General features: G+C 61.3%; 44 protein-coding genes, 1 tRNA gene and 2 pseudogenes (2 of these 47 cut by a window edge). 32 read left to right on the top strand and 15 right to left on the bottom strand.

The features are described 5' to 3' along the window. The 3 genes and pseudogenes from H3H37_RS20830 to H3H37_RS20820 all read left to right on the top strand — a co-directional run. On the top strand, positions 1–2,027 hold the 3' portion of the coding sequence (locus tag H3H37_RS20830; protein WP_182166092.1) for a hypothetical protein. It extends 295 nt beyond the left edge of the window; 2,027 of the gene's 2,322 nt are visible here — the last part of the coding sequence; its start codon lies off the left edge, out of view; the stop codon is at positions 2,025–2,027. Between the two features lie 88 nt (positions 2,028–2,115). Next, positions 2,116–2,689 (top strand): annotated as a pseudogene (locus H3H37_RS20825) (dihydrofolate reductase family protein). 138 nt (positions 2,690–2,827) lie between these two features. Continuing rightward, a complete protein-coding gene (locus H3H37_RS20820) occupies positions 2,828–3,940 on the top strand; it encodes a serine hydrolase domain-containing protein (RefSeq protein ID WP_182166090.1) in 1,113 nt (370 codons plus the stop codon). A 67-nt stretch (positions 3,941–4,007) separates the two neighbouring features. On the opposite strand, the gene H3H37_RS20815 is transcribed toward H3H37_RS20820, so the two are convergent. The 3 genes from H3H37_RS20815 to H3H37_RS20805 all read right to left on the bottom strand — a co-directional run bounded on the left by H3H37_RS20815 (position 4,008) and on the right by H3H37_RS20805 (position 7,103). Next, positions 4,008–4,868, bottom strand: coding sequence for a substrate-binding periplasmic protein (locus H3H37_RS20815; RefSeq protein WP_182166088.1), 861 nt, complete (start codon positions 4,866–4,868; stop codon positions 4,008–4,010). Between the two features lie 99 nt (positions 4,869–4,967). After that, positions 4,968–5,846 (bottom strand): transporter substrate-binding domain-containing protein, encoded by an 879-nt coding sequence (locus H3H37_RS20810; protein ID WP_182166086.1) that lies wholly within the window; start codon positions 5,844–5,846, stop codon positions 4,968–4,970. A 9-nt stretch (positions 5,847–5,855) separates the two neighbouring features. Continuing rightward, positions 5,856–7,103 carry an ABC transporter substrate-binding protein gene (locus H3H37_RS20805; protein ID WP_182166084.1) on the bottom strand — a complete coding sequence of 416 codons (1,248 nt, stop codon included), beginning with the start codon at positions 7,101–7,103 and terminating at the stop codon, positions 5,856–5,858. A 294-nt stretch (positions 7,104–7,397) separates the two neighbouring features. On the opposite strand from H3H37_RS20805, the gene H3H37_RS20800 reads away from it, so the two are divergent. The 4 genes from H3H37_RS20800 (at position 7,398) to H3H37_RS20785 (ending at position 13,112) form a co-directional block, all read left to right on the top strand. Then, complete coding sequence (locus H3H37_RS20800; protein ID WP_182166082.1) at positions 7,398–9,377, top strand: DUF6351 family protein; 1,980 nt, start codon at positions 7,398–7,400, stop codon at positions 9,375–9,377. A 222-nt stretch (positions 9,378–9,599) separates the two neighbouring features. Next, a complete protein-coding gene (locus tag H3H37_RS20795; RefSeq protein WP_182166080.1) occupies positions 9,600–10,367 on the top strand; it encodes a substrate-binding periplasmic protein in 768 nt (255 codons plus the stop codon). Between the two features lie 392 nt (positions 10,368–10,759). Continuing rightward, a complete protein-coding gene (locus H3H37_RS20790) occupies positions 10,760–12,946 on the top strand; it encodes a TonB-dependent receptor (protein WP_182166078.1) in 2,187 nt (728 codons plus the stop codon). 90 nt (positions 12,947–13,036) lie between these two features. Next, positions 13,037–13,112, top strand: a tRNA-Asn gene (locus tag H3H37_RS20785). A gap of 54 nt (positions 13,113–13,166) precedes the next feature. Here H3H37_RS20785 and H3H37_RS20780 read toward each other — a convergent pair. After that, the gene (locus tag H3H37_RS20780) at positions 13,167–13,742 is read right to left on the bottom strand and encodes a phage integrase N-terminal SAM-like domain-containing protein (RefSeq protein WP_182166076.1); all 576 of its coding nucleotides are present in this window, start codon (positions 13,740–13,742) and stop codon (positions 13,167–13,169) included. 173 nt (positions 13,743–13,915) lie between these two features. On the opposite strand from H3H37_RS20780, the gene H3H37_RS20775 reads away from it, so the two are divergent. The 3 genes from H3H37_RS20775 to H3H37_RS26255 all read left to right on the top strand — a co-directional run bounded on the left by H3H37_RS20775 (position 13,916) and on the right by H3H37_RS26255 (position 15,975). Next, a complete protein-coding gene (locus H3H37_RS20775) occupies positions 13,916–14,200 on the top strand; it encodes a hypothetical protein (RefSeq protein ID WP_182166074.1) in 285 nt (94 codons plus the stop codon). A gap of 111 nt (positions 14,201–14,311) precedes the next feature. After that, a complete protein-coding gene (locus H3H37_RS20770; RefSeq protein ID WP_182166072.1) occupies positions 14,312–15,616 on the top strand; it encodes a DUF8371 domain-containing protein in 1,305 nt (434 codons plus the stop codon). Positions 15,617–15,699: 83 nt separating this feature from the next. Then, the gene (locus H3H37_RS26255) at positions 15,700–15,975 is read left to right on the top strand and encodes a barstar family protein (RefSeq protein WP_182166070.1); all 276 of its coding nucleotides are present in this window, start codon (positions 15,700–15,702) and stop codon (positions 15,973–15,975) included. An 86-nt stretch (positions 15,976–16,061) separates the two neighbouring features. On the opposite strand, the gene H3H37_RS20760 is transcribed toward H3H37_RS26255, so the two are convergent. Next, positions 16,062–16,391: a DUF2322 family protein gene (locus tag H3H37_RS20760; protein ID WP_182166068.1), complete on the bottom strand. Its 330-nt coding sequence runs from the start codon at positions 16,389–16,391 to the stop codon at positions 16,062–16,064. Positions 16,392–16,605: 214 nt separating this feature from the next. On the opposite strand from H3H37_RS20760, the gene H3H37_RS20755 reads away from it, so the two are divergent. Next, the gene (locus H3H37_RS20755) at positions 16,606–17,295 is read left to right on the top strand and encodes a DUF3334 family protein (protein WP_182166066.1); all 690 of its coding nucleotides are present in this window, start codon (positions 16,606–16,608) and stop codon (positions 17,293–17,295) included. A 76-nt stretch (positions 17,296–17,371) separates the two neighbouring features. Here the strand turns inward: H3H37_RS20755 and H3H37_RS20750 are convergent, their stop codons facing one another. Then, the gene (locus H3H37_RS20750; protein WP_182166064.1) at positions 17,372–18,151 is read right to left on the bottom strand and encodes a hypothetical protein; all 780 of its coding nucleotides are present in this window, start codon (positions 18,149–18,151) and stop codon (positions 17,372–17,374) included. A 131-nt stretch (positions 18,152–18,282) separates the two neighbouring features. Between H3H37_RS20750 and H3H37_RS20745 the strand changes: the two genes are divergently transcribed. The 4 genes from H3H37_RS20745 to H3H37_RS20730 all read left to right on the top strand — a co-directional run bounded on the left by H3H37_RS20745 (position 18,283) and on the right by H3H37_RS20730 (position 24,889). Continuing rightward, the gene (locus H3H37_RS20745) at positions 18,283–19,122 is read left to right on the top strand and encodes a M15 family metallopeptidase (RefSeq protein WP_182166062.1); all 840 of its coding nucleotides are present in this window, start codon (positions 18,283–18,285) and stop codon (positions 19,120–19,122) included. A gap of 111 nt (positions 19,123–19,233) precedes the next feature. Beyond that, positions 19,234–23,097 (top strand): type VI secretion system membrane subunit TssM, encoded by a 3,864-nt coding sequence (gene tssM / locus H3H37_RS20740; RefSeq protein WP_182166142.1) that lies wholly within the window; start codon positions 19,234–19,236, stop codon positions 23,095–23,097. A gap of 28 nt (positions 23,098–23,125) precedes the next feature. Further along, complete coding sequence (tagF, locus tag H3H37_RS20735; protein ID WP_182166060.1) at positions 23,126–24,094, top strand: type VI secretion system-associated protein TagF; 969 nt, start codon at positions 23,126–23,128, stop codon at positions 24,092–24,094. A gap of 21 nt (positions 24,095–24,115) precedes the next feature. Further along, positions 24,116–24,889 carry an OmpA family protein gene (locus tag H3H37_RS20730; protein WP_182166058.1) on the top strand — a complete coding sequence of 258 codons (774 nt, stop codon included), beginning with the start codon at positions 24,116–24,118 and terminating at the stop codon, positions 24,887–24,889. A gap of 12 nt (positions 24,890–24,901) precedes the next feature. Here H3H37_RS20730 and H3H37_RS20725 read toward each other — a convergent pair whose 3' ends face one another. Both H3H37_RS20725 and tssJ read right to left on the bottom strand, forming a co-directional pair. Beyond that, positions 24,902–25,807, bottom strand: coding sequence for a DotU family type IV/VI secretion system protein (locus tag H3H37_RS20725; RefSeq protein ID WP_229218940.1), 906 nt, complete (start codon positions 25,805–25,807; stop codon positions 24,902–24,904). A 93-nt stretch (positions 25,808–25,900) separates the two neighbouring features. Further along, complete coding sequence (tssJ, locus tag H3H37_RS20720) at positions 25,901–26,491, bottom strand: type VI secretion system lipoprotein TssJ (RefSeq protein ID WP_182166056.1); 591 nt, start codon at positions 26,489–26,491, stop codon at positions 25,901–25,903. A 272-nt stretch (positions 26,492–26,763) separates the two neighbouring features. Here tssJ and H3H37_RS20715 point away from each other — a divergent pair, with 272 nt between their 5' ends. The 6 genes from H3H37_RS20715 (at position 26,764) to tssA (ending at position 33,728) form a co-directional block, all read left to right on the top strand. Next, positions 26,764–27,366 carry a tetratricopeptide repeat protein gene (locus H3H37_RS20715; RefSeq protein WP_229218939.1) on the top strand — a complete coding sequence of 201 codons (603 nt, stop codon included), beginning with the start codon at positions 26,764–26,766 and terminating at the stop codon, positions 27,364–27,366. Positions 27,367–27,380: 14 nt separating this feature from the next. Next, entirely contained in the window at positions 27,381–27,887 is a 507-nt protein-coding gene (tssB, locus tag H3H37_RS20710; protein ID WP_182166054.1) for a type VI secretion system contractile sheath small subunit, read from the top strand. Positions 27,888–27,891: 4 nt separating this feature from the next. After that, positions 27,892–29,385 (top strand): type VI secretion system contractile sheath large subunit, encoded by a 1,494-nt coding sequence (tssC, locus tag H3H37_RS20705; protein ID WP_182166052.1) that lies wholly within the window; start codon positions 27,892–27,894, stop codon positions 29,383–29,385. A gap of 32 nt (positions 29,386–29,417) precedes the next feature. Continuing rightward, positions 29,418–29,909, top strand: a complete 492-nt coding sequence (locus H3H37_RS20700; RefSeq protein WP_182166050.1) for an Hcp family type VI secretion system effector — start codon at positions 29,418–29,420, stop codon at positions 29,907–29,909. A 94-nt stretch (positions 29,910–30,003) separates the two neighbouring features. Then, the gene (gene tssH / locus H3H37_RS20695) at positions 30,004–32,646 is read left to right on the top strand and encodes a type VI secretion system ATPase TssH (protein ID WP_182166048.1); all 2,643 of its coding nucleotides are present in this window, start codon (positions 30,004–30,006) and stop codon (positions 32,644–32,646) included. Positions 32,647–32,660: 14 nt separating this feature from the next. Then, positions 32,661–33,728 (top strand): type VI secretion system protein TssA, encoded by a 1,068-nt coding sequence (gene tssA, locus H3H37_RS20690; protein WP_182166046.1) that lies wholly within the window; start codon positions 32,661–32,663, stop codon positions 33,726–33,728. Positions 33,729–33,768: 40 nt separating this feature from the next. On the opposite strand, the gene H3H37_RS25935 is transcribed toward tssA, so the two are convergent. Next, positions 33,769–34,437 (bottom strand): PEP-CTERM sorting domain-containing protein, encoded by a 669-nt coding sequence (locus tag H3H37_RS25935; protein WP_229218938.1) that lies wholly within the window; start codon positions 34,435–34,437, stop codon positions 33,769–33,771. 238 nt (positions 34,438–34,675) lie between these two features. On the opposite strand from H3H37_RS25935, the gene H3H37_RS20680 reads away from it, so the two are divergent. Continuing rightward, positions 34,676–35,332: a tRNA-uridine aminocarboxypropyltransferase gene (locus H3H37_RS20680; RefSeq protein ID WP_182166044.1), complete on the top strand. Its 657-nt coding sequence runs from the start codon at positions 34,676–34,678 to the stop codon at positions 35,330–35,332. A gap of 61 nt (positions 35,333–35,393) precedes the next feature. On the opposite strand, the gene H3H37_RS20675 is transcribed toward H3H37_RS20680, so the two are convergent. The 4 genes from H3H37_RS20675 to H3H37_RS20660 all read right to left on the bottom strand — a co-directional run bounded on the left by H3H37_RS20675 (position 35,394) and on the right by H3H37_RS20660 (position 42,121). Next, positions 35,394–38,360, bottom strand: a complete 2,967-nt coding sequence (locus H3H37_RS20675) for an Hsp70 family protein (protein WP_182166042.1) — start codon at positions 38,358–38,360, stop codon at positions 35,394–35,396. Between the two features lie 2 nt (positions 38,361–38,362). Beyond that, on the bottom strand, positions 38,363–40,216 hold the full coding sequence (locus H3H37_RS20670) for an Hsp70 family protein (protein ID WP_182166040.1): 1,854 nt from the start codon (positions 40,214–40,216) through the stop codon (positions 38,363–38,365). After that, complete coding sequence (locus tag H3H37_RS20665; protein WP_182166038.1) at positions 40,213–40,785, bottom strand: DUF2760 domain-containing protein; 573 nt, start codon at positions 40,783–40,785, stop codon at positions 40,213–40,215. The genes H3H37_RS20670 and H3H37_RS20665 overlap by 4 nt, the downstream gene beginning before the upstream one ends. 286 nt (positions 40,786–41,071) lie before the next feature. Continuing rightward, complete coding sequence (locus H3H37_RS20660; protein ID WP_182166036.1) at positions 41,072–42,121, bottom strand: NAD(P)-dependent alcohol dehydrogenase; 1,050 nt, start codon at positions 42,119–42,121, stop codon at positions 41,072–41,074. A 265-nt stretch (positions 42,122–42,386) separates the two neighbouring features. Between H3H37_RS20660 and H3H37_RS20655 the strand changes: the two are divergent. The 6 genes and pseudogenes from H3H37_RS20655 to H3H37_RS20630 form a co-directional block, all read left to right on the top strand. After that, positions 42,387–42,653 (top strand): annotated as a pseudogene (locus tag H3H37_RS20655) (PA0069 family radical SAM protein); the annotation flags it as partial. A gap of 244 nt (positions 42,654–42,897) precedes the next feature. Then, positions 42,898–44,322, top strand: a complete 1,425-nt coding sequence (gene gmtY, locus H3H37_RS20650; protein ID WP_311197566.1) for a gamma-mobile-trio recombinase GmtY — start codon at positions 42,898–42,900, stop codon at positions 44,320–44,322. Next, positions 44,322–47,468 carry a gamma-mobile-trio integrase GmtZ gene (gene gmtZ, locus H3H37_RS20645; protein ID WP_182166032.1) on the top strand — a complete coding sequence of 1,049 codons (3,147 nt, stop codon included), beginning with the start codon at positions 44,322–44,324 and terminating at the stop codon, positions 47,466–47,468. The genes gmtY and gmtZ overlap by 1 nt, the downstream gene beginning before the upstream one ends. Then, positions 47,455–48,138, top strand: coding sequence for a gamma-mobile-trio protein GmtX (gmtX, locus tag H3H37_RS20640; protein ID WP_182166030.1), 684 nt, complete (start codon positions 47,455–47,457; stop codon positions 48,136–48,138). The genes gmtZ and gmtX overlap by 14 nt, the downstream gene beginning before the upstream one ends. A gap of 39 nt (positions 48,139–48,177) precedes the next feature. Further along, positions 48,178–48,921 carry a hypothetical protein gene (locus tag H3H37_RS20635; protein ID WP_220456515.1) on the top strand — a complete coding sequence of 248 codons (744 nt, stop codon included), beginning with the start codon at positions 48,178–48,180 and terminating at the stop codon, positions 48,919–48,921. Positions 48,922–49,093: 172 nt separating this feature from the next. Further along, positions 49,094–53,008 (top strand): PIN domain-containing protein, encoded by a 3,915-nt coding sequence (locus tag H3H37_RS20630; RefSeq protein WP_182166026.1) that lies wholly within the window; start codon positions 49,094–49,096, stop codon positions 53,006–53,008. Between the two features lie 144 nt (positions 53,009–53,152). On the opposite strand, the gene H3H37_RS20625 is transcribed toward H3H37_RS20630, so the two are convergent. Further along, the gene (locus H3H37_RS20625; RefSeq protein WP_182166025.1) at positions 53,153–53,392 is read right to left on the bottom strand and encodes a helix-turn-helix domain-containing protein; all 240 of its coding nucleotides are present in this window, start codon (positions 53,390–53,392) and stop codon (positions 53,153–53,155) included. Between the two features lie 237 nt (positions 53,393–53,629). On the opposite strand from H3H37_RS20625, the gene H3H37_RS20620 reads away from it, so the two are divergent. From H3H37_RS20620 to H3H37_RS20605, 4 genes are all read left to right on the top strand, one after another. Continuing rightward, entirely contained in the window at positions 53,630–54,082 is a 453-nt protein-coding gene (locus tag H3H37_RS20620) for a hypothetical protein (protein ID WP_182166023.1), read from the top strand. Then, on the top strand, positions 54,079–54,288 hold the full coding sequence (locus tag H3H37_RS20615) for a DUF1190 domain-containing protein (protein ID WP_182166021.1): 210 nt from the start codon (positions 54,079–54,081) through the stop codon (positions 54,286–54,288). The genes H3H37_RS20620 and H3H37_RS20615 overlap by 4 nt, the downstream gene beginning before the upstream one ends. A gap of 914 nt (positions 54,289–55,202) precedes the next feature. Continuing rightward, positions 55,203–55,679, top strand: coding sequence for a hypothetical protein (locus H3H37_RS20610; protein ID WP_182166019.1), 477 nt, complete (start codon positions 55,203–55,205; stop codon positions 55,677–55,679). Between the two features lie 25 nt (positions 55,680–55,704). Beyond that, positions 55,705–56,910: a hypothetical protein gene (locus H3H37_RS20605; protein WP_182166017.1), complete on the top strand. Its 1,206-nt coding sequence runs from the start codon at positions 55,705–55,707 to the stop codon at positions 56,908–56,910. Positions 56,911–57,528: 618 nt separating this feature from the next. On the opposite strand, the gene H3H37_RS20600 is transcribed toward H3H37_RS20605, so the two are convergent. Then, a protein-coding gene (locus H3H37_RS20600) for a penicillin-insensitive murein endopeptidase (RefSeq protein ID WP_182166015.1) crosses the window boundary here: on the bottom strand, positions 57,529–57,671 show its 3' portion. 385 nt of this gene lie beyond the right edge of the window; 143 of the gene's 528 nt are visible here — the last part of the coding sequence; the start codon falls outside the window, past its right edge; the stop codon is at positions 57,529–57,531.

Below are 57,671 nucleotides of genomic sequence, written 5' to 3'. Positions count from 1 at the left end.
AATTATCCCAGGCTTACGCAAGTAATCCCACGGTGCGTAACCTGGTGGAAAATTCTTTTAATACGCTTGAATCGAACCAGTTCTATTACACTGGATCGAATGCGGGCCTGGGTTTCGTGTCCGTCGTCTATGACACCTTGTTTTCACATTTGCCCAATGCGGCGGATGCCAAGTACTGGGACTCGCTGCTACAGGATGGCCATACTGCGCGATCGGCCATCATGCTGTCGATCCTCGCAGGCGCTCAGGGCAGCAACGCCGATATCCTTGCGCGCAAGGTGCGAGCGGGCACGCTGCTTACGCACAGTCTGGACGTGACCGGGCAAAGCGCCAGTTACGCAGGCCCGATTGCCCGGATGATCGTCGGCGCCATGATTCACAATACCGCATCGATGCAGGATGATAGTGCGCTCCAGTCCAGCATTGATGCGACCCTGCGCCGATTATCCCTGCTTGTCACGGGGACTGTGGTCGAGGCGCCGGCAGGTGCGCGGAATGTCCTCCTGCTGACTGCGGCCGATCAGATGGCTGGCAACGGCGCGCGGGTGAGGGCGCTTGCCAGCGCGCTAAGCGCCGACCTGAACGGATTGCGTCCCGGCGGTCCGACGTGGACGGTGACGGTGAAAGTGGCGGCCGATACGGTCGCGGCCATTCGTAGCCAATTGCGTTCCTATCACAGCGCCATTCTGATTGGTCGCGTCCCGGTGCCCACCAAGCAGGAGATTCCGGAACTGGACTATTACCGCCTTCCTGACTGTCCTTTGATCCAGGTGAACGATGCAGGCGAAGTCAGCACGTCTGGCGATGTTGCCGCCGATCCCCGTTGCAACAATGGGCTGCTCATTTCTGTCCTGCGCGGACGATCGGCGGCGTCCGATATGAGCGATGTGGGACGTAAGCTGGACCAGATGATCGCCTATCACAAGAGCAGCAGCGCGACGAATATGTCGTGGGGGCGGCGTCTTTTCTATGTCCAGGCCGGTTGGTTTGGTGGCCCCAGCGTGCATATGGTCGACCAGATGAATGCCTGGGCTGGGTCTACCATGTTCCCGCAGGATGCCATCAGCTATCCGGACGCCGGTTCGTCGGTGCAGCGCCGTGACGCCTTTGTCGATTGCATTATCCACGGGAATGAAATCTGCGGCGCCAATCTGCACGGGGCGCCGCTTGAGCTTCAGTTCGAAGGCCCAGGCACGCCCGACGTCTTTTATTCCAGTGATATGGTCTCCTGGCATCCCGCAGACCTGGTCGCCGGGGCGGTGCAGGCCAAATACATCACGCTGGACTCTTGCGGCACGCAGAACTTCCTCGTCGATCAGTCGGTCGGGACGACACTGCTTATGAATGGCAACGCGTTGCTCACGCGCGGCTTCGTGGAACCCACGTGGATATCCAACACCGCGGAGGCAGATGTGATCAGGAACGAATACGGGCTGTTGCAGAACGGCGCTACTTTCGCCGAAGCCTTGTCGGGGCGCCTGGATAACTCGTCGGGCAGCATTCAGGGCGACCCGTATATCACCATGCGGCCGGCGCCGGGAGGCCCACAGCCGAAATTGGTTATCGATGGCACGCACGTTAACAGCGGCGTCAGCGCTTATTCAATCAACTTGCCCGATTCCGTCAATGGTTCGAGATTGGCCCACATTATCACCTACTCCAATCGCGGAAACGCAGACCTGCACCTGCGCATCGGGGTGGCCCCGACACGCATCAGTGTCGATATGGGCGATTCCCGCGGTTATCAACGAATAGGTAGCGACGGTTCGGTGTTTTATACAGACTTCGTTCAGACTTTTTCCGATGGGAGCGTGCTGGCATACCCATCAATTGAGACCGAAACCTATGGTGGTGCGATGCACGCAACGATTAAACCCGGTCAAAGTATGGCTGTAACCTACCGCATGAAGGTCGACGGGGGAAGTGCGCCGGTGAAGGCGGGTCAATACGTCTGGGATATGGTGAATACATCCGACGATCCGGCCAGCGGACGCGTCACCATTTCGTTGATGGCGCGCGTGCGCTGACGCATTTTTCGGAGCGCGTCAAACCCTGTTGCGTCGCGGAATTTAGCACGTTAGGCTACTGGAGTCAGACTTTGGAACTGTATCAGCAATGAAAACTCAGTACTTCACCGCAACCAGTCTCGATGGCTACATCGCCACAGAGGATGACTCCCTGGATTGGCTCTTTCCGCTTGGCGACTTAAATGATTCCGGCTATCCAGAGTTCATCGCCGAGGTGGGCGCACTAGCCATGGGCTCGGCAACCTACGAGTGGATGCTGCGCAACGCAAACACTGTTGCCGCCGAGACCGGCTCTCCGTGGCCCTACACGCAGCCAGCCTGGATTTTCTCCAGTCGCGTGCTTCCAAGCATCGACGGGGCGAACATCCGCTTCGTCCAAGGGGGACGTGCGCCAAGCGCATGTCGAGATGCGCGTTGCCGCCGGTGCCAAGAACATCTGGATCGTCGGCGGCGGAGACCTGGCGGGGCAGTTCTACGATGCAGGCCTTCTGGACGAGCTGATCGTACAAGTTGGATCGGCCACGTTGGGCCAAGGTAAAGCGCTCTTCCCCCGCAGAGTGCTAAGTCCAGTTTTGCGCCTGATGTCTGTTCGTCAGATGGGTGCTGGCATGGCTGAACTGCGCTATGAAGTGCACAAATACGATCAAAGTGACATCGTATGAGTTCAGCATTGGCAGAGTCTCCAGAAATTAACGGCTCAGGCAACTGATATTGCAGTTCATCGCACGATACGGGGGGGCGTGATCGGATCGCCGGTAGACTCCATTCCGTTGGCAAAAGCCTAATATCTTGGAGAGAACATGCGCATTCGTTTATTTGCCGCCGCTGCGGCGCTGATCCTGACCACCGCTATCTCCGCTAGTGCCGCGGAAAAGCTCGATGCCGTCCTGGCCACGGCCATGGCCGGCTCCAAGGTTCCCGCCGCCGGCGTGCTGGTGATGCGGAACGGGCAAGTCGAAGACCAGGCTGTCGCCGGCGTGCGCCGCAATGATGGCAAGGATGCCGTCACACCGGATGATGTGTGGGTGATCGGTTCAACGGGCAAGGTGATGACGGTGGCCATGGTGGCGCGTCTGGTCGAACGGGGCACCCTGTCTTGGGATACGTCACTGGAACAAATGCTGCCCGATCTGGCCAAGGCCATGCGTCCCGAATATCGCCAGGTCACCTTGATCGATCTGTTGTCGCACCGGGCCGGTCTGCCGCGTGATCTGCGCAATACCAAGGCGCTCAACTCCTACTTTGGAGACACCCGCGCGCTGCCCCAGCAGCGGCTGGCCTACATCACTGCTGCACTCAAGGAGAAACCAGCCCTTAAACCGCGTTCGGCCTTTAGTTACAGCAACACTGGATTCCTGGTCGCGGCAGCCATAGCCGAACGCGCCACCGGAAAAACTTACGACGAGCTGATGCAGGCTGAAGTCTTCGGGCCACTGGGCATGGCCACAGCAGGCAGTGGTGCGACCCATGACGGCCAGATCCGCGGCCACAGCAATGGCAAGCCGAAACTGGAGGTCAAACGGGAGGCCGATGGCGTGCCGGCCATGTATGCGCCGGCCGGATTCTTGCACATGAGCCTGGCTGATTGGGCGCGCTTCAATCTCGACCAATTGGCTGGTGCCAAAGGAAAGGGTAAGCTGCTGTCGCCTGCCAGCTATCAGCTGATGCAAACGGCTCAGCCGGGCAGTGGTGCCGGCCTCGACTGGGGAGTGCAAGCGTCGATCGCCGGGCGCAAGGGGCCCGCATTGGTGCATCAGGGTTCGGATGGCAACTGGCTTGCGGTGGTCGTCCTCTTCCCCGACCAGGACAGCGGCGTGCTCGCCGTGGCCAATGCATTCGAAGACATGGGCGCCGACGTGGTCATCAATGGCATGCTGGGCACCTTGTTCCCTACGCTGGCCCCGGCCAAGTAGGGCATTGCGTCCGCTTGCAAGACCATTTTCTTGATGGACAAGGGCAGGCGGATATTGCCGCTGGCCCTCAGTCGTGCGTCTCGCTCCACCACTCGCTGAGTTTCTTGCATTGCTGAGGCGCCAGCGCTGGCCGGAACTGGCAATCGAGCGTGATGAAGAACTCGCGCGTGACGCCATAGTCGCGCTGGTAGCGCTCCAGGATGCGGTCGATTTCTCCGCTGGCGTATAGCTGCGCGATACCGCGCTCGAACGCGGTGCGCTGCGCCTCCGTGCGGAAACGCAGCCAGTAGAAGCGACCGTGCCCCAGTACATCGTGGAACGCCAGTTCCGCCTCGGTGTTGTGCTTCTGCGGTAATTGCTGCTTGAGGTAATACCGGAACACGTCGGGCTGCGAAATGATGATGTCGGTGCGGTCGAGGAAGAGGGCGCCGGACGGCATGGTTACCGCTTCCCGGTAATGCGGGTGGTTGGTCGTGGCCGCCACATAGGCCGGCCCCAGCACTTCGCGCGCGTTGCGGAACGCGGTGACCCGGTATTTCTTCAACTCGCCGACGCTGGACAGCACCGGGATCTTGCCGCGCAAGGTGATCGCCATATTGTGGAAATAGGAAACCGGCCAGCGGCTCAGGTAGCCGTCCTGCGCCTGCCGCGCGGTGGTGGACGTGTTGACGTCGAATACTCCCTGGCGAAATTGCTCGTCGAGGCCTGCGTTTGGCAAATAGATGAATTCGACGGCGATCTGCTGCGAGGCGAACGTGGCGCGCAGCACGTCCACAAACAGGCCGCTCGCATGGTCCGGCAGCACGAACGGCGCGATCGCACTTTGCAGCCCGACCTTGATGGAGGCGAGGCTGGGATCAGCCGGCGCCGGTTCGGCGGCGGCACTGCTGGCGGCGGCAGCCGCAAACACAACGGCGGTAAACCACATTGGCGTTCCCCCAGCCCGGATTGGTTTCATCATTATAGTCCCGCTGTTGTGGCGCCCCGTTTGTGGCATGGCTGCTTGCTTATGCTTTCCTGTCAGGACCTAGGGGAGATAAAAATACTCCTTCGGAATCTGGCGGAACGCCGGCGTCAGGTAAGGGTTGTCGAGCCCGATGATGGTGCGCTGTTTCAAGCCGGCCCGCTGCAGGCTGGTGTGGGAACGTTCGTCCTGCTCGAAGAAGCGCAGCAGGCTGCCGTCGGCGAACGATTTTTGCAGGCCGTTGAGGATGGCGTCGCGCAGTTCCGTGTCGCCCTTCCGGACGAAGAATTGCCGGCTGAACGGATATTGCAGCACCAGGTGCGGTTCCACCACCACGTCCGGCGCCAGCGCACGGTAACGTTCGAGCAGCGTGAACGCTTCGTCCGCGCCCAGCGGGTAGAAGTCGATGCGCTTGGCGTTGACCATGCGGAACAGCGATTCGAATTCGGCCGTGCGCACGTGGATGCCGGACGCCGCCAACACCTTGCTGTCGGCCCAGCCCGGACCCTGGCCGGCCACCACGCGGCGCAGCTCGCCCAGGTTCTGGATGGCGGCGAAGTCCTGCTGCGCGTCCTTGTGGATCAGCAGCAGGCGGAAGCCGCTCAAGCCGCGGTCGATGGGGAAGTAGACGGCGTCGAAACGGGTTTCGAACTCCGCGCTGGTGCCCGCATCGAACACGGAGATCTCGCCATGTTCCAGCAGCGAGCGGGCGCGCTCCTGGTTCATCTTGGGTACCGACATCGACAGCACGAACGGTACGCCCGACTTCTTCAGCGCCAGTTCCAACAGCTTGTAGCCGTAGTCGTCGGGCGGGCGTTCCTCGATGCGCGGGTAGACCACGTGCAGCGTGGCCCACGCCGGCGCGCCGCACGCGCTGGCCAGCAGCACGCAGGCGGCGGCCAGCCAGCGGCGCAGGCGGCGCGGACGGTGCAGGCTCGGCACGCGGCGGCCTTATTTGGCGCCGGCCACGGCCGCCGCCAATTGCCTGGCCGCCTCGGCCGGCGAGGTGCCGGAATCGAAGAACTTGGCCACCACCTCGGTGGCGGCGGCCTTGGCCTTGTCGTGCATGGCATGGCCGTGCGCGAAGCTGCCAACCATGGTGTTGGCCTTGAGCGCGGCCTTCATGTCGCTCATCGACTTCTTGCCGCATTCATCGAAGCCATCCATGGCCACGTCGGTGCGGGCCGGGATCGAGCCTTTGACCTGGTTGAATTTTTCCTGGAAGTGCTTGTCCATCACGGCGCTTGCCAGCGCTGCCTGGCCGGCCATCTGCTTGTCGCTGACCTTGAGGAAACCGAACTGGTCGGCGTTGAAGATGAAGCTGCCCTCGGTGCCCGGATACTGGAAGCAGAGGAAGTCCTGGTTGGGCTTCATCTTGCCTTTCTCGAATTCGCCCTTGGCCCAGTCGCCCATGATCTGCATGGCCGCCTTCTTGTGGTAGATCATCGAGGTGGCGATGTTCCAGTCGCGGCCAGCGTAGGCCGGGTCGACCATGGTGCGCAGCTTTTGCATCTGCTCGAAAGCTTTCTCCATGGTCTTGCCGGACAGGGCCTTCGGATCGAGGTCGATCAGCGCTTCCTTGTAGAACTTGGGGCCGCCGGCCGACATGACGGCGCTGTCGAACAGGGTCGCGTCCTGCCAGGGCTGGCCGCCGTGCGCCAGCGGGATGTAGCCGGCTTTGCGGATCTTGTCGGCCACGGCCACCAGCTCGTCGAAGGTCTTGGGTGGCGTGAGTTTGAGCTCGTCAAAGATGGCCTTGTTGGCCCAGATCCAGTTGGTGCGATGGATGTTGACGGGCGCGGCGACCCAGTGTCCCTTGAATTTAGCGAACTTTTGCAGGGGGAGCGGCACGACCTTGTCCCAGCCTTCGGACGCGGCGACGGCGTCCACGTTGCCGAGCAAGCCTTCCTCGGCGTACTCGGTGATGGAGTAACCCAGCATCTGCATCGCGTCGGGCGGGCTGCCGCTGGCCACGCGCGCCTTCAGGGCCGAGCGCGCGTTGTCGCCGCCACCGCCGGCCACGGCGCTGTCCTTCCAGTTGAAGCCGCGCTTGACGACATCATCCTTGAGCACCTTGAGGGCGGCGCCCTCGCTGCCGGAAGTCCACCAGTGGACCACTTCGACGGACTTGTCCTGGGCCGTTGCGGCGCTGCCGGCCAGCAGTAGTGTCATGAGGGTGATGGCATGAGGATGCTTCATGGATGTTCTCCCGCGTCTCGTTATAGGAATAATGCGAAGGCGATCGACGCCAGGGGCCTGGCGACACTCAAACATACGCCTATCCCGTGCCGCGCTCAACGCGCAGCCGGACATCGGCCTATGCATGTTGCTGCCCCGCTACGTGCGGCATGGCGCAACGGAGGTAGCGTCCGGGCGGCGGTCACTTGCCGGTCAGGCAACATATCGCGCTATACTGGTGACAAGTCCTGCGCCCGCTGTGCCGGCGACGAGGGCTAGTCCATGATCGCTGTGCCAGCCGCCACGGAGTGTGCCATGCAACATTGGAATTGGTGGATCGCGTCCTTGTTCCTGGCCAGCGCGTGCCAGGCGGCGCCGGCCGATGCGCCGGCCCTGCAATTACCTTTCATCTGCCGGGCCCAGGAAGCGGGGCTGGGCCAGCCCATCGTCGACAGTTTCGATGCCACGGCCCATCCGGTGATGGACAGTGCCAGCCATCAGCCGTTCGGTTACAGCCGGCAGTGCGCCATCACGCCGCGCACCGTCTACTTCTACTACAACGGCAGCGAATTCAAGCCGTTCGCGCCCGCCACCGATTATGCGCACCCGCCGGCCGATATGCGCCGCGCCCGTTATGGCGACGCCAGTGTGCCGTTCGTGGTGCAGGTGGAGGTGGGCACCATCAACCGCTTCTTCTACACCATCGCCATGCTGGCGCCGGCGCCCGAGCCGGCCCAACCGGCCTGGAACCATAAGCTGTTCTACTGGCTGCGGGGTGGGGTGGGCATAGGCCACCAGCAGGGCTTGCCCATGTGGATCAACGGCGCGCTCAGCCGCTCGGAGCGGCAGTTGCTGCCGGCGGTACTGGAGCAGGGCTACGCCGTGCTCAGCTCGTCCGGCAACGAGACTGGCGTCCATTACAACATGCGGCTGGCCGGTGACACGGCACGCAAGGTCAAGCAGCACTTCATCGCCAGCCACGGCCAGCCGCTGTACACGATTGCCATGGGCGGTTCGGGCGGCGCCGTGCAGCAATACCTGTTCGCGCAAAACCTGCCGGGGCTGTTTGATGCGGGCGTGCCCATCCAGTCGTTTCCGGACATGATCACCCAGACCATTCCGATCTCCGACTGCCCCTTGCTGGGCCAGTATTTCAAGGACGCCGTGGCGGGTGACGCGGCCTCGCCATGGGCGCAATGGAGCAGCCAGACGCTGGTGGAAGGCATGAGCGCCAGCGACACGGTGCGCAACGCCCAATCCGGCCAGCCGGGCACGACCGAATGCATCAATGGCTGGCGCATGGCCATGCCCACGGTGCTCAACCCGCTGTACCGTGACTACCGGTTCGACCTCGGTGCGCACGCGTATGGTTATCGCGACGGCGCGCTCGACAAGGTGAAGTGGACCCATTGGAACGACCTGGCCGACATCTACGGCGAGGACGCGCGCGGCTACGCGCCCATCCCCATCGACAACGTGGGCGTGCAGTACGGCCTGGCCGCGCTGGCGGCGGGCAAGCTCGACGTGGACGAATTCCTGCGCCTCAATGCCTGCGTCGGCGGGTGGAAGGAACAGCCTGATTTCGTGGCATGGAAAGGCGCTGCCGATCCCTTCGATGGCGCCAACATGCTGCGCGGCGACCATTGCCGCTCCCCCGATGGCACGCCTGCCCCGCGCCGCGCGGGCGACGTGGGCGCCATGCGCCGCGCCTATACCTCGGGCCAGGTATTCACCGGGCAACGGCTGGGCATCCCCGTGATCGACTTGCGCCCGTACCTGGAAGCCACACTGGACATGCACAACGCCCGCCAGTCGTTCTCCGCGCGGGCGCGTCTGCGTGCCCACGATCCGGCCGAGGCCGCCCGCCAGGTGATCTGGTTCGTGCGGCCGGAGGCGGACCTGGTGCCGGTGGCGCTGGAGGCCATGGGCGTGCTCGACCGCTATCTGGCGCAGCATCAGCCGCCGCCCTTGTTCACCGACCGCTGCATGGACGAGCAGGGCGCCACCATCGCCGCCGGCCCCGATGTCTGGGACGGCATGCTGGACCAGCGCCCGCCCGGCGCCTGCACGCGCGCGTTTCCCCTTTTCTCCAGTCCCCGCATGGTGGCCGGCGACTCGATCCGGGGCGACACCTTCAAGTGCGCGCTCAAGCCCGTGGCCACCGCCCTGGCCGATGGCAGCTATCCGCCCGGCGTGCATTTCTCGCCCAGCCAGCAAGCCTGGCTGGCCCGCATCTTCCCGCAAGGCGTGTGCGACTACAGGCAGGGCGACGTGGGCCGCCCACCATCCTGGTAGGGCAAGTCAACCCCGCGCCGGCTGATGTTGCATTGACGCTATATCCATGACTTGCAAGATAGTTCTTGCTGTATATTTGCAAAGCGGCCTGCGCCTGCACCCCGCGCGGCGGCTCTGCGTTGCGGCCATGCCCATGCCGATGTGTACCGTCGCCCACCCGCCGCGTGCATGACGCGGGGCCGGTGGCGGCCGGGATAAGCGATGAGCGAGGAGAAGCAGGGAATGCTGAAGCGGTTGTGGAACACGGCCTGGCGCCGGACGCTGGGTGTCTTTTTGCTGAGCTTGCCGTTGGCGGCCGGCGCCGCCAGTCAGGCGCCGGTGCGGCTGGTGGTGGGCGAATTGCCGCCGTTCGCGATGGAAGGCGGCGAGCGCGGCCCCGGCTCGCTGGTGGAAATCACCCAGGAGCTGGCGCAGCGCCTGGGCTTGTCAACCCCGGTCGAATTTTATCCCTGGCAGCGCGCGTTGAAGATGACCGAAGGCATGTCGCGCGTCGTCGTGCTGCCGCTCACCCGCACGCCCGAGCGCGAGCCCCGCTACACGTGGCTGGCCCGGCTGTACCGACAGGATTTCGTGTTCGTGTCGCGCCATGGCACGCTCGACTTGCGCAATATCGACGCGTTGAAGGGACGCCGTATCGTCGTCCTGCGCGGCTCGCCGCATAAAGAGGTCCTGGCGGCCGAACATTTCGCGGCCGTGTTCGAATGCGCCACCGTGCGCGAGTGCATGCGCATGGTGCAGACCGGCCTGGCCGACGCCACCTATGGCGGCGAAGTGATCCACCGCAGCGCGGCCAACCTGGCCGGCGCCGCCGTGTCCGATTTTGACTACAGTGCGCCTTACCGGTGGGGCGAAATCTGGCTGGCAGGCTCGCTCGATTTTTCCGCCGCAGACATCGCCCAATGGCAGGCGGCCATGAACGCCATGCGCCATGACGGCAGCTGCGCGCGCATCCTGCGCAAGTACGGTCTGCCGCTCGATACTTGCAAATAACTCCATATTAATCAATTGCTTAACTTGCAGTGCTGGCCGCACCGATCGGGTCCGGCCGATTGCCGTTTGGCCCGGCGATTGTTTTGTCCAAGCCAGCCCGGACAGCAATTTCTACCAATTGAAGGACTACTCGGTATATTGCGCTTGCAATACCCGGTATCAATGCCAGAAAATACTGCCTTTTTGCAAGTCGGTGCATTCTAGACATCATTGAGATGCGGATCAGACCTGCCACCGCTCACGAGGCGACGTGGCGGGCTGCTCCAGGCTCACCGAAAGCGGCACAGCCCGCTTGCGCCGTTCCGGCCCGCCGGGGAACGGTGTCGACAGAAGAGAGAACAGGAGACAACTGTAGTCCCTCTTTGCCAAAACCACTTAAATCGGGAAATTGAATGATCAAATTGTCCAAGATGCACAAGCGCCTGCTGGCGCTGAGCGCCGTCATGCCTATGGGCGCCGCCGTGGCGCAAACCGCCCCCGCCGCCGATACGCCCCAGCTGGAAACGATTACCGTGACGGCCCAGCGCCGCACCGAGAACATCAAGGATGTGCCGGTGTCCGTGTCGACCCTGAAGGATGAAAAGCTGGACGTGCTGGTCTCCGGCGGCCAGGATATCCGCCTGCTGGCCGGCAAGGTGCCTAGCCTGAACGTGGAGTCGTCGAATGGCCGTACCTTCCCGCGCTTCTACATCCGCGGCTACGGCAACACCGACTTCAGCACCTTCGCCTCGCAACCGGTGTCGCTCGTGTATGACGACGTGGTGCAGGAAAACGGCATCCTGAAAGGTTTCCCGATTTTCGACGTGGCCAACGTGGAAGTGCTGCGCGGCCCGCAAGGCACGCTGTTTGGCCGCAACACGCCAGCCGGTGTGGTCAAGTTCGAATCCGAAAAGCCCAACACCAAGGGCATCGAAGGCTATTACAACCTGTCGCTGGCCACCCACAACACGGCCAACGTCGAGGCAGCCGCCAACATTCCGCTGTCGAAGGAATGGGCGATGCGCGTATCGACCCTGCGCCAGCACCGCGACAATTTCGTCGACAACACCTTCACGCACCAGAACGACGTGCTGGAAGGCTACAACGAGCATGCCGAGCGCGTGCAGTTCCTGTATCAGCCTGACACCACCTTCAACGCCCTGTTCAACGTGCACTCGCGCACCACCGACGGCAGCGCGCGCCTGTTCCGCGCCAACCTGATCAAGAAGGGCACCAACGACTTTACCGACGGTTACGACTTCACCAAGATCAACACCAACGGCCAGAACACGCAGAGCCTGAGCACCAACGGCGCCAACGCCCGCCTGACGTGGGACCTGGGCGCGGTCAAGCTGTTCTCGATCACCGGCTACGAAGGCGTGGACAATTACTTCAGCCGCGGCGACATCGACGGCGGCGCGCCCGGCCAAGTGCCGTTCCAGGTTGAAACCGGCGGCGGCCTGACCGACCTCAAGCAGTACAGCCAGGAATTCCGCGTCGAATCGAAGAACGCCGGCCCGCTGAACTGGCAGAGCGGCGTGTACTACTTCTCGGAAGACGCCAACGGCTACAGCAACAACTTCAACAGCACCACCGGCGCCCAGACCTCGCACCTGGCCAGCCATCAGAAGAACACGGCATGGGCGGCCTTCGGCTCGGTCAACTACGCCGTCAGCGACGACTTCATGCTGCGTGGCGGCCTGCGCTACACGAACGACAAGAAAGACTTCAACACGGTCGAAGCGGTCAACGTGGTGCAGATCGGCCCGAGCGGTGTGAGCGAGAGCAAGAGCAAGGTCAACTGGGATGTCAGCGGCACCTACAAGATCAACAAGGACGTGAACGCCTACGCGCGCGTGGCCACCGGCTTCCGCGCGCCCAGCATCGCCGCCGCCAACAGCTCCGTGCCCATCACCGTGGCCGATGCGGAAACCATCGTCTCGTACGAGGCTGGCATCAAGGCCGACCTGTTCAACCGCCGCGCCCGCGCCAGCGTCAGCGTGTACGACTACGACGTGAAGAACCAGCAGCTGACCGTGGTGGGTGGCAATTCCAACGTCACCAAGCTGATCAACGCGGCCAAGACCAAGGGCCGTGGCGTGGAAGCGGAGTTCGAAGCCTTCGTCACCAGCGACTTCAAGGTCACGGCCGGCGGCAGCTACAACTTCACGGAGATCCGCGACCCTAGCCTGTCGGTGATCAAGAACCCATGGAGCACGGTGCTGAACCCGATCAACGCCGCAGGCCGCGTCGTCATCGACGGCAACCCGCTGCCGCAGGCGCCGAAATGGACCTTCAACGCCACCGCCAAGTACAACTGGGCGCTGGAAAACGGCAACCTGTTCGTGCTGACGGACTGGTCGTATCGCAGCAAGATCAACTTCTTCCTGTACGAAGCGACCGAATTCACGGGCAAGGCCATGCTGGAAGGCGGCCTGCGCGTCGGTTACAACTGGGACGGCGGCAAGTATGAAGTGGCAGCGTTTGGCCGCAACATCACCAACACCCAGCGCATCATCGGTGCGATCGACTTCAACAACCTGACCGGCATGGTCAACGAGCCACGCCAGTTCGGCGTGCAGTTCAAGGGCAATTTCTAAGCCCTGGATGATGGGCTGAAGGAGGGCGGTGAAAAATTTTCGCCGCTTTCTGGACAGTCCGGAAATGGCCGTATATAATGCGGCCTCTTTTCCCTGATAGCTCAGTCGGTAGAGCGACGGACTGTTAATCCGCAGGTCCCTGGTTCGAGTCCAGGTCGGGGAGCCAGAATTTGAGAAGCCCAGCCCTTACCGGCTGGGCTTTTGTCATTTCAGCATCGTGCTAGTGATCCAGCGGGCTGATCACCCCGCGTCCGCCACAGTTGAGCACATGGGTGTAGATCATCGTGATCCGATCCTTCGCGCCCTTGCCGTTGCGGGTGGTTAGCAGATGCATCTTGAAATTCAGGTCCAGCACGCGCAGCCTGCACGCTTCCAGTATCCGCAGGCCGCTGCCATAGAGCAGGGAGGCGATCAGCCAATGCAGGCCTTGAAGGCGGGCCAGGAGGGTGCGGACTTCGTCCACTGTCAAGTCGGTCGGCAGGCGTTGCGGCTGCTTGGCGGCGACCACATCTTTAAGCCAGTCCACTTCCTGTTTGAGGACTTTTTGATACAGGAACAGCAGCGCCGCTTTAGCCTGGGATTGCGTGGAGGCCGCCACTCCCCTCTTCACCGCGAGATGCGTGAGGAATGCTTCGATTTCCACTTTACCCATTTCGGCGGGGGGGCGCTTTTGGTGAAAGAGGATATAGCGGCGAATCCAGTCGACGTAGGCTTCTTCGGTACGGATGCTGTAATGCATGGTGCGGATGCGTTCACGCACTTGATCGAGCAATTTGGGTTGGGCGGGGGGGGGCATGACGGCTTTCTCCAGACAATGGGAAGTTTTATGCTCGCCGGGCGATGATTTTCACTCTTGGAGATTGCGCAACTTGCGGTTAGGTGGCGTGGTAGAATTTGTAAAAACGTCAATTTGACGTCCACTTTACGTTGGGCGTTCCTGGCCTTTGTCCTGTTATAGGATCACGAACTATGAGCACCAAAACTGTGTGTGGCGTACAGCTAGTTGACGAAGCTTATGCACTTCTCGGCGATGCAATTGCTCCGTATGTACAGACGGGCCGAATCGGAAAGTTCATCTACTGTGAGTCCGCTGTACAAAATGGGAATTTCCTCGATATGAGGTTCCGCCCAGAACAATGCGACGGGACGGTTCAATGTCCAATGCAAGTTTCCGTGCCCGTGAATTTCGTAAAATTCATGGCCGCAGGCATCAACGAAAAGCAGCTGGGTTTCCTCTCTGGGCAACAAGAATGATGGATTTTGCCCAACCATATATTCCAGCCGACGCCTACGGCGCGGCTGAATCGGCACGTTGGACGACAGAACAGACTGACTTTCGAAATATCTTGGCCTAAGGAATAGCGAGTGCGTTCATCCTTCCAATTACCGATCGACATACAGTCGATGCATCTTACTCAGGGATCCCGTGAAGATCTTGCGGCCATGCCTCCTGAGCAAGTCAACACTTATGTGTGGTTTGTAGCTCCAATTCCCGTAGCTGGATTTGACCCGCTCACCTGCCAAGTAGAAACAACTCTGGGATCCACCACGGTGAAATTCTTCAGGGTTGAAAGCGAACAAGATGACGTAATTTTCCAAAGCTCGAAGAACTTCGTGGTGGTGGCTGACGAAAAAGGAAAGCCTTTTGTTCCTACTCGAAATCTGACGGACAACCGGGGCCAGTATCCCTGTGTGGCGGTAGAAGTACGCTTCCCCAAAAGACTAGACGGTGATACCAGCCGTTTGCCGGGCCAGCCCTTTACCGAACAAGAGCGCGAGCGCTTGGATCTGTTGGGGCCTGATCCCATGCCGGAAAAACTTGCTGCACTTATGGCAACCAACCGGGCAATTAGAGAGCACCGAGTAAATGGCGCGAAGACAATTTCCGCTTCAGAGGTTACTGCGCTTATAACTGCACATCGGATCAACGACAGCCGGAGGGTTCTTGCTCAGACCGTTAGCCTGGTCACGACCCCAGATGCCTTTAAAAATGCCGCGGAAGACTACTTCTTGGGGGCGGCCAAGGAGAGCGTTTCCTTAGCACTAGCGTCTCTCAAGCGAGCACACCCCGCGCCTCCTACTACCGAAGACGAACTCCAAAGTCTTGTGCTGTCAACGGTGGACGCGGTACTGGTCCACCATGTTGAGACGCGGCGCTTGATTGAACCATTCTGGGACGGTTCTAGAAGAATCAATGTTGATGGCAAAGAAATTGAGGTGCCACGGTCACCCAAGGGTGAAACCGAAATTCAACCCACGCTGCATGTGTTTTTTCAAATGGCACTTGAACCTTTCGGGGTACATGTAATTCGTGAAAGCGACGAAGGTTCCGGGTCATTGGATTTTCGATTCTCTACTACCAATTCCAGATCGGAGCTTATTTCCGTCGCCGCCGAGTTCAAACTTGCGCATCACAAAGAAGTCAAGGCCGGCATTAAGCGGCAGCTTCCGCGTTACATGGACTCAATTCCATGCACACATGGTGTGTTCGTACTCATGTGGTTCAAAGATGAGAAAGGGAAATACTTCTCAGAACCAAAATCACAGAGCCTTCAGGAAACACGTTCATTTGTAGGCAGTCTCGCTGCTAATCCGGAAAACGCAAACCACAAGATAGCCAGCAGGGTCATAGATTGCTCCATTAGGCCATCTGCCTCCAATCTGAGATGACATGTAGTGCACCTGTCGCCCAACAATGCGCGCCAGGGGACGTGCCGCAAGCGGCCCGCCCCTGAGCTAGCACGTTAGAAATTATGCGAGCTGTAACGATTGACTGCGATGGCGTCAGTTCCGAGGCAGACTTCTGGGAGCGTTACGTTGTAGTGGCTGAACCTGAAGGCGCAGGATACTTTGGCCAAAACCTAGACGCGTTCTGGGACGGGCTGAATGGCGGCCCCGGTTGGCCTGGCGAATGCGAACTGCACTTCGTTAACACGCACACTCTATCCACGTTCCGCGGAGGACGCTTCCTGGCTGCGCTAAAAGAAATCGCGCGCGATTCGCAATTTGTGCGGGTACTGATTGACTAAATTTTCTAACTTTCAGCTCCAGCGGACGCGCTACGGCGGGCGTTGCCCACCTGCGCGCGCCGCTGAGCAATCACGTTCGGCGGAACTTACAGGCCTTTCACCTGCAGGGTTTGATCCGGGGTTTTGATGCTGAACAGACGGTCAATGTTGGGATGTTTCCCCGGGTTGGCGCGGGCATCCTGCGTGTGTTCGGCATAAATCTTCAGGCCCAGTTCCGCTGCTTCGGGGGTAATGGCGCTGAACTTTTCGGCCAGCCAGCCATAAACCCGGAGCGAGCCCGCCTGGCCAGGTTTATTTTCGATCGTTGCTATTGGCGAGCCAGACTGGTCGACCAGTTCGATCGCCGCCACCGTATCCATGACGGGCAGTTGGGCCAGGTTGTCTGAAAATTTATCGCTGAAGTTAGGTAGTTGCATAGGTACTCTTGCAAGTTTTTATGAGGTTAAAACGGTATTTTGTCATAGCTGGCGTTTTAGCGGCGATGGCAGGCTGCTGACAGCCGCGTAAACCACGCATTTGCTGACAATTCCCTCCAAAGTGCCAAATACGGTGGACGAAGAAGTTGCACTTCAGTATTCTCTTGGTAGGGCATAATGCTCGAATAACAAAGGAAGGGAAGGGGCTTAGGCCATGGAAGAAACAAAAATCGTTTACGGTACGGAAGACTTGCTGACCAGTCTGTGCAACTCGGTCACACGCGTGCTGGGCATCGCCACGCAAACCAAGGTGCATTATTCAGCCATGGTGCAACGGATCACCAAAGTGGGCCTGAAACCGGACATCGGCTGCTTCGTGCTGTTCGACGGCGGTTTCACGGGCCTGGTGGTGCTGAACTTCGCGGCCGAGACGGCGATGGAGATCTATTCGCGCTACATGCTGCACATGGGTATGCCCAAATCGGAACTGGCCAGCTCGCACACGTCGGACGAAGTGGCCAATATCCTGGGCGAACTGATGAACCAGATCGTGGGCGACTTCACCGGCAAAGTGCGGCGTGAGCTGCAGACCAATATCACCCAGAACCAACCCAAGATGCTGGTGCTGAACAAGCAGGTCATGCTGAGCGTCGATACGCCGCTGGACCGGCCGGAAATGCGCCGCGTGTCGTTCTACACGGAAAAGAGCAATGTGTTCTACCTGGAACTGGCCATCGACCGCACCGAATTCGTCCGCCTGTATGAATTCGACGCGAACGAAACGCCCGACCCGGATGCACTGCTGGCCTTCGAGCAGGAGAATCAGGCTCAGGCTGCCGAAGCGGTTCCGGTGCAGACCGAGGCCGAGGATAACGACGAGTTGCTGAAGTCGCTGGGCATGTAAGCCGGCGCTACAGGAGCACCGACGAGGCCCGCGAGCGATCGCGGGCCTCTTTCATTTGGGCGAACGGATGAGCGCGTCAGGGCGGGGGCAGGCGGCACACGGGCTCGTTTTCCCAACGGCCCGAGCAGATGCGTGAATGGCACAGCATGCCTTCGATCAGGCCCAGTTGTTTGCAGCGGCGCAGCAGTTCGGCGGTGCTGTCCTGCTCGCCGCGTTCCACCACGTCCCGGCTGCGCTGAGGAATGACGGAGGCTGGCTGGGCTGCATGGGCCACCAGCGCTGTCAGCAAGGTCACGTCCGTGTCCGCCAACGGTGCGGCAGGGACCGCGGCGGTCGCTTTCGCGACGTGCGGACTGGGTGCGTGGGCGGTCGCCACAACTTCGCGCGTCGCCTTGGGCGCCGCCTTGCGCGCAACGGCACCGGCTGCGACGGTGGCTTCCGGTGTGGCGGGCACCCATGCAATGGCCCCGCGTTGTGGATCGGCTCGCCGCACGATTTCCACCTGGACCGGCGCGGACGTGTCGTTGATGATGGCCGCAGCCTGGCTGGACGCGGCCATCGTGAGCGGCGCCGGCACCACGTGGGCCAGCAGCGGCCCGGTCGTCGCCGGCGCAGCCACGTGCGGCGGACTGTCCTGCGGAGCGGTGAGTGCGGACTGGTGGATGCTCCACGCCAGCACCGTCATCGTCAGCAACAGCAGGCACAAGCCCGTGGTCCAGCTATTGAGTTTCCAGCGCGGCACGCGTTCCTGCTCCAGCGTGAGGGCGCCATGTTCCAGACTGGCCAGGATGCGCCGCGTACCTTCGCGCGCCGGACGGCGGGCCGTCAACAGCGTCGGTTTGTTCTGCCTCTCCAAAATACCACCCCCGAATTTGATCTAGCGTTCGATGAAGTTTTCTGGGCGGCCTACGATGGGGCGATCCCGGCGTAGATGGCCGCAAACTAGTGTCCGATCTGCGCCAGCCGCCTGTATTGATGGAGCGCACGATGTTACTTATTTCCATGCTGATCTTTTTCCTGACGGTTTGTGGCGCGGCCTGGCTGTCGCTGTTCCCGTCCGGCCGCGACCTGGTGCGGCAATCGCTGGCCTACCTGGGCCAGTGGACGGGCCACCGCGTACGTCAGGCAGGCCGGCGCGGCACGCATGGCGCGGGCGCGCTGGCGGACGGCGCCGGTGTGGCGCTGCGGTCGGGCGGGCGGATGCTGCGCCGTCACTATTTGACGGCGCTGGCCGCGTCCGTCTTGCTGACGGTGCCACCCTTGCTGGCCTGGCTCGTCAGTGGACGCGGCATGTTGGGCGGCTTCGATGGCGACGCTGGCGAAGTCGATCCGCAAGTGGCGGCGCTATTGCAGGGTGAGCAGTTGGCGGCGCCGGCGCCGCTGCCGCCCGTCACGTTCACGACGGCGGAGGTGACGCAGGTACGTCCCATGCTCGATAGCGCCAACCGCAACTGGCGCTTGCTCGACGCCGAGTTCGCCCAACGCTTGCTGATGGTCTTCAAGATCATGCATGAGCGCTACGGCTACGACATGGCCATCCTCGAAGGCTACCGCAGCCCGGAGCGCCAGAATCAACTGGCCGCCTCCGGTCCCGCCGTCACCAACGCAAAGGCGTTCCAGAGTTACCACCAGTTCGGACTGGCCGCCGATTGCGCCTTCCTGCGCGATGGCAAATTGCGCATTTCCGAGCAAGACCCGTGGGCCATGCGCGGCTATCGCTTGTATGGTGAAGTGGCCGAATCGGTGGGGCTGCACTGGGGCGGGCGGTGGACCATGATGGACCTGGGTCATACGGAATTGCGGGTGCCTGGCACGGTGCGCAAATAAGTGGACGTGCAGGAATCGTTGTTCCCGCTCAAACAATCGCGACAGTGGCGGTGGCACCATGGATCGGTCTGCCTATACCTTCCTCCATCCCAACCTGGCGGCCCGCTCATGATGCGTAATATCTGGTACTTTCTGCTCGATAGCCGCAAGCTTGCCTTGGTCGGTTTTATCGGCCTGCTCGCTTTTCTTTACCTGGGGTCGGCGGCGCTGGAACTGACCTTGCTCTGGACGGCGGCGGCGCTGGCCACCGCCCTGGTCGTGTGGGCCATCTGGTATGGCTGGCGCTGGCACCGTGCCCGGCGCGCGTCGAGCGCCATGGCGCAGGTGATCACCGGCGATAGCGAGGCCGGCAAGGCCGCTGTGCCCGCCACCACGGAGGGCGCCGATGCGGCGGCGACGCGCGCCGAAGTCAGCGCCATCCGCGACAGCATGCTCAAGGCCATCGCCACCATCAAAGGTTCCAAGATGGGCATGGTGTCGGGCGCGCGGGCCTTGTACGAATTGCCGTGGTATATGATCATCGGCAATCCGGCCGCCGGCAAGAGCAGCGCCATCGCCCATTCCGGCCTGCAGTTTCCTTTCGCGGACAGCAAGATCGTGCAGGGCGTGGCCGGCACCCGCAATTGCGACTGGTTCTTCACCACCGATGGCATCCTGCTCGATACGGCCGGGCGCTACGCGGTGGTGGACGAGCACCGGGCCGAATGGTTCGGCTTTCTCGACCTGCTGAAAAAATACCGCAAGCGTGCGCCCATCAACGGCATCATTATCGCCGTCAGCATCGCCGAGTTGCGCGGCGACGATCCCGAGGCCGGCATCAAGCTGGCGCGCAGCCTGCGCCAGCGGGTGCAGGATTTGATCGAACGGCTGGAAGTGTTCGCGCCCGTGTACGTGGTGTTCACCAAGGCCGACCTGATCGCGGGCTTTGGTGAATTCTTTGCGCAGACCGAGCGCAGCGAGCGCGAGCGCGTGTGGGGCGCCACTATGCCCTACAAGCGCAAGACCACCAGCCAGCAGCTGCTGGCCTTCTTCGACCAGGGCTTCAGCGAATTGTGCGATGGCGTCAAGGAGATGAGCCTGGCCAACATGGCCATGCAGCGGCGCGAGCGCATGCCGTCTGGCGTGTTCACGTTTCCGCTGGAGTTCGCCACCATCCGCGCCTCGCTGCGGGCCTTCCTGGCCACGCTGTTCGAGGAAAACCCGTTCCAGTTCAAGCCGGTGTTCCGGGGCTTCTACTTCACCAGCGCTTTGCAAGAGGGGCAACCGGTCAGCGCCCAGTGGGGGCGCACGGCCGAGCGTTTCGGCTTGCAACTGCCCGAACTTCCGATGTCCAATCACAGCGGCCAGACCGGCTACTTCCTGCTCAACCTGTTTCGCAAGGTGATCTTCGCGGACAAGGACCTGGTGGCGCAGTACGCCAGCAAGAGCAAGGTGCAGCTCAAGTATGCGGTGTTCTTCACGTCCGTCATTGTGCTGGGGGCGTCGCTGGGCGGGTGGAGCTGGTCTTATCTGGGCAACCGGCAACTGGTCAGCAACGTGCAGGCGGATCTGGACAAGGTGGTCAAGCTGCAGGACCAGCGGCTGGACCTGCAATCGCGGCTGGAAGCGCTTGATATCCTGCAGGACCGCATTGAACAGCTGGACAGCTATCGCCGGCGCCGGCCGTGGTCTTTGCGCATGGGCTTGTATCAAGGCGAGCTGCTGGAGCGCAAGCTGCGCGAGGAATACTTCTCCGGTGTGAAGGAAGTGATGCTCAAGCCCGTGGCCGCCAATCTTGAGGCGTTACTCGCGGAAATGAATGCCCATGCCGACCAGTTGCAGCCGGTCGCCCGGGTGGCGCCGGAGGATCATGACGGCACAAGCGGAGTGCCAGCCGTGGGCGCTGCTTCCGCTTTGGCCGCCTCGACCGCCGGTCAGGTCGCCGCCACGGCCGTCAGTTCCGCTACCACCCCGGCAACCGCGCCGACTACCGCGCCGGTCCCGCGCGCGACAGCCGCGCAACCGTATCTGGATGCCTCGCCCACCAACGTTGAGGACGCCTACAACGCTCTGAAGACTTACTTGATGTTGGTCGACAAAACCCATGCCGAGCCCAGCCACCTGAACGACCAGCTCACGCGCTACTGGCGCGGCTGGCTGGAAAGCAATCGGGGCGCCATGCCGCGCGAGCAGATGATACGCAGCGCCGAACGCCTGATGACGTTCTACTTGGCGCAGATCGCTGATCCCTCCTGGCCGCGTGTAGAGGAAAAGCTGGCACTGGTCGACCAGGCCCGTGAGAACCTGCGCCACGTGGTGCATGGCATGCCAGCGCGCGAGCGCGTGTACGCCGACATCCGCGCGCGCGCCGCCACCCGTTTCCCCGCGACGACGGTGGCCCGCATCGTCGGTGAGCAGGACCAGGCGTTGGTGGCGGGCAGCCATGCCGTGTCCGGCGCCTTCACCCGCGAGGCATGGGAAAAATACGTCGATGGCGCGTTCAAGGAAGCGGCCACGCACGAGCTGCAAAGCGCCGACTGGGTGCTGCAAACGGCGGCCAAGGACGACCTGACGCTGGAAGGTAGCCCCGAGCAAATACAGAAAGGCCTGGTGGACCTGTACAAGGCCGACTATGCACGCGAGTGGAAGAAGTTCGTGCAGGGTGTGACCATCTCCGACCTGCGCGGCTTCGACGCGGCCGTGGTCGCCATGAACCGGCTGGGCGATCCGCAATCGTCGCCGCTGGCCAAGCTGCTCACCACGATCTACCAGCAGACCACCTGGGATAATCCGGCCGCCTCCCGACCGGGCATGCAGGAAGCCCGGCGCGGCATGTTCGATTGGATCAGCAACGCGTTCTCGCGCAACGCGCCGGTGCCCGTGTCCGGCGTCAACCTCGCCATCGACCCGGCCCGCTTCGAGCGCCAGATGGGGCCGGTGGGGAGGGAGTTCGCCGGCGTGGCCAAGCTGGTCGCGCCCAAGGAGAAGGATGCGTCGCTGATGGGGGCCTATCTCGACGCCTTGTCGCGCGTGCGCACCCGGCTCAACCAGTTGAAGAACCAGGGCGACCCCGGCCCCGGCGCGCGCCAGCTGATGCAGCAGACGCTGGAAGGCAGCGGTTCGGAACTGTCCGACGCCCTGCGCCTCGTGGACGAGCAGATGCTGACCGGCATGAGCGACAGCCAGAAGCAAGCCATCCGTCCCATCCTTGTGCGGCCCTTGATGCAGACCTTCGCCGTTATCATCGGCCCCAGCCAGACGGAGATCAACAAGACCTGGCTGGCCCAGGTGTACGACCCGTTCCAGAAATCGCTGGCCAACAAATACCCGTTCTCGACCACTTCGCGCATCGAGGCCAGTAACGCCGAGATCGTCCAGTTCTTCGGGCCGGACGGGGTGATCGCCAAGTTCGTCACGGGCGCCATGGGGCCGCTGGTGGTGCGGCGCGGCGATGTGCTGGCGCCGCGCACCTGGGCCGACATGGGCATCAGCCTGGCGCCGCAAGTGGTGGCGCGCTTTCCCGGCTGGATCGCGCCGATCGGCGCCGGCGGCGTGGCCACATCGTCGGCGGCGGCCCAGACCGTGTTCCAGATCCAGCCCATGCCCGCGCCCGGCACGCTGGAATACACGGTCGAGATCGACGGCCAGCAACTGCGCTACCGCAACACGCCCGCGCAGTGGAGCAATATGGTTCATCCCAGCCCGCAGGGTGCGCCCGGCGCCCGCATCACAGCTGTGGCGTTCGACGGGCGCAGCGTGGACATCTTCAATGAACCGGGCCAGTTTGGCCTGAAGCGCATGATCGACGCGGCCAGCAAGCAGCGCAAAGATGGCGGCGTGTATGAATTGCGCTGGACCAGCGGCGCCATCACGGTGGCGCTCGACCTGAAGATTACCAGCAGCCCCGAGAGCAGTGGCCGCGACGGCGGCGCGCCCGAGGAGCAGGGCTTCCGTGGCATGAGCCTGCCGGAAACCATCGTCGGAGCGGCGCCATGAAGCGCGCACCCATTGTTGGAGCGGCGCCATGAGGCGCGCGCCGCAGGCGACGCGGGTGGGCTACTTCGGCAAGATTCCCACCCGCAGCGATTTCATCAAGGCCGTCGACAATCCCGCCCTGGCCGCGCTGTTGGACCAGTGGCTGGCCGAGGTGATGAATGTGCTGACGCTCAACCCGCGCTGGAAGCAGCACTATGATGCGCTGCGGCCGCTGCCGTTCGCCTTCGTCGGCAACCGCAGCCGGCGCGCCATCGCCGGCCACATCCTGTCCAGCGCCGACAAGTCGCAACGGCGCTATCCGTTTCTCGTCATGAGTGCGCTGGAAGTGCATGAACCGGCCGCGTTCCTGGCGCGCAGCCCGCTGGTGCTGGCGCCGTTGTGGGATGCGCTGGCGCCGCTGGCGGCTGAAGTGCCGGCCGCCGATGATCCGGCTCCGGCGCTGCACGCGCTGGCGGCCTCCGTCGTGGAACTCGATCCGGACGATCCGGACCACGGCGCAGCCTTCATCCGCTTCCTGGACGGCCACGATATCGCCAGCCTGCAGGCCATGCTGGCGCACGCGCCGGTGCGGCAAATCGTGCTGGCGCTCGGTTTGCTGCTGCAGCCGGTCAAGGATGATGGCCAGGCCAGTCTGGACCGCAGCCTGGCGTTGCCGCTGCCCGACGAGCCGCGCTATCGCTACCAGGTGGCCGCGTTCTGGCTGGACCTGATAGCCCCGTTCCTGCGCCAGGGCGAATTCGAGCTGTGCCTGTTTTTCGCCGACCTGGGCGAGCGATACGTGCTGGTGGTCGGTTTCAACGGCGCGGCGCCGGAGACGCTGCAAGCGGTCATCGATCCGCAATGCGTGGATGAGCAGCAGATCAGCGTGCACGAGGCCGACTGGGTGGAGCAATGCACGCAGGCCGATCAGCGCGTCCAGCAACTGGCGGCGTATTTGGAGCAGGGCCAGCTATCGTTGCGCTCGGTCCATGCGCTGTTTCACGAAACCTTTGTCTGACTTTGCCACGGAGGGTAGTCCATGCGCGCGATTCTGTTGCCGTTGTTATTGGCGGGCGCCATCCCGGCCGCCGCCCAGGTGCCGCCGCCGGCCACGCCCAAGCCCGGGCAGGTGCTGGTGAGCGGCACCGTGCCGGACGAAGCAAGCAAAGCCGCCATGCTGGCCCGCCTGCGCGAGCTGTATGGCGCCGACCAGGTGGTGGACCAGATCGCCATCGGCCGGGTGGTGTTGCCGCCGAACTGGGTAGGCTATGTGCAAAAGCTGATTGGCGCCGATCTCAAGCTGATCAGCAAAGGCCAGCTCAGGATAGACGGCAACAACATCAGCGTGCACGGCGAGGTGGCCAACGAAGCGCAGCGCCAGCAGATCGCCAGCGACTTCGCCACCAGCCTCAACCCGACTTACACGGTCAACAACGGCTTGCGCGTGAGCGCCGCCGAGCAGAACCTGCTGGACGCTACGCTGGCGCGCCGCATCATCGAATTCGAAAGCGGCAAGGCCACGCTCACGCCATCGGGCCAGGCCATCCTCGACGAGATGGCGGCGGCCTTGCACAAGGTGAAGGACAAGAAGGTGGAAGTGATCGGCCATACCGACAATGTCGGCCTGCGCGAGAGCAATGTGGCGCTGAGCCTGGCGCGGGCGGAAGCGGTGCGCGGCTACCTGGCCGGGCGCGGTGTCGATCCCGCCATGGTGACTGTGTCAGGACAGGGGCCGGACCGGCCCGTGGCCGACAACGCCAGCCCCGACGGCCGGGCACGCAACCGGCGCATCGAATTCCGCGTCGCGCAGTAGCCGGGGGGCGGCTCAGGGCAGGGTGATGGTCAGGTTGGCCGGCTTGGGGGCCAGCTTGACCAGGTCATTGTAGGGCGCCATGCTGTTCTGGGTGGTGCGCGTCAGCGACGTCTTCAGGCCCAGGTAGACGCACAGCGCGGCCACGGCGAACACCATGGACAGCGCCCACAGCGGCACCTCGCCGCGCAGCTTGTTGATGATCTCGTCGGGCCGCTCTGCCTGCGGGGCGAAACCACGGCTTTTGCCTTTGATGTGGGCGATCTCCTCGCCCAGGCGGGCCGTCAGGTAGCTGAGCTTGTCGGCTGGTTCATTGGAAAATTTGCCCTTGAATCCCAGCAGCAGACATATGTGGAATACCTGCAGCGCCTGCAAGCGGACACCGCCTTTGCTGCGCAACGCTTCGAGCCGGTCGAAAAAGTGTTCACCGGCCAGGTGGTCGCCGAACAGCATCAACTGCAAGGGCCGGTGGCGCCAGGGCGCCCGCATGGCCAGCGTGGAATTGTGGATGACCTCATCCATCGCCGCGCAAAACGCGTATTTGGCCGCGTCGATATCGTCACCGCTGGCGCGCAGCTTGCGCGCTTCGCGGTCGAACTCGGCCAGGAAGGCATGCACTTTTTCCTTGAACATGGCCTCATCGGCCAGCCCGGCTGGCGTGGGCGGGGCCTCGCCATCAACATGCGGCGGCGGGGGCGCGGAGGGCGTCGCCGTCGCCATCGCCAGCGCGGGTGACGTCTGCCGGCCTGGCTCGCCGAGGATGGTGAGCGGATGGGCGCCTTGCTGTAGCATGAACAGCGCGTAAAAGCCCTCGTGCAGCAGGTCCACCAGTGTCGGCAGACTGCCACTGCGTGCGGCATCGTCGCGCCGCTGGTTGCCCAGTAGCGAGGGCGCGCTGCGCCGTTCGACCATCGCGTTCATGCGGCTTGCTCCATTTGCTCCAGCGCCCATCCAGATACGTGGCCGGCGGCGGTTGTGCTTTTCATGGCTTCCCCTTCCCAGGTGACGACTGCATCATGGACAACGCAATGCCGCCAATGGCTTGCTGGCGGCGCGCCCGGCATCGACCAGCGTGGCTCCGCTGCCCACGCTCAGCGCGCAGGCATGGGCGCCTATTGTGATGCCATCTTTTTCCGCCTCGCCGGCGGCGAACGACATGCGCCAGCGTTGTTCAGCCGGCGCCCGGAACAGCGCCACCACGCCGATGTAGGCCGCTTCTCGCGTCACTTTCTCGACCACCTCGTAGCGCTGGCCGGGCACCAGCAACACTTCCTTGACTTCCAGCAAGTCGTTGCCCAACAGCTCGTGTTCGGTGTGGGCGTTCAGGAAGCTGTCGTAGCCGAGCTGGCGGAACGCGGCATCCTGGCGCAGCTTGTAGATGCGCGCCACCAGCGCCAGCGGGTGGCCGCTTGCATCGGTGTTGAGGTTGGGGCTGGCATGCAGGCGGATCGCGACATTGCGCGGCGGCTTTTGCGCATCCGGCAGTTCGGGCGGCTTGCGCACGCCGATCATTTCCAGCGCCGTTCCGGCGATCGAACCGGCCGCGCAACCAGCGAGGGTCAGCACGGCGGCCAGGCAGAGCAGGGCATTGCGTGATCGGTTCATCGGTTCTCCAGGCGACCTTGCCATTAGAACCAAAGCGGCTCGTGCGGGATTTGCGGCTGCGCAAGGGGCATGCACCTTGCCGCTGGCGCGGCGCGCGCCACGCCGGCCTGCGCGCGACGTGCTGCGCCAGATCAGGCCGCAGCGTGCCCGCTGTCCCGGCGAATGCGCAATGCAACATGCCTTGAGCGGGCGCAATTGCGGCCTCAACCGTTGATCAATAATGGCCTCCACCCCATTCGCCTCTCCACCTTCGTTCCACCAGGGAGCACATCATGAATCCGATCCGAACACCATTGCCCATCCTGGCTTGCGCGCTGCTGCTGTCGGCGTGCGCCACCGATGGCGAGCAAGTGCGCGCCGAGCGCGCCCAACCGGCCACGCTGGACCGCGCGCTGGCCGAGGCCGATACGGCCGTCGCGGCGGGCCAGGCCGACAAGGCGCAAGTGATCCTCAAGAGCGCGGCCAGCACCTATCCGGCCGACAAGCAGCCGTGGCTGCACCTGGCGCAGATGAAGTTCGACCGCGCCAGCTATGGCGAGGCCATCACGAACGCGCTGGAAGCGCTGCAGCGCGACCCGAACGATAAGCTGGGCAACAGCATCGTGGCCGTCAGCGGCCTGCGGTTGTCGACCAAGGCGCTGACGGACCTGAGCCAGCAGAACAATCTGAACGGCTCGCTGCGTTCCGAAGCGCAGGATCTGGCCCGTTTGCTGCGCACCAGCCTCGGTGAAGAAGTGCTGGTGCCGCCATCTTCCCCGATGGCGCATCGGCCATTGCCACGCTCCCACCATCCTGCCACGGCCACGGCGCATCGCGCGACGGAAAAGCCCGACAACGCGTCGGCCAGCACCGATCCGTTCGGTGGCCTCAAATAAGCGAAGGAGTGAACATGGCTAACGGAGACAGTGTCCAGAAACGGCTGACCAAGGTGCGCGCGCCGCGCGTGCAGATGACCTACGACGTGGAAATCGGCGACGCGATGGAAAACAAGGAGTTGCCGTTCGTGGTGGGCGTGGTGGGCGACTTTGGCGGCAACCCGGACGTGGAGCAAAAGCGCCTCAAGGATCGCAAGTTCGTCAACATCGACAGCGGCAACTTCGACGAGGTGCTGGGCGGCGTGGCGCCGGTGGCGCGCTTCCAGGTGCCCAACCAGCTCAGTGGCGACGACACCTCGTTCGGCGTTGAACTGCATTTCCGCTCGATGGCCGATTTCCGGCCCGAATCGGTGGTGCAGCAGGTGGCGCCGTTGCGCGCCTTGCTGGAGGCGCGCGGCAAGCTGGCCGACCTGCGCAACAAGCTGGCCGGCAACGACAAGCTGGAGGACATCCTGACCGAGGTGCTCAACAACACCGACCAGCTGTCGGCCATCCAATCCGACCAGACCAGCAAGGAGTAACGCCATGTCCGCCCAACTGCAAGCGGCGCAAGCCGTCGCCACCGATGCCGCGCTTGATGCCGAAAATTTGCTGGACCAGATCGTCGAGCGCAGCAAGGTCGCCAAGTCCAGCACCGAGCATGCGCGCGCCAAGGACATCATCTCTGAACTGGTTAACCAGGTGCTAAAGGGGACGGTGGTGGTGTCGAACAACCTGTCGGCCACGCTCGACGCGCGCGTGGCCGAGTTGGACCGGCTGATCTCCAGCCAGCTCAGCACCATCATGCACGCGCCCGCATTCCAGAAACTGGAGCAGAGCTGGACCGGCTTGCATTACCTGGTGAAGAACTCTGCCACCGGCCAGGGCCTGAAGATCCGCATGCTCAACGCCACCAAGCGCGAGCTGGTGAAGGACTTCCAGACCGCGCTGGAATTCGACCAGAGCACCATGTTCAAGAAGGTCTACGAGGAGGAATTCGGTACCTTCGGCGGCGCGCCGTATGCGGCCCTGCTGGGCGACTTCGAGATCTCGCGCCAGCCCGAGGATATGTATTTCGTCGAGCAGATGTCGCACGTGGCGGCGGCCGCCCATGCGCCCTTCATCGCCTCGGCCGCGCCCGAGCTGTTCGGGCTGGAAGGCTACGCCGACCTGGGCAAGCCGCGCGACCTGGCCAAGGTGTTCGACACGGTGGAATACGCGAAGTGGAAGGCGTTCCGCGAGTCGGAGGATGCCCGCTACGTGGGCCTGACGCTGCCGCGCTTCCTGGGCCGCCTGCCGTTCAACCCGGTGGACGGCACCACCGTGGAAGGCTTTAACTTCGTCGAGGAGGTGGACGGCACCGACCACCACAAATACCTGTGGTGTAACGCGGCCTACGCGTTCGGCGCCAAGCTGACCAAGGCTTTCGATGACTACGGCTGGTGCGCCGCCATCCGTGGCGTGGAGGGCGGCGGCCTGGTGGACGACCTGCCCACCCACACCTTCAAGACGGACGAGGGCGAGGTGGCCCTCAAGTGCCCGACCGAGGTGGCCATCACGGACCGGCGCGAGAAGGAGCTGAGCGACCTCGGTTTCATCTCGCTCGTGCACTGCAAGAACACGGCCTACGCCGCCTTCTTCGGCGCCCAGTCCACGCAGAAGGCGCGCAAGTACAACTCGGAGGCGGCCAACGCCAACGCCGTGCTGTCTTCGCAGCTGCAGTACATCTTCGCCGTCTCGCGCATCGCGCACTATATGAAGGCCATGATGCGCGACAAGATCGGCAGCTTCAACGCGGCCGCGAACGTGGAGGACTTCCTCAACCGCTGGCTGATGAAGTACGTGCTGCTGGACGATAACGCCAGCCAGGAGCAGAAGGCCCAGTTCCCGCTGCGCGAAGCCTCGGTGCAGGTGCACGAGGTGGCGGGGCGGCCCGGCGTGTACCGCGCCGTGTCGTTCCTGCGGCCGCACTTCCAGCTCGATGAACTGTCCGTTTCCCTCCGACTGGTCGCGGAGCTGCCGCAGTCGACCAACTACTGACACTTTTCCCACCGACGAAAGAGGAGCGCACAATGGCAATCGACGTCTACCTGTACATTGAAGGCATCAAGGGCGAGTCGGCCGACGACCGCCACAAGGATTGGATCGAATGCAAATCGGTCAACTGGGGCGTGGAGCAGCCCAAGTCGGCCACGGCCTCCACGGGCGGCGGCCACACGGCTGAGCGCTGCGAACACCGCGACATCATCATCAGCAAGCTGGCCGACCTGTCCTCGCCCATCCTGCTGCAGACCTGCGCGGCCGGCAAGACCATCCCCAAAGCCAAGTTCGAATTCATGCGCGCCGATGCCCAGGGCGAGCGGGTCAAGTACTTCGAGATCGAAATCGACAATGTGCTGATCGGCCAGGTCACGCCGTCGGTGGAGGAGGGCGACATCCTGGCCGAGCAGGTGGGCTTCAAGTTCTCCAAGGTGCGCTGGAAATACACCCAGCAACGCATCAGCGGCGGCGCCGGCGGCAATACCTCCGGCGGCTGGGACTTGTCCAGCAACCGCGTGGTCTGATACGTCACGCCCGCAGCCCAAAAGGGTCGGACCCCAGGGTCTGACCCTTGTTCATCCTGGTCCCCCTTAATCCTCACGTGCGCGGAGCGACAGCATGGGCATCAACCTGAAAACGCTGATCGGAAAACTGAACGACACCACCCGCCAGGCCGCCACCCGCGCCGCCGCCATCTGCGTCGGCCTGGGGCAGTATGAAGTGGACGTGGAACACCTGTTCCTCGCCTTGCTGGAACAGGAACGCAGCGACGTCGCCGTCATCGCGCGCCGCTGCGACATCAGCCTGACGGGGCTGGATGCGGATCTGCGGCGCGAAGTGGCGGGCTTCCGCAACGGCAGCAGCCGCACGCCCGTGTTCTCGCCGCACCTGTCGGTGCTGTTCGAGCATGGCTGGTTGATCGCCTCGCTGGCGGCGGACCAACCGCATGCGATCCGCAGCGGCCACCTGCTGTTGGCATTGTTGACGGAGCCTGAGTTGGCCCAGCTGGCCGCGCGCGCCTCGCGCCAGTTCGCCCGCTTCCCGCTAGACAGCCTGAAGCACCAGCTGGAAAAATATACGGACGGCTCGCAGGAAGCGCTGGCCGCGCCATCGGCCCCGGTGGAGGAAGCGGGCGCCGATCCGGTGGCCCAGGTGGCCGCCCGCACGCCGGCGCTGGACCAGTACACCAGCAACCTCACCCAACTGGCGCGCGACGGCAAGGTCGATCCCGTGATCGGGCGCGACATGGAAATCCGCCAGTTGATCGACATCCTGATGCGGCGCCGCCAGAACAATCCCATCCTGACCGGCGAGGCGGGCGTGGGCAAGACGGCCGTGGTGGAAGGGCTGGCGCTGCGCATCGCCGCCGGCGATGTGCCGCACACCTTGCAGGGCGTGGCTATCCACACGCTGGACATGGGCCTGTTGCAGGCCGGCGCCAGCGTCAAGGGCGAGTTCGAGAACCGCCTGAAGAACGTGATCGACGAAGTCAAGAAAAGCCCGCACGCCATCATTCTGTTCATCGATGAGGCCCACACCATGATAGGCGCGGGCGGCCAGGCGGGCCAGAACGACGCGGCCAACCTGCTCAAGCCGGCCCTGGCGCGGGGCGAGCTGCGCACCATCGCCGCCACCACTTGGGGCGAGTACAAGAAGTATTTCGAAAAGGATGCGGCGCTGGCGCGGCGCTTCCAGGTGGTCAAGGTCGAGGAACCGTCCGAGGACATTGCCTGCGCCATGCTGCGCGCCATGGTGCCGCTGATGGAGGGCCATTTCGGCATCCGCATCCGCGACGACGCCGTGACGGAGGCTGTGCGCCTGTCGCACCGTTACATCAGCGGGCGGCAGTTGCCGGACAAGGCGGTGGGCGTGCTGGATACCGCTTGCGCCCGCGTGGCGCTGGGCCAGCATGCGGTGCCGGTGGCCGTGGAGGAAGTGGCGCGCGCGCAGGAGCGCAGCGGCGCCGAGATCGCGGCGCTGGAGCGCGATGGTGCGGATGGCGGGGGCGCGGTCAGTGCGGACGGCCGGGCCGGCGGAGGTGGTGCGTCAGCGCGCCTACAGCAACTGCGCGCGGCCCACGCGGCCCGGCACGAGGAGCACGCGCGCCTGCGCGCGCGCTGGGAGCGAGAACAGGCGCTGCGCGCCGAGATCATGCGGCTGGAAGGCGAGGGCGACGCGGCTGGCGCCCGCGCGGCCCGCGACAAGCTGGCCTCGCCGCAGGATGGCGCGGCCATGGTCCCGCTGGAAGTGGATGGCGGCGTGGTGGCGGGCGTGGTCGCCGGCTGGACCGGCATCCCGCTCGGCAAGATGGTCAAGGATGAAATCCACACCGTGCTGCGCCTGCGCGAAGCGCTGTGCGAACGCATCATCGGCCAGGATCACGCGCTGGCCGCCGTGGCCCAGCGCGTGCGCACGGCGCGCGCCAACCTGGACGACCCGAACAAACCCAAGGGCGTGTTCCTGTTCGTGGGCCCGTCCGGCATCGGCAAGACGGAGACGGCGCTGGCGCTGGCCGACCTGCTGTACGGGGGAGAACGCAAGCTGGTCACTATCAACATGAGCGAATACCAGGAGGCCCACAGCGTCTCCGGCCTGAAAGGCTCGCCGCCGGGCTACGTGGGCTATGGCGAGGGCGGGGTACTGACCGAGGCCGTGCGCCGCAACCCGTACAGCGTGGTGCTGCTGGACGAAATCGAGAAGGCCCACCCGGACGTGACGGAGTTGTTCTTCCAGGTGTTCGACAAGGGCGTGATGGACGATGCGGAAGGGCGCGAGATCGACTTCCGCAACACCATCATCATCGCCACTTCTAACGTCGGTTCGGCCGCCATGATGCAGGCCTGCTTGAACAAGCCTGCGGAGCAGCAGCCCGCGCCGGCGGAACTGGAAGAACTGTTGCGGCCCCAGTTGATGCGTCACTTCAAACCGGCCTTCCTGGGGCGCCTGAAGATCGTGCCGTTCTATCCGCTGGGCGACGCCGCGCTGGCCAGCATCATCGGCCTCAAGCTGGCGCGCATCGGCCAGCGTGTGCACGAGAACCACCAGGCCGAATTCAGTTACGAGCCGTCGCTGGTGGAAGCGGTGCTGGCGCGCTGCACCGAGGTCGATTCGGGCGCGCGCAGCGTGGACCATATCCTCAATGGCACGCTGCTGCCCGAAATTGCGGAAGCCGTGCTGGCCCGCATGGCCGAAGGCACTGCCATCGCCCGGATCAAGGCCGGCGCGGGCCGCAATGGCCAGTTCAAATACACCATCAAATAGTCCGGAGGCTCGCCATGTTCAGCATCGCGCAACTGCTTCTTCCCATCAGCGCCGCGCAAACCTGCGGCGAAGACCTGTCCTTCAGCAGCGAGCTCGATGACATCGCCAAGGCCCGCACCTACGACGATCCCACGCTGGACCAGGGCGAATGGGTGGTGGCGCTGAAGGAAGCGGATTGGGGTTTCGTCGGCAGCCGCTGCGCGCGGTTGATCGAATCGAAGAGCAAGGACTTGCGGCTGGCAGTCTGGCTGGCCGAGGCCCACGCCAAGACGCGCGGCCTGCGTGGCCTGGGCGACGGTTTCGCCGTGCTGGCCGGCCTGTGCGAGCACTACTGGGACGGGCTGTACCCGCTGGCGGATGATGGCCAGTTCGAGCAGCGCGTGGGCAACCTGGGCTGGCTGCTGGGGCGCACGCCGCAACTGGTGCGCGAGATGGCGGTGACCGAAGAAATGGGCTACACCTGGGCTGACTTCGATGCGGCGCGCCAGCGCGCGGCGGGCAGCGGCGGTACGGACAATCAGGCATGGGGCAGCGCGCCAGATGCCGCCCTCGCGCTGGCCGATTTGGATGCGCAACGGCGCCGCAACAGCGCGGACTATAACGAGGTCCTGCTGGCGGACGCGCAATACTGCCTGGCCATGCTGGCCGACCTGGAAAAGGCAGTCGATGCGCGCCTCGGTGTGGACGGCCCGGCCTTCGCCGCCGCGCGCGAGGCGCTGCAAGGCCTGATCCATTTTGTCGCCCCACTGGCCGGCGGCGCAGCATCCGCAGCATCGGGCGAGGCGGCCGGTGACGTGGATGGCGCGCGCTGCGACGGCATGAGCCAGGCAACGGCGTACGGCCCCTTGCAGGCCGGAGAGGCGCTGCGCAACCGCACCCAGGCGCTAGCCCAGTTGCGGCTGGTGGCCGATTTCTTCCGTCGCACGGAGCCGCATAGCCCGGTGGCTTACCTGGCCGAGAAGGCGGCCAGCTGGGGCGAGCAGCCGCTGCACCTGTGGCTGCGCGCCGTGGTCAAGGACCCGGCCACGCTGGCCAGCCTGGAGGACTTGCTGGGCGCCACGCCATCCACTGCAGGCGTTTAGGCCCGCCAGTCACGCCGTCTGTTGCCAGCGTTCGGGTCACTTAGCCGCGCCGCCGCGCGGCAGCCATTCCCACCCCGGCCAGGCCAAGCAGCAGCATGGCGTAGGTGGAGGGCTCCGGCACGGCCGGGGCGAAGGTGGCATAGCCGGTCGTGATGTGGCCCTGGCCCGGATCTGTCAGGTCGTACAGGGCCGTCTTGGCATAGCTGGTAGCCGAGGTGTCAAGGAACATGAAGTACGATTCCGACCCCGGGGTCAGGTAAGGATCGCCTTGGGTATGGCCGAAGATGTAGTTGACGTAGCCCACGTAGGGCGCGCCGAAACGGTAGGCCGCATCGGGCGCCACGTTGCCCAGCCCGTCACTGCGCCAGTTCGCCTTGTATTCCGGCGCAACGAAGTTCCCCAATCGGAAAGACCCGATGTCGCCCGCCGAGCTGCGGTCGCTGATCACGCGCCAGTAGAAGTCCAGGGTGCCGTCGACGCTGGAGCGCACCACGCGCGATTGCACCGTGCCCGACACGATGCCGCTGCCATTGTTGAACGAGAACGCTTGCACCTGGTCTTCCAGCACCACGCCGGCCAGCTGCGGTTCGGCCGCCACCGTGGTGCCGGGCAGGGCGGCATAGCTATTGATCGGCAGCGTGACGGCCATGGCGGACTGCGTGGCGGCCAGCACGGCGGCCATGGCGAGCAGGCGGGGTAGGGGTTTCATTGAATCACCTCCGGTTGAGCGTTGACGGTATGTGCGGTGAAAGCGAAGACGGTGCCGTTTGGCCCACCCAGTATAAGCAGGCGATTTTATGATTGCTATTGCATGTTTTGTATTTTGAGAACTATTTTTCACATTGTTTCATTTTTGCCATTCCGTCGGATCAACACATGTTGAGTGGCGTATCGTGTTGTTGCCGCATCGTCAGCCCTGCGATGGCAGTTCGGTACAATGGCGGCCTATGACTTCCCCTCTGCATCCCGCCGCCGACGGCGGCCACCGCCGCGCCATGTGCGTCGCCTGCCTGCGCGCGCAATCGGCCTGTATCTGCCGCTGGGTGGCGCAGTGCGACAACGCGGTCGATCTGCTGATCCTGCAACACCCGATGGAGGTGGTGAATGCCAAAGGCAGCGCGCGGCTGCTGCATCTGAGCCTGGCGCGCAGCCGGCTGGAAGTGGGGGAGATGTTCGCGCCGGAGACGCTGGCGCAGTGGCTGACGGCCGATGGCCGCCGGCCCGTGCTGCTGTATCCTGAAACGGTGGAAGCCGGCGGTCCGGTGATGGCGCCGGGTGCGCCGTTCGACGCCGCGTGGTGCGCGCAGCCGGAACGCCTGAGGCTCGTGGTGCTGGATGGGACGTGGCGCAAGAGCCGCAAGATGTTGTACCTGAATCCCGCCCTGCAAAGCTTGCCGCGCCTGCCGCTGCGCGATACGCCGCCATCGCATTACCTGATCCGCAAGGCGCATTTGCCCGATCAGCTATCGACGCTGGAGGCGACCTGCTACGCGCTGCAACAGTTGGAAGGCAGGCCCGTCGCGTTCGAACCGCTGATTACCGCTTTCGATGGTTTCGTCGGGCAGCAGCAGGGATATGCGCAGGGAGCGCGCGGGCCGCGATAATGAGCGGGCCGCAGTGGCCGCAGTGGCTACCGTGGCCGCACTGGCGGCGCCGGTGGCAGAATCAGGCGATCAGTTTCAATCCCGGCGGCAGCGCGTCCCCAAGCAGGCGTTTTTCATCCGCCTGATCCAGTTGCACCACCTCGCGCACCATGGCGCTCCAGTTGGCGGGCGCGCCCACGGCCGACAGGCGGCGCAGGATCTCGGCCCGCAAGGCCTCGTCCACGTCGCGCGAACGGTCGCCAGTCATGCGCGCCAGATGGGCGGCCGCGTAGCCGGCCGGCTCCACCTTTTTCCAGTCCAGCGCCAGGATCGTGGCCAGCCACTGTTCGACGGTGGCTGTGGCCACCACGTCGTGCGCGCTGCCATGGAAGGGCTGGCGCGCCCCCACGCGGCTCAGGCCCCACAGGTAGCGGGCCTGCGTCGCTTCGGCCTTCGCAGTTGTATCGGCCTTGGCGCTGCTGGAGCGCGCGGCCGCACCGCCCTTGGCCGCCGCCGTGCGCTGCAGCGCCGTCGTGGCTTGGTCCAGTTGCATCAGCATCCAGGCACCGATTTCCGCCTTGTAGTTGCCGGGGATGCGTTCCAGCGAAGCGCCCAGGCGCAGCATGTCGTCGTCGCTACCGTCCACCAGCGTGTGCGGGCGGCGGCCCCGTTCCTGCGCGTCTGCCTGCACGTTGAAGGCGAAATCGTCGAGGATGCGCAACTGGGCCGTGGCATCGAGGCCGCCGGATACGCGGCGCCACATGGTCCACCATTCGGCGCATACCTGGCTGTCCTTGTGATGCTGGGCGCCCGTTTCGAACAGGGCCCACAATTGCTCGATGCGCCATTCATCGAGCGTGTAGCCGAAGCCGGGACGCAGGCAGTAGCCGCACAGGTTGAGCCACACGCGTTCATGGTCGGCCGAGCGGCGCCGGCCCTTGGCGCGGGCCAGCAGCGCGTCGAACAACTGGCGCAGCAGCGGCGTGGCCCACTTTTCGCGGCCGCCCAGCACCTGTTCGAGTTGGGTGCGCAACCGGCGCACTTCCTTCAATTCGACCTGCTGCGCGCGGGCGCCGAAAATACGGTCTATTTTTTCGATGGCCGCGCTCAGGCCGGGATGGCTGGCCGGTTGCGCATCGGGTGTCTCGCTGGCCTCCGCGTTCGGCGCGCTCGCTTCGCGCAACTGGAATTCCAGCAGCCAGCGTTGTGGTTGCCCCGCCTGCGGTTGCGGGCTGTCCGCATCGGTGATGGCCACGCAGTGCACTTCCAGCGTGCCTACTTCGCTCAGCGAGGTGGCCAGTTGCACGGGGATTTCCTTGCGCGCGGCGCTGCCGCTGTCGCGCAGCACGGTCGCCATCGCTGGCAGGCGCACGTAGTCGCCTTGTGCGCTTTGGTTGATGTCCACCATCTCGCCGGCCAGCGGCGCAGCGCCGGATTGCGCGGTCGATGAGGCCAGGTGAAAGCGCACCGGGCGCCCCAGCCGCAGCGCGAACGTGCGTCCGGACAGCAGCACTTCACTGCCTTCGGCCGCGCCGCGCGGCAGGATGCAGATGGCGCGGCATGGCTTGTCGGCGCGCTGCTCCTCATCGAGCACGAGGAAGTAGCTGCGCGGCGAACCGCCCGTGATGGCGGGCGCCGCGCCGCGTCGCGCCAGCGCGTAAGCCACGCCGCCACGGGCCACGGCCACGTCGGGATTGTCGTTGTGGAGTACGCGCAGCGGCTGGCCGCGCCATTGCGCCAGCGTGGCTTGCAGGCGGCGCGCGAGCGCATCGGCGCGGAACACGCCGCCGTTGAGCAGCAGCGTGTCGGGAATCGGGACGGCCGCATCGTCGGCCAGGCCCAGCGCGGCGCGGGCGGCGCCCGCATGCTGCTGCAGGAAGCTGGCCAGGTGGCGCGTGATGGCCGGATCGCTCGCATAAGGCAGACCGAATTCGACGATGGCGGCCCGGCCGCGCCGCGCGCCTTCGTCCGCCGCGCCCATGGGGAAGAAGCCATCGACCACCAGCCGCTCCACTTCCTCGCGCGTGAATTCCACGGAGCGGGTGCCGCCGATCAGGCGCGAACCTGCGCCCAGCAGCGTGACGGTGGCGCGCTCCGGTGCGTCGGCCGCTAGCAGTTGTTCCTTGGCGGCGCGGCAGCGTTCCGTCAGTTGCGCCAGGCGGCCGGCTGACAGGCGGCTTGCACCGCCACCTTCGCCGGCCGCGCCGGCGGCCATGCGGCTCTCGGCCAGATGGGCCAGCGCCAGGTCCATGTTGTCGCCGCCGAGGATCAGGTGGTTGCCCACGCCGATGCGGCTCAGTTGGGGGCGCAATTCCTGCACGCCGTCAGCGAGTTCCACCTTGATCAGGCTGAAGTCCGTGGTGCCACCGCCCACGTCGCAGACGAGCACCAGCCGCGTGTCGGCCAGTTCCTCGGCCAGTGTGGCGCGGTGGCGGAACAGCCAGTCGTAGAAGGCCGCCTGCGGTTCCTCCAGCAGGCGCAGGGCGGGCAGGCCGGCCATCCGCGCCGCTTCCAGCGTCAGCGCGCGCGCGCCTTCGTCGAACGAGGCGGGGATGGTCAGCACCAGCTGTTGCTGTTCCAGCGGTTGTTGCGGGAAGCGTGTATTCCACGCCGCGCGCAAATGGGCCAGATAGCTGGCGCTGGCCGCCACCGGCGATACGCGCGGCACGCCTTCCTCGGCGCCCCACGGCAGGATGGGCGCCATGCGGTCCACGCCGGGATGGGACAGCCAGCTCTTGGCGCTGGCCACCAGCCGGCCCGGCACCTGCGCGCCCAGCACGCGGGCCAGCCGGCCCGTGACCACTTGCGCCAGTCCGGCCACGTCGTCCTGCCGCCACGGCAGTTGCAGTTGGCCGTCGGCCAGTTCCCCCTCGGCCGGGTGGTAGCGCAGCGATGGCAGCAGCGTGGCCGGCGCCACCTCGCCCGGCGCCACCAGCTGCTCGATGTCGAACAGCCGGATCTGCGCCGTCTCCGGCGTGGCGCCCAGCTCGGAATAGGCCAGCACCGTGTTGGTGGTGCCCAGGTCGATGCTGACGAGGTAGTGCGCCATTGTCAGACAGCGGCTCCCGCACGCACGTCGAACTCCACCTTCCACCGTTGGCCGTCGTTGGCCACGGCCAGCAGTTCCAGCGTGCCCGATTCGGTGGCCAGCGCGTGCAGCTTGACCTGCACCACGTCGCCCGCCTGCCGGCCTTCCGGCGACAGCGTGGCCGCGATCTCGTTCAGCTCTTGCAGCTCGTCGGGATGCCAGCTGTCGAGCAGGTCGCCGATCTGGTCCTGGCGCCGCACGGACGAGCCGAAGAAGCGGAACTGCACCGGCTCACCTACCACCAGCCCGAATTCCTGCGCCGGCAGTTCCATCTCCGCGCCTTCCTCCATGCCGAACGGCGCCACGCACAATGCCTGGATCGGCGGTTCCATGCCGGGGATGGCCGGCATGGCCGATTCGATCGCCACGTAGTAGGAACGGGCCGTGCCGCCACGGATGCGCACGCCGCTGCCGCGCCGCACGTAGCTGTAATAGGCGGCGCCGCGCGCCACGGCCAGGTCGAGGTCGGCCCCGCCCAGCATGCGGGCCGGCTCCGCGCCCTCCAGGTACAGCCAGTCGTTGAGGGTGGCCATCACGCGCTGGGCCAGCAGCTCGGACTTGAACACGCCGCCGTTGAACAGCACGGCCGTTGGATGCAGGAAGGTGGCGTCGGCGTTCTGGCGGCCGGCATAACCTTCCAGTTCGGCCGTCGCGCCCAGCTGGCGCGCCAGGAAGGCGGCCAGGTGGCGGGTGATGCCGGCGTCCTGCGCATACGGCAGGCCAAGCTGGGTCAGGCCGGCGCGGGTGCGCACGGCCGGCCGGGCCGACGCTTCCACGGACGGGAAGAAGCCGTCCAGGATGAAGGTGCTCACTTCCTCGCGCGTCAGCTCGGTGCGGATCGAACCGCCGATCAGTTTCGAACCACGGCTGGGAACGACGATGGGCCAGGTGGCCGCGTCGGCGTCGGCCAGCAAGGCTTCCTTGGCGGCACGGCAGCCGTAGGTGAGGGCGCGCATCTGCCAGGCGTCGAGCGTGGTGCCGTTGGCGGACAGCTTGCGCGCCACCAGGTGGGCCAGCGCCAAGTCCATGTTGTCGCCGCCCAGCAGGATGTGGTCGCCCACGGCCACGCGGTGCGGTTCCAGCACGCCGTCCCGTTCCAGCACGGCGATCAGCGAGAAGTCGCTGGTGCCGCCGCCCACGTCCACCACCAGGATCACGTCGCCCGGTTTGACTTCCTTGCGCCAGCGGCCGGCGCTGCCCTGGATCCAGCTGTACAGGGCGGCCTGCGGTTCTTCCAGCAGGGTGAGCGCGTCGTAGCCGGCGGCGCGGGCCGCGTCGGCCGTCAGTTCGCGCGCGCCCGGATCGAACGAGGCGGGGATGGTGACGGTGACGGCCTGCTGCGCGAACGGCGCATCGGGATGGGCCGCGTCCCACGCCGCGCGCAGGTGCGACAGGTAGCGGGTGGAGGCGTCCAGCGGCGACACGCGCGCCACTTCCTCGGGTGCGTCGTTGGGCAGGATGGGGCCACGGCGGTCCACGCCGGGGTGGCACAGCCAGCTCTTGGCGCTGGACACGAGACGGATCGGCGTGGTGGCGCCACGGCTGCGCGCCATCTCGCCGACAACGGCGGTCTGCTCGGCGGCGCTTTGGCCCCAGGGCAGGCTCAGGTCACCGGGCGCCAGTTCGTCCGCGTGCGGCAGATACAGGAACGAGGGCAGCAGCGGCAGTTCTTCCACCGTGCCGGGCGCCGTCAACTGGGGCACGGCCAGCACGCCGTGGCTGGTCTGCTCGCCATCGCTGGCGGCCAGGTCCACGTAGGACAGGGCGCTGTGGGTGGTGCCCAGGTCGATGCCGATGGCGTAGCGCGGTTCGCTCATAATTCCACCTCCGCCGGGGCCAGCACGCTGGCGTCGTGCGCTTCGGCCAGCTTCGGCAGCAGCACGTTGGTGGCGCGCCAGCCGCGGTGGCTCAGCGTGCCGCGGAACGGCGCCTTGCCGACCACGTTGCCGGTCAGGCGCACGGCGCTGGCGTCGAAGCCTTCTTCCAGCACCACGCGGCTGCCTTCGGCCTCCTCGCGCACCGGTTCGATGTGGAAGTGCTCGCGCAGCACCTTGCCGCAGCCTTCATGCACGACGCGGGCGGCGGCGCCGATGTCGGCGTCGGCATAGGCGCTCAGGTTTTCCTGGGTGAAGTCGATCAGGCGCGCTTCGCGTTGCAGCAGGCTCAGCAGTTGCAGGGCGGCGTCGGGCGTGGCCACGCGCAGTGGCGCGGGGGCGGGCGCCGGGGCAGGCGCAGCGACGGGGGCGGGCGGATAGCTGGCAGCGTCGTTCATGCGCTGCAGGCGGTTGGCGTAATCCGGGTCCGACAGCGTGTTGACGAAGGCGCTGAAGGCCAGCGGCAGCCGGCTCCAGAACGAGGACGGTTTGGTCGATACGGGTTGGCTCATGGGGTGCTCGCGTAAGGTGAACATCAGGGCGCCGCCACGCACCGGGCGGCATCCTGATCAGTTGTTGGGTGGGGCTGGGGCGCTACAGGCCCGCCGGCGCGGCAATCGGCGCGCGCGGCGTGGGGATGACATCTCCCCAAGTTTGTTAGCATGATACCAGCTTGCGCGCGCTAACTGCAGGGGTGGGGATCAAATGGGGGCGGCGATGGCCGCGCCCGGTGGGTGGAGTACTGTGGAAGCATACAGTATCCCTTGCCGGCAAGGGATACTGATGGCAGGGATGGGATCAGGCCGCCAGGCTGGCGTTGTCGATCACGAAGCGATACTTGACGTCGCCCTTGAGCATGCGCTCGTAGGCCGCGTTGATCTCGTCGGCGCGGATCAGTTCGATGTCGGCGACGATGTTGTGCCGGGCGCAGAAGTCCAGCATTTCCTGGGTTTCAGGAATGCCGCCTATCATCGAGCCGGCCAGCGTGCGGCGCTGCATGATCAGATTGAATACCTGGGGCGACGGGTGCGGCGTGGCAGGCGCGCCCACCAGCGTCATCGTGCCGTCGCGCTTGAGCAGCACCAGGAAGGCGTCCAGGTCGTGCGGCGCCGCCACCGTGTTGAGGATGAAGTCGAAGCTCCGGGCGTGGGCCGCCATTTCCTCCGCGTTGCGCGACACCACCACGTCGTCGGCGCCCAGCGCCTTGGCGACCTCGCGCTTCGATGCCGAGGTGGTGAAGGCGACCACATGCGCGCCCATCGCGTGGGCCAGCTTGATGCCCATGTGGCCCAGGCCGCCGATACCGACCACGCCCACTTTCTTGCCCGGACCGGCATGCCAGTGGCGCAGCGGCGAGTAGGTGGTGATGCCGGCGCACAGCAGCGGCGCCACGGCGGCCAGCTGGTGCTCGGGATGGCTGATGTGCAGCACGTAGCGCTCATGCACCACGATCTGCTCCGAATAGCCGCCCATGGTCCAGCCTGGCTGGTCGGCGGTGGGGCCGTTGTAGGTGCCGACCATGCTTGTGCAGTAGTTTTCCAGGCCGTCGTCGCAATCGTCGCAATGCTGGCAACTGTCGACGATGCAACCGACGCCGACCAGGTCGCCGACCTTGTGGCGGCTCACGTGGGCGCCGACGGCCGTGACGCGGCCGACGATTTCATGGCCGGGCACGCAGGGGTATTGCGTGCCGGCCCATTCGCTGCGGACCGTGTGAAGGTCTGAGTGGCAGACGCCGCAGAAGGCGATGCTGATCTGCACGTCGTGGGCACCCGGCGCGCGGCGGGTGATGTCCATCGATACCAGGGGTTGGTCGCCCGCGTGGGCGCCATAAGCTTTGACCGTCATGGAGTGTGTTCCTTTCGTGTTCTTGTTCAATCGTGTTCACTGCCGATGCCGGGCATGATAGCGATAAACAGGGCCCCGGAACGGGGCGGAAATTGCTTGGGCTTATGAGGCTGGCTCATGAATGATCATGTTGGTTCATTACCGGGTTTGCTGAATATGCCGGGGCGACAGCGGGGAGCCCCGCATTATTTTCACGGCCGCGCTTGATATGAACGCGGCCAGCACCTAGAATACTGTGTCAATATACAGTACTTTCAGGTGTGCCATGTCCGATGCGGAAGAACAGTTCGAGCAAACCATGCTGCCGCCCCGGCCTCTGCAGGCGACCAAGGGGCGCGGCGCCGTCAGCAACCTGCAAGGGCGTTTCGAGCGCAACGCGCGCGAGGCGTTCGACGATGGCTGGGAGCAGGAAGAGCAGGAAAGCCAGGCGGGCGGCTGGAAGACGCAGGTCACCCCGGAGCAGGCCCGCAGCATCCTGAGCCGCAACGCCTCGCCCGACGTGCCCTTCAGCGTTTCGCTTAACCCCTACCGGGTTATTACCCCCTTCTAGCCATCCATACTTCTCGCCTAAGATGCCTTTTTGTGGTTAAAACGATTGGCATGAGTGTACAAACGGGAAAGTAGTCCTTCCATATTACCCTTTCGTTGACATACAATGCGTGCCGAATTATGTACCGTAAGGTCATCGAGTTGCTCATTGATGAAATTGTTCGGTTCTACCTAGGTGGTTGGGTTATCGCATTCTGAGATTGCACCTAGGTGCTGAGGCAGTCGCGGTGGCAAAAACCGTAGTCTGTTTTTGTCTTTCAGGGGCATTCGTTGTGGCTTTTGTTGTCGTTAGAGGGCAAGTCGTTAGTGACAACACTGGCGCCTCAGTGGAATTGCCAATAATTCTCTCGAAGGATGGGCCAATCCTACCTTTGATCGATTACTGCCTTACAGTCCGGCGCAGCCTTGCATGGCGTTTAAAGCTCGTCAGAGCCGTGAAGCTGTTTCTTGAATATCTGGAAGTGAATGCCGTTGAAGGCGAAAAAGATTGGCGCTTATTTCGCAACTTTGCGAATGCCCTTAATCTTGGCACAGCTGATACTTTGACCGGCATCGATCCCGGTGGGCTTTACTGGAAGCGGATGAGGCCTGAGGATAGTAATTACATCATCACCTTACTCTCGGATTTTTTTGAATGGTTGGGCAAGGGTGATAATCCGCGCGCACTCAAATTTAATCCGCAATACGCTGGCAATCAATATGATCAGAAGATTGATCAGCAAGCATATTTATACCGCCGTAATAGTGCGTTCCTAGGGCACACTTGGTCCGGAATGCCATCTCGTCCTGGGCGAGTTGTCCGTCGAGAACGTGAGTCTAAAGTCCCAATGGCGCAACCGCCGGCATTCCCAGAAGACCGCATTGAAGAGCTGCTTTTTAAGGGCTTTAAGGTTGCCGGTAGTTATAACTGGCGTGATATGGCCATCACTTGTTTACTACTAGGCGGGGGCCTACGGGTAAGTGAGCCGTTTCATCTTTACGTATCCGACGTTCAACCCCATTGGGATGATCCAGCGGTGGCGTTTGTCGCGATTCATCACCCATCAGATGGGTTTGCCCCAAATGATTGGAGGGGCTCTAACGGAAAACGCGGAACCAGGTCCGAATATCTAGCCGCTGAGTTTGGTTTGCGACCTCGGCACATCACTGGTGGTAAGCAGCACGCGGGTTGGAAGAATCCGGCTTTGGATGACCGATGGTTCATGCAAGTCCACTGGTTCCCTAAAGAAAAATATGGGACTTTATTCCTCGACATTTGGAAGCGTTACCTCGAACAGCTGGTGCGTATTGAGCGATCTCATCCGTTTGCATGGGTGAATTTGAGCAGAGGAGATCCGGGGGGCATCTACACAATTTCTTCATATTGCAAGCATCTTCAACGGGCGGTCGAACGGATTGGTCTCGAATATGGGAAGCGATATGGAACAACCGCGCATGGTCCTCGCCACGCGTTCGGACGACGCGCTCGCCAGGGTGGCGTAGGAGAAGTCATCCTGCAGCATGCAATGCATCATTGCTCGCCGGAGAGCCAGAAGGTATACACACAGCCTGAACTGAGTGAGGTGACCTCTGCACTCGAACGTGCGGCTCAAAAGATAAGCACAAACCTTACTCCCTTGTGTCCTTGGGGTGATCTCACAGAAGTAGTTTGATGGCAAATTATACCAATCATAAAAATAATAAACCTTTGTCGCTTGAGCTTAGGGCAGAGATCGAAGCTAGCTTTCAAGCAGGCGTTCAGAAGACTCAGATCGCAAAGAATTTGGGGATTTCGCATTCGGTTGTCCGTAAATATACGCAACCCCTGCCATTCGGCGTTCCGGAGGCTGTAAAGGATGAAGCACTTCGGCTAATTAAGGAGGGACATACGAACTCTTCCATTGCTCGTGCTTTAGGTATCAGCAGAACCTATGTGGCAAAGCTGATGCCAAATCCTACGAAGAGGCCTGTGCCGCTATCGGTCGAAATTAAGCTTGAGCTTGTGCAAAGGGCCGAGTCTGGAGAGACCGTTAACGCCATTGCTCGAGATCTTGGCATCGATGCAGGCAACGCCATGAAGATCGTTAAGAAACACCGCGCCAAGCTGAAAGGGGTCGAAGAGCCAATCCCTCCGAGCGCTAAACGATATACTGAAGAGCAGCGTCTAACTATGGCGCAGATGCACAGCCAAGGCGTACCGCTGCAGGAAATCTGCGGCCTATTTGGTGCTACGGATACTGTCATTAGAAAGGCATACCAAAAAGCGCTTGATGCGGGAACGGTCGAGCCTCGTTTCGCCTTGTCGATGGAGGATGATCGTCAACTGCTGAAGATTAAGCGTGATTTTCCTGAGCTGGAAGAATGGCGCGTCTATGCTGTCCAATGGTACGAACTCGTCGAGAGCAATTTTGCGGTCGTATGCACGACCATCAATCGGTTCCTGCGGTTTTTGATGCAACACCGGATTTCTCCACGCCCTGCTGATTTTTTCTTACGACAAAACAGCAAACTTATTCCGAATTTTTTCGAGGCCAGCTGTCCCAAGTCGGACCATGGTGCTGCGATGAATAACGCGTTAGCGGACTTTTTAGACTGGGTGTTGATTCAGCCTGAATTTGCTGACGAGGATGAGGAACTGGGCGTAACAACTCTTCCAATGTTTCGCAATCCGATAGCCCGCGTGCGACGTAGTGACCATAGACCGCAGCGCGGGTCTGAATCCAACAAGCAGGTCATGCCCTATTGGATGATCCACGATTTGCGGCGCCGCATTGCACAAGGGCGCGACTTTCGCGACTGGACATGGGTGCAAGGGATCAGTGGAAAGATCACCGCCAGTGGCGACAAAGAATCTCGTACCTGGTTTCAGGTAGACGAAAGTCAAATCGACAAAGCGGACCCTGACTGCGTTTGGCGGGTACGGCAGAGGCTCGACAAAGGACCAGTACTAGAAATGTGGAGTCCCGTTCGGTGGGTGGCGTGTTTGATTAAACTCCAAACGACTGCTCGCATGGGACAGATACGGATGACTGACAGCGGTGAGGGAGATACTTTCAAAGTGGTTGATGGCGCCGAGGTTAGCAACGATTCGCCAATCGCTGTTGGCTCACGCAGAAAGCCAAGGAGGCAAGGTGCTATCAGGCTTTCTAACGAGGGAACTGTCGTTCTATACTTCAATACAAACAAGACTGCGGATATAGGTCGTTCTTGGGATAAAAAAGGACAGGAGTGTGCGTGGCCTCACCTACCGGATTATCAAGATGATCCTTATTACTGGATTGAGAAACTACGCGCCTGGCAGGAGAAATATAATCCACCAACGCGCTTATTACCTTGGAAAGATGTACCTTCAGCACGGAGGCTGAAAGGAAAATCAGACGCAGTATGTTCTACCTATCCCGACGTGGTTTTTCTGTTTCGAACACCGGAAACAAAGTCAGCAACTCAGTTCCCTGTTGCTGCAGGTGCTGTCGATAAAGCGTGGCAACTTCTGATCGCAGGATACGAAAAAATTCTCTGCAACGAAGGTAAACGCAATCCCGACGGAAGTGCAATTGAGCTTGTTCGTGATGGTCGTGCGGAAACTACTATTCACGGGCTGCGGGTCAGTTTGATTACCCACCTCATTTTAGATGGGGAAATGGCCCCCGAACTTATGATGAAAATCGTCGGCCACGCACGCATTCTTATGACGCTCTACTACACTAAACCGGGTCTGCAGCGCATCGAAGACGCTCTTGCCGACGCTGCGAAAAAGGTCGATGCCACTAAGGATGCAGCTCTCATTCGAGATTTAAAATCTTCGTCTGCTGAGAGGATGCGCAAGCACGTCATCTTCAATGCAAAGGAAATGATAGATGTTATTCCGCTTAACCCTGAAGATAGAAACCCACTCGGTTGGCTACCGATGCACGATGGGCTTTGCCTCGCAGGTGGCAATGCCGGGCCTGTGGACGGCGATCCACGCTTCCCGGGTTGCCATAACGGAGCGTTGGAACTCATTCCTGGCCAAGGTCTTCACGGGCCTGCGCCCGGAGGCGTTAGAAATTGCTGTCGCTGCCGTTGGAAGTGCGCGGGACGTGCGCACATACCTGGGTTGCAAGCAACCTTCAACAACCGGCAATTCCATCTTTATAAATCAAGCTCCGCCGCGATCGATGCAGAGCGTACGCGCAATGATCTCTTGATAGAAAAAGCGCGCATTGAAGCCGACGGTCATCCGTTCCTTAGGACGAGGGAATTAGCTACTGCGGAGCGTTTGTACGAGGCGGCTATGCAGAAAATGCAGGAGCTGGCGCTCGATGTTTCAGCTGTTCACAGAATGATCGAAAGGATAAAGGCGCTGCCGGATACTGACGAAGGAACTCAAGCGCTCGCTGTACAAGGAGACCTTTTGGCTGTTCAATGCGTTGTGGAGGAGACCGAGTCTGAGTTACTGGTGCTGTCTGAGGTCTGCGCGGGTGTCGAGCTCTATCCAGACCTGGATCCGGGCTCAGCGATTTTTGAGTATGCTCAGTTGTTGGATATGGCATTCGAAAGGGAGGGAAAACCCTTCGTGTTAGCCAAGTTATCAGAGAAAGAGAAACTGTTATCTGCAAATGCAATCATGAGGGAACTCGAGCGCCAAGCCAATCCAGAAAACCGATTGCTAGGGCGTCGCAAGGTAGTAGAGATCATGGATCGGAACCAGAGTCTTCAAACGACACTTGGGATAAATCTGAATGATCTGACCACGCTCGCAAACACAGGTAATCAAACAACGTCAAGCAAAATTGAACCACTTGATCTAACAACGAAAGCCCTGAATGTCGGCTCTTAACAATCACCCAGATGAAGTTTTAAAAAGGCTACTCGATAAATCCCTCCGCGCGGACAAGGCGGAAAAATTGCGAAGGCTTCATAGCTTATGTGAAAAGGAATTCGAGCGGCATAGCAGTGGGGCTCGAGATTTTAGCTTGGCGAACATGTCCAAAGTAGCTGAAAGCGCAGGTTTGTTTCGCGCAAGGACGATCTACAACGCCCAGTCAGTCGACTACGCGAATTTGGTTAAGGCATGGGAAGCCCACAATGGAACCACGAATACGCGCAAGAATAATAAGGTCGTCGAACCTCTTAAGGATAAGTACGATTTCCTTGCCAAGATTGAAGATCAAGCTTTGCGTAGCTTATGCAGAATTGCGTTTTCCGAACGAGATAAGCTCAAAGCAGAACTGAACCTGCTTAAGTCTCAGACGGTGGTGACTGTAGACATGCGTCCGATAGGCATGCATACACGCACAAGCTATGTGACCGCTGACTCCAATGTTAAGGCGATTGAGCTTTCTGATAGTGAGCACAAAGCTTTGAGCGCGGCCATCGATCCAGCGACTTTGGCACGAAAAGGCTGGAGTATCGGTGAGGCTGGCGAAATAATTGATGAACGGCGGCGGTTTGTGTTTAACCCGGGCTTTGCTACTGGCTTAGCTAAACTGCTGTCGAAAATATTATAACTAGATAAGGTTAAAGGCGGGAGCATGGGGGGAGAGAAGGTGGATGTAATTGACGTGTTTGAGAAACCATACGAGGTTTGGTCTCGTCGCAAAACGACTGTTGAGGAAGCACTGGAGCTCGTAAAAACACAAGGCTTATCGATCCTTGAAGCGCTCGAGCCGAAGGACAAGCTCCTAGAGACCATCGCGACCCATAACGAGGCTGCGCATCGCATGCTCCGAGTACGAGAAGATAACGGACTTGAATTCCATATCGATAGAGCACTCGACGAAAGTCCAGCGTTTCAACATCTGCAGGGACTCATGCCCCAAGATGTCCCCCAACCGCTTAGCGAATATCAATGCTCGTACCCGGAGTACGACAAGGAAATGGTCGACTCAGCCATCAATACGCTTGGTGTCAAAGTCGCCCAAGGCCAGTTCTTGTTTCACGGAGGTGAATGGGGGGGAGCCGATGATACTTTGACGACTTCGAAACCGTTCTCGACTTCTTTCTGTCCTCAGGTGGCGTTGAGAAATGCTGAGTGGCGGGGAAAGGCCTTTGATGCTGGCCGAGTGGACCTAATGGTTGTCCGCGTAGCGCAGCCAGCCACAAACGCTTACGTGTACAACCGTGAAGGTGAGCACGGTAACGAGAAAGAGATCGTTTTCGCCAGCGGTGCAAAATTGAAACGCGTGCGCGAAACGCACGTAACTGACATTACCGCTTACAAAATGCACGCAAATCTGACGCAAGAAGAAAAGGTCGTGCCAGCCTACTTAGTTGAAGTGGAGATTAGCTGAAACTGTATTGTCCCGCTTTGTCGCAATCGATTTGAAAATTTTGGAATGAAAGTTGCCATTAGTGACATAATATTGCATACCCTTAGCCTTCACGTCGCCTTTGAGTAACTTCTACGCACACAGACTTCCGAAACCTTCGAACGAAACTGAGTTCGAAGCAATGTGTGCGCACGTGTATGGCGAAGTGCATGGCGACCTCAGCCCTAAACGAAATGGACGGCGTGGACAAAAGCAGTTCGGAGTTGATATTTTCGTCCGCACCGAGCGGGGGCTGATCGGCATCCAGTGCAAACGGTATAACGACGGAACCTTGACGCTGCGGGACATCGAGGACGAAATTCGAAAGGCGGATGCGGGTACCGTTCCTATCTCACGGTTGATAATCTCTACCACCGCCGCAAGCGACGCTAATCTGGTAGGCGCCGTCTTAACGCTTTCGGTCCAGCGCGAAAAAGCTGGGAAATTCGCAGTCGAGATTGATTTTTGGGAGGAAATTGAAGCCCATATAGAGCGACATTCCAAACTGCTCGCACGCTATAACCCTCACGCGCCTGAGAGCGCTCTTCGGCGCAATATTGAGGCGGTCGACTCCCTGAACCAGACCGTGACGGACGGCTTTGGCCGTATTGAAAAGCATCTCGGAGACGCGGTTTTCGCTGGGGGCGGTGCTGATGTACCCGCCGGCCTGCAGTCTTCCTTGGATAAGCTGGTTACTGGACAGATCGACGCCATCACTGAGCAAATAAAGGCGGCGCGGTATCGCGATGCAGAGCTGCAACTAACTGAGATCGGCAAGTCTTTCGGCACCTTTGACCAGCATCAAAAAGCGCGTTGGCATCTGTTGCGTAGCATATGCAGAGTGCATCTATTCCGGGGTGAGGGAGCAGCCGACGATCTGCTGACTGCTTTCAGTCTTTATCCAAACGACGAGAAGATTGCGGCTGCCGGTATCCGCGGTCTCCTTTTAAAGAACGATCCGGACGGTGCAGCGCAGGCTGGCCTGGAAGCGAAGAAGAAGTTTCCGACCTCACCGACTGTGTGGGCTGCGACCGCGTTCGCTCTGATCGAATTGGGGCGGTCAATCCAAGATGAGGATGTTCCTCCGGAAATTGCAGACGACCCGGATGTGCTTATGGCTTTGTGCTCGGCAGCTCAGCGTGAATCGGACTACGCCAGGGCCTGGAAACATGGCCGGAAAATTTTGAATCATGCCGGAGCGCGTCAGCCTAATCGCTCTGCGGCACTCGCTGTCGCGGTAGCATGGGCTACGTCTACGCCCACTCAACAAGCACTTGGAACCATTGATGAGCTGGCCCTGAGCGCCATTTCCGAAGCGGTTGCATGTTTTGAACCGAGGGCGGCAAGACTATGGAATAGCCAAAGCGTCATGGCACTGCCAGCTGATGTTTCAAACGTGTGCTATGCATATCTTCTATTGGATCGTTATGACGACGTGCTTACGCTTTGCGAAGAGGCGAAAGTACTTACGCCACTTCCGTCGCAAATGCTTGGCTTCAAGCTTGGCGCTCTGCATGCGTTGAATCGCAATGATGAATTTATAGCGGTTGCGCGAACCCATGTTCCCGACCTCCAACCGGTTTCATTTTTGTTGGTTGCAGAGGCTGCGGCGTCAAACGGCGCAGTGGATATCGTTGACGCCCTGATCGACCGCGCCGAGGCGATGCCTGAATCTGACGAAGTCGAACCGAGCACAATCCGTGCGTTACGTTCTATCGCTCAGCTTCATTCGGGAGCGCGCGACATTGCGATTCAAGCGGCTTTGGCATTCGATGACCCGTTGGGAAAGCACAAGCGAGCGGCGCTGATCTATATACGCACGTTGATCAATGCCGGCGAGCTCGATCATGCGAGTGCGCGTCTCGATGGCCTGACAGCGAGGATATCGAAGGATGATTCACCCACACTTCAGCTGTTGTGCGCAGATTGCTTATTTTTTGTGAAGCAGTATGTTAAGGCGGCAGAAATTTATCAACGCTATTGCGTGCCAGGTCGTATTTCAGAAATCCAACGGCGGCGGCTGCGCTGCTACGTTGAAGCTGGTTTGCGGGCAGAAGCTCGCCAAGTCCTTAAAGATCTTCCGCCCACATGGGTAGAGGACGATCACATTCGTGAAGCGGCGATTGAGCTTGCACAGAGTGCGGGTGACTGGGCACTACTGTTTGATATCGCCGAGGAGCAGCTAAGACGTAGACCTGATCATGCGGGAACTTGGGCGCTTGCTCTAATGTGCGAGCGTTATGGTTCGGCGAGCAAGCGATTCCATGAGCAACTAAGCGTTGTTCCAGAGCGCTTGTCGGGCTCGTTGTACCAGATCGGCTATGTAGCCTCGCTTGAGATTCAGCGTGGCGCACCGATTGACGGATTACGGCGGCTTTATCGTATGGTTCGAGCGTCGATGCAATCGGCCGAAGCAGCAGGTATCTATGTTAAAAAGTTTTTGATCCATGCTGAGCTTGTGGCTGCGAGTGCCCCTGATGAGAAGCCTGGCCCTGGCAGCACATGGTTACTTAGTTCAGAAGATGGCTCGGAGATAACAGCTAGTGTTGATCCTTTGGGAATGGTTGACCTCCCGCAGCACCGCGGATACTATCCGCCGGACAGCACTTTGGGATTGGCACTAGCAGGTAAGGGAGTTGATGAAACGGTAGAGATCGAAGGTGCATTTGGCCACCGGAGATTATTCAAGGTAGTAGGGGTAAGCTCCGTTTACCTTCATCTCTTGGAGGCGCTCCGCAGACTGCAGGATGAAACACCGGAAGGGCTGCCTGCTATTCAGAGCGCCAAAGTGGTTAAAGACAACGGTGAACTTGACCTTGAACTGATCAAGTCGATAATTGGCCCGGGGGGCAATCGAGGGCAGCTGGTCTTCGACACCTACGCCACGGCGCTTGTTCCATTGGGAGCATGTGCAAAGCTGCTAAATACATCTACTCTCGAGCTGGTTCAGGGATGGCCTCGAGATGCGGCGCCCCTTCGTATGTGTACCGGCAGTCCGGAAGAGATTGCAAAGGCATTTCAGCTCCTTGAAGGCGACGTGCCTGCAATTGTCATTGACTTGGCAACGCTAGCAGATTTGGTTTCCCTGGGCTGCGAAGCGGCACTAACGGCTATTCCTGTTATATACATCAGTACTGTAGCTGTTCAGATTCTTGATGGGTTGCGCAGTGACGCCGCTGATAGCCATAAGTTTGGGCGGGTCGGCGTGGTCGATGGCGAACTGCAGGTTGTGAAGTATCCGGATGATTATGGAGACAGGTGCCTCGCATTCTATAGTCGCATACAGAGCGTCATTGATCAGTACTGTACGGTATGTCCAGCATATGGAGTCAGCGATATGCCACCGGAGGTTGTCTCTATTAACGACCAGCTTGGAGAAGACGAATACGAAGTGCTGTTATTGGCTGCTGAGAAGCAGGCGGTATTGGCCTCGGTCGACTTGCATCTGCGTCAGCTGGCAGAGTCTGCTTTGGGGGTCCAAGGGGTATGGCCGCAGGTGCTAATGGGATACGCCGCCAGCAAGGGGCTGCTGCCGGCCGTGACTTACCGATATGCCATGCAGCTCCTCTTTCGAAGTAACCGGACGCTGGTCGCCGTCGATGCTGCGGACTTGCTGTATATGTTCCAGCAAGGAGACCACGCGTTTCAATCCGGGATCGCAAAGATGGTGGAACTGTTCAGTACCCGGCCGTGCAATGTAGTGTATGCACTCGCTGTGGTCGAAGATGTGATTGCCGGGGTAGCTAAGGTTGCGAGCCGCCTTAAAGTGGTGTTGGAAATTGTGGAATATTTGTATGAACCGCTCTTTCGTCACCCCGACCAACCTGCTGATCTATATGATCGGGCCGTTGCTCGTGTGAGGTACTTAGCGCACGCGTTCAGAAATCTGCCAGCTTGGATCTCATTTGGTGCCGCCCCCTTAGCCGACGCTAATGTCATTGACTCTGTGGCACAGTTGCTGGTGGCACGCGTCGATGCAGCGCGGGCTCGTGCCGCATCTGTGCATGTACCTAGGACACTGCCGATCAAAGTGCTGTATGTGACGTCAAGGCCGTCGCTTTGGGGCTAGAGATAGGCCCATTTATGCGGTGAAAATATAGGTGTCCGCGCCTAGGTGTTGATGTTCAGAAAAGGCTGAAAGGTAAATACCCACCAACTCTCCGCAAAGCCGGGTTAAGTCACACTCGCGCAAAATCGCTAAGAACGAAGCTGACTAGCTAGGTTTGGTTGGAAGAGACTCTTGGGCAAGATGCTGCTCTACTGCCTTCATCATCGCTGACGGATCGACCTGGAGAGCCGCAGCAAGCTTGAAAATGATCCTGATTGTAGGTTGATTGATACCTCGTTCGATCAGACTCACGAAGTTCCTTTCGACCCCAGCTTCAAGCGCAAGCTGCTCTTGAGACAGCCCCGCCTTTTTGCGAAAGCTGCGCAGCACTACACCAAAAGCCATCCCCGGATCTCCCAAAACACCTCCCAATATATTGGGAGTGATGTTCGTCTTCGGTTATTATTCCGTCTTCACAATATATTGGTAATTTCTGAAAACCAGCACAGAAATTGGTCAAAATGAAACATTTGGTAAAACCGCATCGCCACGTAACGGTCGCTGCGCTGTTGCTTTCAGCTTGCCATGGCGGATCAATAGCGACTGAGCGACGCCACCGAGAAATACAAGTGATATGAAGACATGCTGAGAACTATCGATAACCATGAAGTGGCCACGTTCGCCTTGATCCACGGTAAAGGGGCAAAGATGTGGCGAGCAGTCAGCATGGAGCTGCGTATTCCCTATTTTTTCGTCTGCCATGCCATCAAGGAGGACGGAGTTTGGCTGCACGAAACCTGTCTGCTTTGGCGTGAAGCTGACGTCGTCGACTTCTGCAATGAGGTCCGTATGGACGCAAATAGAAAAATCGTCCAGTTGTCGATGCTGCTGCCGGCAAGCGAGGCTGGACGCTGGGATATGGAGGAGCTCGGAGAGATCTGGAGCGACAGCGGCGATGAAAGTTTGCGTTCGCCGATTTTCATCGCCCACGATGGACGCCATCTAAGCCATGACGGACGAAATACAGCGGCCGTCGTGACAACCGCCAAAGAGAGAATCTATTCAATGCCAACCGCAAACAGGAGCCCAATATGAAAACTATCATTCTCGCAATTCTTGCAGTCGTACTCGTTGGTTGCAGTAAGTCAGACGAAACAGTCTCGATCGGATCAAAGGAGAACTACGACAAAGGCATGGCCGTGATCAACCAATACCATAAGGCGCTGCAGGAGTCCGATCGAAAACTATTTGAAGCCGAAGAAAAATCGAAAAAGGCGTCCTCCGCGCCACCCAGCAAGTAACGGGATATTCGACGCGGTAGTTACTGTGAGCAGCGAAGGTAAGAGTCGCCGGTTAATGGACTGGTCTGGATTTTTCCTGGACCAAAGGACGCTGCAATATTGGGCCGGAAGCGCATGGCAGTTGGCCCAGCATTTCCAGCCAGGATCCTCCGCGCGGCGTTACTCCCCACGGTTCATTGGCTCGGGTCGGTTCCAACACAAAGCGCTCGGATAGCAGCCACTGCAATACTTCGGGGTCTGCGACAACGGCCATGTGCTGTTCGATTAACTGCAACGCTTTCTAGCAGTCGAACTGGGACAGGAACTGTCTTCCTTTCGGCATGATCCAGGCGCCATGCTCCTCATCGAGGCGAGCCAGTCCCCGGACGATCACTTCCCGGTCCAGCTGGTGCACTTCATACAGTGTCAGCGGGGCTGTCTCAATTCGCGTGAGCCATCGGTACAGCGAAACTCTTTCTTCGACATAGTCTGAAGTCGTCTTCATAGCGTGGGCAACTTAGTGGGAGAGGCCATTGTGCCCGGGGCGAGTACTTGGGCCAAGGTGCCAAAATCGACCGGCTTACCTATAAAACCATCAAAAGCGGCAGCCGCCGCGCATGGGGCGGAAACTGAGTATTCTCACCATCGCCGCCACTCATTCTCACAAGTCGCCGCTACCCGTTCCCACTCTCCGCCGCCACCCAATCGCGTGCAATGCCGCCACTTTGGACTGGTGAGATTTCGCGCATTTTTTTAGATGAGCAAGATGTTATCCTCTATGGAGACCGACTAACTTCGGCTGCGGTTTCAATCGGTCAGTGCAACACATCGTTCAATTCGGTGCGCTGGCGTTTTTATCTTCGTTGTTGCGAACTCGGGCCAAGCGCAGGAAGTCGAAAGCCTTCGACACTTACAATGCATCGCTCTAGGATGACATGAGAATAATTTCAGTACGGCCTGGAACGTCAGACCCTGATGCTGACGAAGCGGAGCACGCATTTGCAACTGCCATTGCATTCCAGGTTGCGTCAGAAAGGGCCTTTGAAACAAAAGTCGTAGGTGATAAGTTTCAGAGTGCGCGTGTGCCCGCCGTTGTATGCGCAGCCCTTTCAGTTGAGCTTGGCATGAAGGCTAGGATCATGGCTGATGGGAATCGGGCGCAGTATAAGAAGCTGAAAGGAACGGCTGGACATAGCTTGGTGACTCTTTTTTCGCTTCTTTCGCAAGATGATCGGAACTGGTTCATTGTAGGATCGGGTCATGAAAAAGCAGAATTCATGGAAGCGCTCAGTGCGGTAAGTAATGCCTTCGTCGATTGGCGCTACGTATACGAGCAAGACGAACGAGCTATAAACTTCTCGTTTCTCAGCAAGTTGTCTGAGCTGGCAACCACGTTGCCGGCTGCGTCGTAGAAGAAGGAAAACCGTCCCGAGTCCCATGAATATCGTTTTGTCTGCCTCCGACTTGGTCGGGCCGCTTGCGCATGACTTGCGTACCCCAGGCGTCGCCCCGGTGCCCGCCGTCGAGCGCGCTTTGGAAGAATACCTGTTCGAGAAATTTCGGGACGCATTAGGCGAAATGCTGGTAAAGGCACCCAGAGTCCGTGTTCACGCGGGTTATTTCAAAAATCGCTTTGCTAATCTGGTAGACCTTGCTAAATCTGGCTACGAGACTTGGTATGTCGAAGTACATTTTGCTTGCCAAAATTTGGTTCTGCTCCAAGATATTCAAATCAGGACGGAGGGAATAAGCTTTGTCCCACTTTCCTATGGCGGTGGAATCAATCGCGCAGTCGATTTGAAGACTCGCCACCTCAAGAAGCAAATCAACCATGCGTATCGGATCAATCATCTTCGCCTTCCCGGTGACTTCTTTCAGGCACTTTCGCGGGAGCTTTTGAGCGGTGGTGAGCTGTCGCAACCACGGCTTTCAAATTTTCATCCTGGTCCAGATATTCGCGGCTTTAGGACCGTCTCCTTCGATCACCTTCTTACCGGTGACCGAAAATTCTGCAGATGTTCCATGGCGTTTCATTCATCCATCCTCGCGGACGCCAATACACGCGCGCCGAGCTTCGCGCCGAATTCTTGGCCGCACGCCGTCATTGAAATGCTTGACCACGCTGACTACGAAGATGCAATCTGTCACCTCTGCCTGGCGCGCAATGGAAATTCCGAAGATGCGGTTCGCCGCTATGGCGCAGCGATCATTGACGGTCATGAAGCCTATGCGGATCAGGTGAAGTTTGACCTCAATTCGGACGCGAGGACAGCAAGGGAGGAGGTGAAGCGCCTCATGGGTTTGAGCCGATGGACGCGTGAGGCCACCATCTATGGTGTTGTGAGCGATCTTTTCCCCGACCAGTTGGTGCTCCGAGAGGCATCACCGGAATGGTTGGGCCGGTTGAGATTGGACGTCTATATCCCAGGCTTAAAACTGGCTATCGAACATCAAGGACAGCAGCACTACGAACCGGTCGCCGTTTTCGGCGGCGAGAAGGCGCATGCAGCCGTTCTGGAACGTGATGCCCTAAAGCGCACGCGATGCGAACAAAGTGGAATCACTATTATTTACATTCGATACGACGCTCCGATTACGAAAGCGGCTATAAGGGACCGTCTGCGATCGTTCCTAGTTACATAGGAAAGCCGTCTGTCATGATCGACCTCGCTACCAACTGCCCACCGTCGTGGTGAGTGTTGAGATCAGGTGGCGGCGTTCAATACGATTAGGTGGCGGCGACTGATGAGAATCGCTGGCGGCAGCAAGCGCATAGCCAAGCTGACGCTACCTAGTTATCAATTCCATGACCCGCCTGTACGAACTGCGTTGGTAAGTGGCTAGTCAGGACAGCTTCCGCTTCCACATGGCTCCTTCGAGCGCCTCGTCAGCAAATGGCCCCGTAGGTGCTTTTACCGGTTGGTACGTCTAATCCGAAATAGCAAATGTATCCGTCACGCTTGTCCCAAACGCAGGACAGGTCCCCCCTGTCTCTGATGCGGTGATCGGGAGCGGCCCCACAGGCATCTTTTCTATCTGGCGCAATCTGCTCAAATAGATCCTTCGCTAGCGGCCCCTTGAACGTGAATGCTACCTTCCGGTCCGTCTTCGTCGGGGGTACTGTGTCACCCAGCTCGCCGCCGTATATCAGATAGTCGCCCTTTAGCGGCTTCTGCCCAACGCCCTGGATCTCAGGCTTATCGGCAGCGCGAGCCAGCGCGTGCAGGACTAGGGACGCAATGATGAGCATCAGGCGCAAGTTCACGATGCGTACCTCGGCCAAAGCTCGGCGTGGAAGTGGTTGTTGTGGCCGGCGAGGGACTTAACGCGCCCCCCACCCAGCGCCTTCTGCACCCGCTCGTCGTTGAAGTACACGATCTTGATCCTCGGGTGCTCGACAAACA

Origin of the sequence: Rugamonas brunnea, from assembly GCF_014042345.1 — a bacterium.
GTDB classification, from domain to species: domain Bacteria; phylum Pseudomonadota; class Gammaproteobacteria; order Burkholderiales; family Burkholderiaceae_D; genus Rugamonas; species Rugamonas brunnea.
The sequence above is the reverse complement of the archived record's forward strand: the minus strand, read 5'-3'. Positions and strand labels throughout refer to the sequence as shown.

What these genes read in the sequence shown, in the direction of transcription:
- tssB (WP_182166054.1), top strand. Translation starts at nt 27,381, where the DNA reads ATGGCTAACGGAGACAGTGTCCAGAAACGGCTGACCAAGGTGCGCGCG.
- H3H37_RS20670 (WP_182166040.1), bottom strand. Translation starts at nt 40,216, where the DNA reads ATGAGCGAACCGCGCTACGCCATCGGCATCGACCTGGGCACCACCCAC.
- H3H37_RS20620 (WP_182166023.1), top strand. Translation starts at nt 53,630, where the DNA reads ATGCTGAGAACTATCGATAACCATGAAGTGGCCACGTTCGCCTTGATC.
- H3H37_RS20615 (WP_182166021.1), top strand. Translation starts at nt 54,079, where the DNA reads ATGAAAACTATCATTCTCGCAATTCTTGCAGTCGTACTCGTTGGTTGC.
- gmtZ (WP_182166032.1), top strand. Translation starts at nt 44,322, where the DNA reads ATGGCAAATTATACCAATCATAAAAATAATAAACCTTTGTCGCTTGAG.
- H3H37_RS20805 (WP_182166084.1), bottom strand. Translation starts at nt 7,103, where the DNA reads ATGAAGCATCCTCATGCCATCACCCTCATGACACTACTGCTGGCCGGC.
- tssM (WP_182166142.1), top strand. Translation starts at nt 19,234, where the DNA reads ATGCGTAATATCTGGTACTTTCTGCTCGATAGCCGCAAGCTTGCCTTG.
- H3H37_RS20715 (WP_229218939.1), top strand. Translation starts at nt 26,764, where the DNA reads ATGAATCCGATCCGAACACCATTGCCCATCCTGGCTTGCGCGCTGCTG.
- H3H37_RS20730 (WP_182166058.1), top strand. Translation starts at nt 24,116, where the DNA reads ATGCGCGCGATTCTGTTGCCGTTGTTATTGGCGGGCGCCATCCCGGCC.
- H3H37_RS20780 (WP_182166076.1), bottom strand. Translation starts at nt 13,742, where the DNA reads ATGCCCCCCCCCGCCCAACCCAAATTGCTCGATCAAGTGCGTGAACGC.
- H3H37_RS20760 (WP_182166068.1), bottom strand. Translation starts at nt 16,391, where the DNA reads ATGCAACTACCTAACTTCAGCGATAAATTTTCAGACAACCTGGCCCAA.
- tssH (WP_182166048.1), top strand. Translation starts at nt 30,004, where the DNA reads ATGGGCATCAACCTGAAAACGCTGATCGGAAAACTGAACGACACCACC.
- H3H37_RS20725 (WP_229218940.1), bottom strand. Translation starts at nt 25,807, where the DNA reads ATGAACGCGATGGTCGAACGGCGCAGCGCGCCCTCGCTACTGGGCAAC.
- tagF (WP_182166060.1), top strand. Translation starts at nt 23,126, where the DNA reads ATGAGGCGCGCGCCGCAGGCGACGCGGGTGGGCTACTTCGGCAAGATT.
- tssJ (WP_182166056.1), bottom strand. Translation starts at nt 26,491, where the DNA reads ATGAACCGATCACGCAATGCCCTGCTCTGCCTGGCCGCCGTGCTGACC.
- H3H37_RS20680 (WP_182166044.1), top strand. Translation starts at nt 34,676, where the DNA reads ATGACTTCCCCTCTGCATCCCGCCGCCGACGGCGGCCACCGCCGCGCC.
- tssA (WP_182166046.1), top strand. Translation starts at nt 32,661, where the DNA reads ATGTTCAGCATCGCGCAACTGCTTCTTCCCATCAGCGCCGCGCAAACC.
- H3H37_RS20660 (WP_182166036.1), bottom strand. Translation starts at nt 42,121, where the DNA reads ATGACGGTCAAAGCTTATGGCGCCCACGCGGGCGACCAACCCCTGGTA.
- H3H37_RS20800 (WP_182166082.1), top strand. Translation starts at nt 7,398, where the DNA reads ATGCAACATTGGAATTGGTGGATCGCGTCCTTGTTCCTGGCCAGCGCG.
- H3H37_RS20790 (WP_182166078.1), top strand. Translation starts at nt 10,760, where the DNA reads ATGATCAAATTGTCCAAGATGCACAAGCGCCTGCTGGCGCTGAGCGCC.
- gmtX (WP_182166030.1), top strand. Translation starts at nt 47,455, where the DNA reads ATGTCGGCTCTTAACAATCACCCAGATGAAGTTTTAAAAAGGCTACTC.
- H3H37_RS20820 (WP_182166090.1), top strand. Translation starts at nt 2,828, where the DNA reads ATGCGCATTCGTTTATTTGCCGCCGCTGCGGCGCTGATCCTGACCACC.
- H3H37_RS20815 (WP_182166088.1), bottom strand. Translation starts at nt 4,868, where the DNA reads ATGTGGTTTACCGCCGTTGTGTTTGCGGCTGCCGCCGCCAGCAGTGCC.
- H3H37_RS20775 (WP_182166074.1), top strand. Translation starts at nt 13,916, where the DNA reads ATGAGCACCAAAACTGTGTGTGGCGTACAGCTAGTTGACGAAGCTTAT.
- H3H37_RS26255 (WP_182166070.1), top strand. Translation starts at nt 15,700, where the DNA reads ATGCGAGCTGTAACGATTGACTGCGATGGCGTCAGTTCCGAGGCAGAC.
- H3H37_RS20610 (WP_182166019.1), top strand. Translation starts at nt 55,203, where the DNA reads ATGAGAATAATTTCAGTACGGCCTGGAACGTCAGACCCTGATGCTGAC.
- H3H37_RS20625 (WP_182166025.1), bottom strand. Translation starts at nt 53,392, where the DNA reads ATGGCTTTTGGTGTAGTGCTGCGCAGCTTTCGCAAAAAGGCGGGGCTG.
- H3H37_RS20665 (WP_182166038.1), bottom strand. Translation starts at nt 40,785, where the DNA reads ATGAGCCAACCCGTATCGACCAAACCGTCCTCGTTCTGGAGCCGGCTG.
- H3H37_RS20745 (WP_182166062.1), top strand. Translation starts at nt 18,283, where the DNA reads ATGTTACTTATTTCCATGCTGATCTTTTTCCTGACGGTTTGTGGCGCG.
- H3H37_RS20605 (WP_182166017.1), top strand. Translation starts at nt 55,705, where the DNA reads ATGAATATCGTTTTGTCTGCCTCCGACTTGGTCGGGCCGCTTGCGCAT.
- H3H37_RS20675 (WP_182166042.1), bottom strand. Translation starts at nt 38,360, where the DNA reads ATGGCGCACTACCTCGTCAGCATCGACCTGGGCACCACCAACACGGTG.
- H3H37_RS20795 (WP_182166080.1), top strand. Translation starts at nt 9,600, where the DNA reads ATGCTGAAGCGGTTGTGGAACACGGCCTGGCGCCGGACGCTGGGTGTC.
- H3H37_RS20700 (WP_182166050.1), top strand. Translation starts at nt 29,418, where the DNA reads ATGGCAATCGACGTCTACCTGTACATTGAAGGCATCAAGGGCGAGTCG.
- H3H37_RS20755 (WP_182166066.1), top strand. Translation starts at nt 16,606, where the DNA reads ATGGAAGAAACAAAAATCGTTTACGGTACGGAAGACTTGCTGACCAGT.
- H3H37_RS25935 (WP_229218938.1), bottom strand. Translation starts at nt 34,437, where the DNA reads ATGAAACCCCTACCCCGCCTGCTCGCCATGGCCGCCGTGCTGGCCGCC.
- tssC (WP_182166052.1), top strand. Translation starts at nt 27,892, where the DNA reads ATGTCCGCCCAACTGCAAGCGGCGCAAGCCGTCGCCACCGATGCCGCG.